62 protein-coding genes and 3 tRNA genes (2 of these 65 only partly in view) are annotated in these 53758 nt (G+C 65.2%); 32 read left to right on the forward strand and 33 right to left on the reverse strand.

Features of this window, described 5'->3' with window-relative positions; genetic code table 11:
• Positions 1–118: the 3' portion of a hypothetical protein gene (locus ACQR0W_RS12345; RefSeq protein ID WP_315712101.1), read on the forward strand. Its footprint begins 65 nt before the window's first position; 118 of the gene's 183 nt are visible here — the last part of the coding sequence; its start codon lies beyond the left edge, outside the window; the stop codon is at positions 116–118.
• 87 nt (positions 119–205) lie between these two features.
• Here the strand turns inward: ACQR0W_RS12345 and ACQR0W_RS12350 are convergent, their stop codons facing one another.
• The 3 genes from ACQR0W_RS12350 to efp form a co-directional block, all read right to left on the reverse strand.
• On the reverse strand, positions 206–469 hold the full coding sequence (locus tag ACQR0W_RS12350) for a hypothetical protein (RefSeq protein WP_315712100.1): 264 nt from the start codon (positions 467–469) through the stop codon (positions 206–208).
• A 61-nt stretch (positions 470–530) separates the two neighbouring features.
• Positions 531–2147, reverse strand: coding sequence for a M23 family peptidase (locus tag ACQR0W_RS12355; protein WP_316170490.1), 1617 nt, complete (start codon positions 2145–2147; stop codon positions 531–533).
• Between the two features lie 39 nt (positions 2148–2186).
• Complete coding sequence (gene efp, locus ACQR0W_RS12360; protein ID WP_315712097.1) at positions 2187–2753, reverse strand: elongation factor P; 567 nt, start codon at positions 2751–2753, stop codon at positions 2187–2189.
• A gap of 138 nt (positions 2754–2891) precedes the next feature.
• Between efp and epmA the strand changes: the two genes are divergently transcribed.
• From epmA to ACQR0W_RS12375, 3 genes are read left to right on the forward strand one after another with little or no spacing between them, the layout of a single operon-like run.
• Positions 2892–3941: an EF-P lysine aminoacylase EpmA gene (gene epmA / locus ACQR0W_RS12365; protein WP_434840681.1), complete on the forward strand. Its 1050-nt coding sequence runs from the start codon at positions 2892–2894 to the stop codon at positions 3939–3941.
• Positions 3938–5032, forward strand: a complete 1095-nt coding sequence (locus ACQR0W_RS12370) for a lysine-2,3-aminomutase-like protein (RefSeq protein ID WP_434840682.1) — start codon at positions 3938–3940, stop codon at positions 5030–5032. The genes epmA and ACQR0W_RS12370 overlap by 4 nt, the downstream gene beginning before the upstream one ends.
• Positions 5033–5068: 36 nt before the next feature.
• Positions 5069–5326, forward strand: coding sequence for a hypothetical protein (locus ACQR0W_RS12375; protein ID WP_315712092.1), 258 nt, complete (start codon positions 5069–5071; stop codon positions 5324–5326).
• 49 nt (positions 5327–5375) lie between these two features.
• Here ACQR0W_RS12375 and ACQR0W_RS12380 read toward each other — a convergent pair whose 3' ends face one another.
• The 3 genes from ACQR0W_RS12380 to ACQR0W_RS12390 form a co-directional block, all read right to left on the reverse strand.
• A complete protein-coding gene (locus ACQR0W_RS12380) occupies positions 5376–6461 on the reverse strand; it encodes a 3-deoxy-7-phosphoheptulonate synthase (protein WP_315712091.1) in 1086 nt (361 codons plus the stop codon).
• Positions 6462–6687: 226 nt separating this feature from the next.
• Entirely contained in the window at positions 6688–7275 is a 588-nt protein-coding gene (locus ACQR0W_RS12385; RefSeq protein WP_315712090.1) for an HdeD family acid-resistance protein, read from the reverse strand.
• 129 nt (positions 7276–7404) lie between these two features.
• Positions 7405–8433 carry a PrsW family intramembrane metalloprotease gene (locus ACQR0W_RS12390; RefSeq protein WP_315712088.1) on the reverse strand — a complete coding sequence of 343 codons (1029 nt, stop codon included), beginning with the start codon at positions 8431–8433 and terminating at the stop codon, positions 7405–7407.
• A 778-nt stretch (positions 8434–9211) separates the two neighbouring features.
• On the opposite strand from ACQR0W_RS12390, the gene ACQR0W_RS12395 reads away from it, so the two are divergent.
• The 4 genes from ACQR0W_RS12395 (at position 9212) to ACQR0W_RS12410 (ending at position 12789) form a co-directional block, all read left to right on the forward strand.
• Positions 9212–10360, forward strand: a complete 1149-nt coding sequence (locus ACQR0W_RS12395) for a PLP-dependent cysteine synthase family protein (protein WP_315712086.1) — start codon at positions 9212–9214, stop codon at positions 10358–10360.
• 182 nt (positions 10361–10542) lie between these two features.
• The gene (hemA, locus tag ACQR0W_RS12400) at positions 10543–11772 is read left to right on the forward strand and encodes a 5-aminolevulinate synthase (RefSeq protein ID WP_434840683.1); all 1230 of its coding nucleotides are present in this window, start codon (positions 10543–10545) and stop codon (positions 11770–11772) included.
• Positions 11773–11912: 140 nt separating this feature from the next.
• The gene (locus ACQR0W_RS12405) at positions 11913–12491 is read left to right on the forward strand and encodes a hemerythrin domain-containing protein (protein WP_315712084.1); all 579 of its coding nucleotides are present in this window, start codon (positions 11913–11915) and stop codon (positions 12489–12491) included.
• A 79-nt stretch (positions 12492–12570) separates the two neighbouring features.
• Positions 12571–12789 carry a hypothetical protein gene (locus tag ACQR0W_RS12410; RefSeq protein ID WP_315751642.1) on the forward strand — a complete coding sequence of 73 codons (219 nt, stop codon included), beginning with the start codon at positions 12571–12573 and terminating at the stop codon, positions 12787–12789.
• Between the two features lie 275 nt (positions 12790–13064).
• Here ACQR0W_RS12410 and ACQR0W_RS12415 read toward each other — a convergent pair whose 3' ends face one another.
• Positions 13065–13817, reverse strand: coding sequence for a hypothetical protein (locus ACQR0W_RS12415; RefSeq protein ID WP_316164794.1), 753 nt, complete (start codon positions 13815–13817; stop codon positions 13065–13067).
• A 214-nt stretch (positions 13818–14031) separates the two neighbouring features.
• Between ACQR0W_RS12415 and ACQR0W_RS12420 the strand changes: the two genes are divergently transcribed.
• The 4 genes from ACQR0W_RS12420 (at position 14032) to ACQR0W_RS12435 (ending at position 15390) form a co-directional block, all read left to right on the forward strand.
• A complete protein-coding gene (locus ACQR0W_RS12420; protein WP_315712080.1) occupies positions 14032–14364 on the forward strand; it encodes a Rieske 2Fe-2S domain-containing protein in 333 nt (110 codons plus the stop codon).
• Positions 14365–14577: 213 nt separating this feature from the next.
• Positions 14578–14652: transfer RNA gene (locus ACQR0W_RS12425), tRNA-Glu, on the forward strand.
• Between the two features lie 166 nt (positions 14653–14818).
• Complete coding sequence (locus ACQR0W_RS12430; protein ID WP_315826902.1) at positions 14819–15076, forward strand: PilZ domain-containing protein; 258 nt, start codon at positions 14819–14821, stop codon at positions 15074–15076.
• A 44-nt stretch (positions 15077–15120) separates the two neighbouring features.
• Positions 15121–15390 (forward strand): porin, encoded by a 270-nt coding sequence (locus ACQR0W_RS12435; RefSeq protein ID WP_434840684.1) that lies wholly within the window; start codon positions 15121–15123, stop codon positions 15388–15390.
• A gap of 5 nt (positions 15391–15395) precedes the next feature.
• On the opposite strand, the gene ACQR0W_RS12440 is transcribed toward ACQR0W_RS12435, so the two are convergent.
• Together ACQR0W_RS12440 and ACQR0W_RS12445 are read right to left on the reverse strand one after the other, a co-directional pair.
• Positions 15396–16037 carry a glutathione S-transferase family protein gene (locus ACQR0W_RS12440; protein ID WP_434840685.1) on the reverse strand — a complete coding sequence of 214 codons (642 nt, stop codon included), beginning with the start codon at positions 16035–16037 and terminating at the stop codon, positions 15396–15398.
• Between the two features lie 267 nt (positions 16038–16304).
• Positions 16305–16757, reverse strand: coding sequence for a VOC family protein (locus ACQR0W_RS12445; RefSeq protein ID WP_315712076.1), 453 nt, complete (start codon positions 16755–16757; stop codon positions 16305–16307).
• Between the two features lie 590 nt (positions 16758–17347).
• On the opposite strand from ACQR0W_RS12445, the gene ACQR0W_RS12450 reads away from it, so the two are divergent.
• The gene (locus tag ACQR0W_RS12450) at positions 17348–17650 is read left to right on the forward strand and encodes an HU family DNA-binding protein (RefSeq protein ID WP_172109121.1); all 303 of its coding nucleotides are present in this window, start codon (positions 17348–17350) and stop codon (positions 17648–17650) included.
• A gap of 469 nt (positions 17651–18119) precedes the next feature.
• Here the strand turns inward: ACQR0W_RS12450 and ACQR0W_RS12455 are convergent, their stop codons facing one another.
• Positions 18120–18269, reverse strand: a complete 150-nt coding sequence (locus ACQR0W_RS12455) for a hypothetical protein (RefSeq protein ID WP_315751638.1) — start codon at positions 18267–18269, stop codon at positions 18120–18122.
• A gap of 133 nt (positions 18270–18402) precedes the next feature.
• Between ACQR0W_RS12455 and ACQR0W_RS12460 the strand changes: the two genes are divergently transcribed.
• Entirely contained in the window at positions 18403–18687 is a 285-nt protein-coding gene (locus tag ACQR0W_RS12460) for a hypothetical protein (protein WP_316170494.1), read from the forward strand.
• 62 nt (positions 18688–18749) lie between these two features.
• Here ACQR0W_RS12460 and ACQR0W_RS12465 read toward each other — a convergent pair whose 3' ends face one another.
• Entirely contained in the window at positions 18750–18914 is a 165-nt protein-coding gene (locus tag ACQR0W_RS12465) for a hypothetical protein (protein WP_316186947.1), read from the reverse strand.
• 367 nt (positions 18915–19281) lie between these two features.
• Between ACQR0W_RS12465 and ACQR0W_RS12470 the strand changes: the two genes are divergently transcribed.
• From ACQR0W_RS12470 to ACQR0W_RS12480, 3 genes are all read left to right on the forward strand, one after another.
• Complete coding sequence (locus ACQR0W_RS12470; protein ID WP_316173688.1) at positions 19282–20043, forward strand: SIR2 family NAD-dependent protein deacylase; 762 nt, start codon at positions 19282–19284, stop codon at positions 20041–20043.
• Positions 20044–20243: 200 nt separating this feature from the next.
• Positions 20244–20897: a cold-shock protein gene (locus tag ACQR0W_RS12475; RefSeq protein ID WP_315712071.1), complete on the forward strand. Its 654-nt coding sequence runs from the start codon at positions 20244–20246 to the stop codon at positions 20895–20897.
• Positions 20898–21059: 162 nt separating this feature from the next.
• Positions 21060–21136: transfer RNA gene (locus ACQR0W_RS12480), tRNA-Pro, on the forward strand.
• Between the two features lie 323 nt (positions 21137–21459).
• Here the strand turns inward: ACQR0W_RS12480 and ACQR0W_RS12485 are convergent.
• From ACQR0W_RS12485 to ACQR0W_RS12505, 5 genes are all read right to left on the reverse strand, one after another.
• On the reverse strand, positions 21460–22152 hold the full coding sequence (locus ACQR0W_RS12485) for an ABC transporter ATP-binding protein (protein WP_316186948.1): 693 nt from the start codon (positions 22150–22152) through the stop codon (positions 21460–21462).
• A complete protein-coding gene (locus tag ACQR0W_RS12490) occupies positions 22149–23384 on the reverse strand; it encodes an ABC transporter permease (protein ID WP_316164799.1) in 1236 nt (411 codons plus the stop codon). Before ACQR0W_RS12490 ends, ACQR0W_RS12485 begins: the two co-directional genes overlap by 4 nt.
• A complete protein-coding gene (locus ACQR0W_RS12495; RefSeq protein ID WP_316186949.1) occupies positions 23381–24460 on the reverse strand; it encodes an efflux RND transporter periplasmic adaptor subunit in 1080 nt (359 codons plus the stop codon). The genes ACQR0W_RS12490 and ACQR0W_RS12495 overlap by 4 nt, the downstream gene beginning before the upstream one ends.
• Positions 24461–24502: 42 nt before the next feature.
• Positions 24503–24907, reverse strand: a complete 405-nt coding sequence (locus ACQR0W_RS12500; RefSeq protein WP_315712066.1) for a translational machinery protein — start codon at positions 24905–24907, stop codon at positions 24503–24505.
• 172 nt (positions 24908–25079) lie between these two features.
• Positions 25080–26222 (reverse strand): OpgC domain-containing protein, encoded by a 1143-nt coding sequence (locus tag ACQR0W_RS12505; protein WP_315712065.1) that lies wholly within the window; start codon positions 26220–26222, stop codon positions 25080–25082.
• A gap of 222 nt (positions 26223–26444) precedes the next feature.
• Here ACQR0W_RS12505 and ACQR0W_RS12510 point away from each other — a divergent pair, with 222 nt between their 5' ends.
• Positions 26445–26750, forward strand: a complete 306-nt coding sequence (locus ACQR0W_RS12510) for an ETC complex I subunit (protein WP_315751632.1) — start codon at positions 26445–26447, stop codon at positions 26748–26750.
• 24 nt (positions 26751–26774) lie between these two features.
• On the opposite strand, the gene ACQR0W_RS12515 is transcribed toward ACQR0W_RS12510, so the two are convergent.
• Together ACQR0W_RS12515 and ACQR0W_RS12520 are read right to left on the reverse strand one after the other, a co-directional pair.
• Positions 26775–27263, reverse strand: coding sequence for an Lrp/AsnC family transcriptional regulator (locus ACQR0W_RS12515; RefSeq protein WP_315712629.1), 489 nt, complete (start codon positions 27261–27263; stop codon positions 26775–26777).
• Positions 27264–27276: 13 nt separating this feature from the next.
• Positions 27277–27921, reverse strand: coding sequence for a TetR/AcrR family transcriptional regulator (locus tag ACQR0W_RS12520; RefSeq protein ID WP_315712062.1), 645 nt, complete (start codon positions 27919–27921; stop codon positions 27277–27279).
• Between the two features lie 330 nt (positions 27922–28251).
• On the opposite strand from ACQR0W_RS12520, the gene ACQR0W_RS12525 reads away from it, so the two are divergent.
• From ACQR0W_RS12525 to ACQR0W_RS12535, 3 genes are read left to right on the forward strand one after another with little or no spacing between them, the layout of a single operon-like run.
• The gene (locus ACQR0W_RS12525; RefSeq protein ID WP_315712061.1) at positions 28252–29859 is read left to right on the forward strand and encodes a carboxyl transferase domain-containing protein; all 1608 of its coding nucleotides are present in this window, start codon (positions 28252–28254) and stop codon (positions 29857–29859) included.
• Between the two features lie 2 nt (positions 29860–29861).
• A complete protein-coding gene (locus ACQR0W_RS12530; protein ID WP_316186951.1) occupies positions 29862–31865 on the forward strand; it encodes an acetyl/propionyl/methylcrotonyl-CoA carboxylase subunit alpha in 2004 nt (667 codons plus the stop codon).
• A 22-nt stretch (positions 31866–31887) separates the two neighbouring features.
• Positions 31888–32802: a hydroxymethylglutaryl-CoA lyase gene (locus tag ACQR0W_RS12535; RefSeq protein WP_316170497.1), complete on the forward strand. Its 915-nt coding sequence runs from the start codon at positions 31888–31890 to the stop codon at positions 32800–32802.
• A 64-nt stretch (positions 32803–32866) separates the two neighbouring features.
• On the opposite strand, the gene ACQR0W_RS12540 is transcribed toward ACQR0W_RS12535, so the two are convergent.
• The 3 genes from ACQR0W_RS12540 to ACQR0W_RS12550 are packed head-to-tail and all read right to left on the reverse strand — an operon-like array spanning position 32867 to position 35793.
• Entirely contained in the window at positions 32867–34225 is a 1359-nt protein-coding gene (locus ACQR0W_RS12540; RefSeq protein ID WP_315712058.1) for a TRAP transporter large permease, read from the reverse strand.
• On the reverse strand, positions 34222–34767 hold the full coding sequence (locus tag ACQR0W_RS12545) for a TRAP transporter small permease (RefSeq protein WP_315751628.1): 546 nt from the start codon (positions 34765–34767) through the stop codon (positions 34222–34224). The genes ACQR0W_RS12540 and ACQR0W_RS12545 overlap by 4 nt, the downstream gene beginning before the upstream one ends.
• Before the next feature lie 3 nt (positions 34768–34770).
• Entirely contained in the window at positions 34771–35793 is a 1023-nt protein-coding gene (locus ACQR0W_RS12550; protein ID WP_315712055.1) for a TRAP transporter substrate-binding protein, read from the reverse strand.
• A 362-nt stretch (positions 35794–36155) separates the two neighbouring features.
• On the opposite strand from ACQR0W_RS12550, the gene ACQR0W_RS12555 reads away from it, so the two are divergent.
• Positions 36156–36395, forward strand: coding sequence for a pentapeptide MXKDX repeat protein (locus ACQR0W_RS12555; RefSeq protein WP_315755521.1), 240 nt, complete (start codon positions 36156–36158; stop codon positions 36393–36395).
• 119 nt (positions 36396–36514) lie between these two features.
• Here ACQR0W_RS12555 and ACQR0W_RS12560 read toward each other — a convergent pair whose 3' ends face one another.
• The gene (locus ACQR0W_RS12560) at positions 36515–36868 is read right to left on the reverse strand and encodes a DUF6481 family protein (protein ID WP_315712052.1); all 354 of its coding nucleotides are present in this window, start codon (positions 36866–36868) and stop codon (positions 36515–36517) included.
• A 323-nt stretch (positions 36869–37191) separates the two neighbouring features.
• Between ACQR0W_RS12560 and ACQR0W_RS12565 the strand changes: the two genes are divergently transcribed.
• The 5 genes from ACQR0W_RS12565 to ACQR0W_RS12585 all read left to right on the forward strand — a co-directional run bounded on the left by ACQR0W_RS12565 (position 37192) and on the right by ACQR0W_RS12585 (position 39553).
• Positions 37192–37437: a hypothetical protein gene (locus tag ACQR0W_RS12565; protein ID WP_315712050.1), complete on the forward strand. Its 246-nt coding sequence runs from the start codon at positions 37192–37194 to the stop codon at positions 37435–37437.
• Positions 37438–37481: 44 nt separating this feature from the next.
• Positions 37482–37619, forward strand: coding sequence for a hypothetical protein (locus tag ACQR0W_RS12570; protein WP_315826914.1), 138 nt, complete (start codon positions 37482–37484; stop codon positions 37617–37619).
• Between the two features lie 265 nt (positions 37620–37884).
• Positions 37885–38769, forward strand: a complete 885-nt coding sequence (locus tag ACQR0W_RS12575; RefSeq protein ID WP_410051227.1) for a hypothetical protein — start codon at positions 37885–37887, stop codon at positions 38767–38769.
• 155 nt (positions 38770–38924) lie between these two features.
• On the forward strand, positions 38925–39311 hold the full coding sequence (locus tag ACQR0W_RS12580; RefSeq protein WP_315712048.1) for an NUDIX hydrolase: 387 nt from the start codon (positions 38925–38927) through the stop codon (positions 39309–39311).
• A 47-nt stretch (positions 39312–39358) separates the two neighbouring features.
• Positions 39359–39553, forward strand: a complete 195-nt coding sequence (locus ACQR0W_RS12585) for a hypothetical protein (protein ID WP_315712046.1) — start codon at positions 39359–39361, stop codon at positions 39551–39553.
• Between the two features lie 12 nt (positions 39554–39565).
• Here ACQR0W_RS12585 and ACQR0W_RS12590 read toward each other — a convergent pair whose 3' ends face one another.
• The 4 genes from ACQR0W_RS12590 to ACQR0W_RS12605 form a co-directional block, all read right to left on the reverse strand.
• Positions 39566–39994 (reverse strand): group II truncated hemoglobin, encoded by a 429-nt coding sequence (locus ACQR0W_RS12590; RefSeq protein WP_316164804.1) that lies wholly within the window; start codon positions 39992–39994, stop codon positions 39566–39568.
• A gap of 95 nt (positions 39995–40089) precedes the next feature.
• Entirely contained in the window at positions 40090–40503 is a 414-nt protein-coding gene (locus ACQR0W_RS12595; protein ID WP_315712626.1) for a response regulator, read from the reverse strand.
• 141 nt (positions 40504–40644) lie between these two features.
• Positions 40645–41055 carry a hypothetical protein gene (locus ACQR0W_RS12600; RefSeq protein WP_316170498.1) on the reverse strand — a complete coding sequence of 137 codons (411 nt, stop codon included), beginning with the start codon at positions 41053–41055 and terminating at the stop codon, positions 40645–40647.
• 158 nt (positions 41056–41213) lie between these two features.
• Positions 41214–42689: a helix-turn-helix domain-containing protein gene (locus ACQR0W_RS12605; RefSeq protein ID WP_315826916.1), complete on the reverse strand. Its 1476-nt coding sequence runs from the start codon at positions 42687–42689 to the stop codon at positions 41214–41216.
• A 144-nt stretch (positions 42690–42833) separates the two neighbouring features.
• Between ACQR0W_RS12605 and ACQR0W_RS12610 the strand changes: the two genes are divergently transcribed.
• A complete protein-coding gene (locus ACQR0W_RS12610) occupies positions 42834–44471 on the forward strand; it encodes an isocitrate lyase (RefSeq protein WP_315751623.1) in 1638 nt (545 codons plus the stop codon).
• Positions 44472–44813: 342 nt separating this feature from the next.
• Here ACQR0W_RS12610 and ACQR0W_RS12615 read toward each other — a convergent pair whose 3' ends face one another.
• Together ACQR0W_RS12615 and ACQR0W_RS12620 are read right to left on the reverse strand one after the other, a co-directional pair.
• Positions 44814–45437, reverse strand: a complete 624-nt coding sequence (locus tag ACQR0W_RS12615; protein ID WP_315826918.1) for a LysE family translocator — start codon at positions 45435–45437, stop codon at positions 44814–44816.
• Positions 45438–45560: 123 nt separating this feature from the next.
• A complete protein-coding gene (locus ACQR0W_RS12620; protein ID WP_315751621.1) occupies positions 45561–45767 on the reverse strand; it encodes a hypothetical protein in 207 nt (68 codons plus the stop codon).
• A gap of 759 nt (positions 45768–46526) precedes the next feature.
• On the opposite strand from ACQR0W_RS12620, the gene ACQR0W_RS12625 reads away from it, so the two are divergent.
• The 3 genes from ACQR0W_RS12625 (at position 46527) to ACQR0W_RS12635 (ending at position 48306) form a co-directional block, all read left to right on the forward strand.
• Entirely contained in the window at positions 46527–46823 is a 297-nt protein-coding gene (locus tag ACQR0W_RS12625; RefSeq protein WP_316170499.1) for a hypothetical protein, read from the forward strand.
• A 171-nt stretch (positions 46824–46994) separates the two neighbouring features.
• Positions 46995–47555, forward strand: coding sequence for a hypothetical protein (locus tag ACQR0W_RS12630; protein ID WP_315751620.1), 561 nt, complete (start codon positions 46995–46997; stop codon positions 47553–47555).
• Positions 47556–48000: 445 nt separating this feature from the next.
• On the forward strand, positions 48001–48306 hold the full coding sequence (locus ACQR0W_RS12635; RefSeq protein WP_315712035.1) for a hypothetical protein: 306 nt from the start codon (positions 48001–48003) through the stop codon (positions 48304–48306).
• A 1411-nt stretch (positions 48307–49717) separates the two neighbouring features.
• On the opposite strand, the gene ACQR0W_RS12640 is transcribed toward ACQR0W_RS12635, so the two are convergent.
• The 3 genes from ACQR0W_RS12640 to ACQR0W_RS12650 form a co-directional block, all read right to left on the reverse strand.
• Entirely contained in the window at positions 49718–50587 is an 870-nt protein-coding gene (locus ACQR0W_RS12640; protein ID WP_315826922.1) for an AbiJ-NTD4 domain-containing protein, read from the reverse strand.
• Between the two features lie 232 nt (positions 50588–50819).
• On the reverse strand, positions 50820–51425 hold the full coding sequence (locus ACQR0W_RS12645) for a hypothetical protein (RefSeq protein ID WP_316170500.1): 606 nt from the start codon (positions 51423–51425) through the stop codon (positions 50820–50822).
• An 86-nt stretch (positions 51426–51511) separates the two neighbouring features.
• Positions 51512–52696: a TylF/MycF/NovP-related O-methyltransferase gene (locus ACQR0W_RS12650; RefSeq protein ID WP_316170501.1), complete on the reverse strand. Its 1185-nt coding sequence runs from the start codon at positions 52694–52696 to the stop codon at positions 51512–51514.
• Between the two features lie 138 nt (positions 52697–52834).
• Between ACQR0W_RS12650 and ACQR0W_RS12655 the strand changes: the two genes are divergently transcribed.
• On the forward strand, positions 52835–53014 hold the full coding sequence (locus ACQR0W_RS12655) for a hypothetical protein (protein ID WP_315826925.1): 180 nt from the start codon (positions 52835–52837) through the stop codon (positions 53012–53014).
• A 131-nt stretch (positions 53015–53145) separates the two neighbouring features.
• Here the strand turns inward: ACQR0W_RS12655 and ACQR0W_RS12660 are convergent.
• Positions 53146–53221: transfer RNA gene (locus ACQR0W_RS12660), tRNA-Lys, on the reverse strand.
• 431 nt (positions 53222–53652) lie between these two features.
• Positions 53653–53758 carry the 3' portion of a glycosyltransferase gene (locus ACQR0W_RS12665; protein WP_316170502.1) on the reverse strand. The gene runs 2597 nt beyond the window's last position, so the window shows 106 of its 2703 coding nt (coding positions 2598–2703); the start codon falls outside the window, past its right edge; its stop codon occupies positions 53653–53655.

Genomic DNA, 53758 nt, shown 5'->3' on the forward strand with positions numbered 1-53758 from the left:
GCAGCGCCAGGACGGCAAGCCGATCGCAACGACGAAGAACGAGGCGATGGCGCAAGAGATTGCGGATCGTCTCAACGCCGAGGAGCACCGCCGCGAAGAGGACAAGTGGTCGGCATGACTTCTTGCTCCTTGGCCGTCTCCTTGGAGTTGCAAGAGACACATGCCGCTTGCAGTCAGCTCGAACTGATCAGCAAGGGGGCTGCGCTCAAAACGGATTCGCCGGCTGCGCCCGCTGGGGACCTTCCGGCTTCGGCTCGACCGCGAGGCTGGGGTCGGTCGGCATCACGCGCGCGCCGGCGGCGCGGGCGACCTGGCCGGTCATCGAATGCCGTGCCGCCTCGGCGGACTTGATTTCCGGCGGATGCCAGCGGTCGCGCACCAGCATCGTCAGCGCGCCCACGCAGAGCAGCGCAATCGCGGTTGAAACGAGCGCGGGTCCGGCTCTGCGATGCGGGTTGGCTGTCATCATCTGCGATCCTCCTGACCAGACAACCCGGAGCGGTGGGTCTCGGTTCCGGGCCCGCCGGCGATCAGTTCCGGTCGCGCCCTGCGGCGGCGTCGGCCGCTGGTCCGAGCGGTGACGATCCGAGTGCGCCGGTCGTCGACGGCGGCGACGCGGCGATCTCCTCCAGCCCGACCTCGCGGCCGCGGCCGCCGATCAGGCGCTCATAGGCTGTGATCAGCGTCACGTAGGGATTGACCCAGATCCAGCCGTCGCGCGTGAATAACTGGACGTCGAAATGCAGATGGCGCGTGGTGCCGTTGGGATGGTCGAGATAGTTCGAGACCACGCCGATCGGCTCGCCCTCGCGAAGGCTGCGGCCGTTGAGCAGGCCGTCGGCATCCATCGCCGCGGGATTCATGTGCATGTAGCGGAAGCGGATGTGCTCGGTGCCGCTGTTGACCTGCACCGTCACCGCCTGCTGCCGGGTCGAGCGGATCACGACGCCGTCGCGCACGGCGAGCACGCGCTGCCGCCACGGGTTGCAGCCGTCCGCGCCGTCGCGGCGCACCGGGCAGGCGCCCGGCCTGAGATCCTGGCCCTGATGGCCGAAGCCGCTGGCGCACTGCCCGACGTTGAAGCTGCGCGCCTCGCAGAAATTGTCGCGCCAGGGATACTGGCTCCATGGCTGGTCGAATTTGTCGCTCGCGCGCCGGCGGCCGAACGACTGCGAATGCACATAGGCCGGCGCATCCAGCGGATAGCGGATCTGCGAATAGACGGTGCGGTCGGCCCGCCCGCTCCGGCCGCGTCCGCCGCTGTTGGCGACGATGTCGCCGACAGGCCGATAGGTGAAATCGGCATCCAGCGTGAGCGGGCGCTCGGCGGCGAGCGGCGCGATCTCCGGCGGGATTCGCGACGGCTGTCCGCCGGCGATGCGCAGCGCCTTGAGAAAGCGTTCGGCGATGGGATAGGCCTCGCGGCAGGCGAGCCGGCGCGGCCGCGGCGCGCTGTCCAGGCACTGGATCGAGACCACGTAGGGCACGCCGAAGCGCGTGAAGGCGTAGCGGACATAGCCCTCGCGGATGAAGCGGCGCAGATCGGGATATTGCGCTGACAGCGCCTTGACGCCTTCGCCCTTGCCGCCGGCGGGATCGGCGACATCGTAGGTGAGGAGCGAGCCGGTGATCTGGATCTCGACCGGCTTGGCGAAGACGCGCGGCGGCAGGCCGGAGGCCGTCTCCGGCGGCAGCGAGAACACGGCGTCGTAGCCGGACGGGCCGGCATCGAACAGGTCGGTCTGGAAGTCGGCCTGATAGCGCGGCAGATCGCGCGCCGCGATGGCGGCGCTGCGGCGCGCAGCGAGATAGGACGCGGCGTCGAACGGCAGCAAAACGGGGACCGGACTGCGTCCGATCCCCGTGAAGATGGTCGAGGTCACGCCGTTGAGCTGGATCAGCGCGGGCCTGCGCCGCGCATCGCCGGCCGAAACGCTGCTCCGGTGCGCGGACAGAGCGAAGTCGGCAGCGACCTCGGGCGCCGCGTTGAGTTCGGAGCGGAGCTGCTCCAGCGCCGCGCGCCAGTCGGCGCGGTTGATGGTGAGGGCGGGCGGAGCAAAGTCATCGGCCGCGCGCGTCGTGGACGGCGCGGCCAGCGTGATGATCGCCGCCAGGGCGGCGATGAGTGTGATGACCCGTGCCCCCAAATCCCCCCGCGCCCCCCGGCGTCAGATCCTCGAGATGCCTCAGTCCTTGGCGCGCTCGCAGTAGGAGCCGTCCTCGGTCATGACGACGATGCGGGTGCCGACCGTGATGTGCGCCGGCACGCCGGTGCGAACGCCGTTGGAGAGCACCGCCGGCTTGTAGGACGACGACGCGGTCTGGCCCTTGGTGACCGGCTCGGTCTCGACGACCTCGAGCGTGACGCGCTGCGGCAGCGTGATCGCCACCGGGACCACGTCGTGCATCGACAGCTTGACCGTCATGTTCTCCTGGAGATAGGCGGCCTGGTTGCCGACCACGTCCTTCGGCACCTGGACCTGGTCGTAGGTCTCCGGGTTCATGAAGTGGAAGCCGTCCGCATCCTCGTAGAGGTACGTGAAGTTGCGCTCCTCGATCGTCGCCTTCTCGACCTGGTCGGTGGTCTTGAAGCGCTCCGAGATCTTCACGCCGTCGCTGATTCGGCGCATTTCGATCTGGCTGACCGGAGTGCCCTTGCCGGGATGGATGTTCTCGGCGGTCACGACGACATAGAGCTTTCCATCTTGCTCAATGACGTTACCCTTGCGAATAGAGCTGGCGATGACTTTCAAAGCTGTTTTCCTGACACTGAAAAGGGGGCGCCGGACAAAGCCGGGGCGCCACGCGACGCGGAATGCGGTTTCGGGCGGCAACATACTGATTTTGTCCGGGGTTGCCAGTCTTTTGCGGCCCGAACGGGCGACCTCCTGATGTCCCGGGAGCCCGCGCCTTCGCCGTGGTGGTCGCCGCAGCGGCACGCCGATGTCAGGCCGTTCCTGCTCGCCCGGACCGCCATCACCAGGGCGTTGCGGGCCTGGTTCGACGAGCAGGGGTTTACCGAGGTCGAGACCGGCATCCTGCAGGTGTCGCCGGGCAACGAGACCCATCTGCACGCACCGCACACCGACCTGACGGCGCCGGACGGAACCCGGCACCGGCGGTATTTTCGAACCTCGCCGGAATTCGCCTGCAAGAAGCTGCTGGCGGCCGGGGAGCGGCGGATCTTCGAGTTCGCCCGCGTGTTCCGCGACCGCGAGCGCGGCGACCTGCATCTGCCGGAATTCACCATGCTGGAATGGTATCGGGCGGAGGTGCCCTACGACGCGATCATGGCCGACACGGTCGTGGTGATCGCCCATGCGGCTCAGGCGACCGGAATCCGGCGGTTCGCCTTCCGTGGCCGCACCGCTGATCCCTTCGCCGAGCCAGAGCTGCTGACGGTTGCCGGCGCGTTCGCGCGCCATGCCGGGGTCGACCTGCTCGCGACCATCCGCGACGGTGCGGGCGACCGTGGGGCGCTGGCCCAGGCCGCCGCCGGCAAGATCCGGATCAGCGACGACGACACCTGGTCGGACCTGTTCAGCAAGGTGCTGGTCGAGCATGTCGAGCCGCATCTCGGGCAGGGTCGGCTCACGGTGCTCCATGAATATCCGGCGCCGGAGGCCGCGCTGGCGCGGGTGGCGGCCGACCCCCGCGTCGCCGAGCGGTTCGAGGTCTACGCCTGCGGCGTCGAGCTCGCCAACGGCTTCGGCGAGCTCACCGACGCCGCCGAGCAGCGCCGCCGCTTCGAGCAGGAGATGGCCGAGAAGGAGCGCCGCTATGGCGAGCGCTATCCGCTCGACGAGGACTTCCTCGCTGCCGTCGGAGCGATGCCGCAGGCCAGCGGCGTGGCGCTCGGCTTCGACCGCCTGGTGATGCTGGCGGCAGGCGCCACCAGGGTCGACCAGGTGGTGTGGACGCCGCCGGCAGGTGAGCGATGAACAGGATCGAACGTCCGACCACGTTGCGCAGCGCCGAGGATCTCGTCGCGCACGGCTTGGCTGACGCGGCGGACCAGCCGGCGCTGGCGCGCGTGGCGCAGCGCTATGCCGTGGCGGTGACGACGCATCTCGCCGACCTGATCGACGTCGACGATCCGAATGATCCGATCGCGCGCCAGTTCGTGCCCAGCACGGATGAGCTGAAGGCCGCGCCTGGCGAGCGCGGCGATCCGATCGGCGACGATTCGCATGCGCCGGTGCCGGGCATCGTGCACCGCTATCCCGATCGGGTGCTGCTCAAGCTGGTGCATGTCTGCGCGGTCTATTGCCGCTTCTGCTTCCGTCGCGAGATGGTCGGGCCCGGCAAGGACAATGCGCTGTCGGAGGAGGCCTATCGCGCGGCGCTCGACTACATCCGCGCACATGACGAGATCTGGGAGGTGATCCTCACCGGCGGCGATCCGCTGATGCTGTCGCCGCGGCGGCTGAAGGAGATCATGGCCGATCTCGCCGGCATCGATCACGTCCGGATCGTCCGTATCCACACCCGTCTGCCGGCCGCCGATCCCCAGCGCATCACGCCGGCGCTGGTTGACGCGCTGAAGGCGCCGGGCGCAACGACCTGGATCGCGCTGCATGCCAATCATCCGCGCGAATTGAGTCCGCCGGTGCGCGCGGCCTGCGCGCGGCTGATCGATGCCGGCATTCCCATGGTCAGCCAGTCGGTGCTGCTGCGCGGCGTCAATGATGACGCGGCGACCCTGGAGGCGCTGATGCGCGGCTTCGTGGAGACCCGCATCAAGCCGTATTACCTGCACCATGGCGACCTCGCGCCGGGCACGGCGCATCTGCGCACCACGCTGGCGCAAGGGCAGGCGCTGATTCGAACGCTACGCGGCCGGGTGTCCGGCCTGTGCCAGCCCGACTACGTGCTCGACATTCCCGGCGGCTACGGCAAGGCGCCAGTGGGGCCGCAATACCTCACTGCGGATGAAACTGTTGAGCAGGATCATGCGGCAGCTGCGCAAACGCGCTATCGTGTGATTGACTATTGCGGTGAGGCGCACCTCTATCCGCCCGCCGCGGGATGAAGTGTCCTGCCGATTCCGCTGACACGGAGGAGCAACATGAAGAAATTTGCGATCGCGATGGGGCTCCTGATGGCCGTCACCGATGGCATCGCGCTGGCGCAGAGCGGCAGCGGCTCTTCCGCCGGCACTGGATCGAAGAGCGGCATGCCGCCGCAGGCGCCGGTCGGCCATCGTCAGGTGCGCCCCAGCGACCTGCCGAAGGCCGAGCAGGCCGAGGACAATTCGATGAGCGGCACGACCAAGGAAGACCGCGAGCTCGATCGCAAGATCAAGGGCATCTGCCGCGGCTGCTGAGCGCGATCTGCGGCGCGCCCGACGCGCGCCGCTTGACCGGTCGTGAGTGTTACGCCGAGCGCTCACGCGGGGAGTTGCGAAGCGCCGCACGCCGGGCGGCGACGGCTTCGGCGAGCTGCTCCAGCACCTCCACCGTCGTGTCCCAGCCGATACAGCCGTCGGTGATGCTCTGGCCGTAGGTCAGCGCCACGCCCTGCTTGACGTCCTGGCGTCCCGCGATGAGGTGGCTCTCGATCATCACGCCCATGATGCGCTGCTCGCCTGCGGCGAGCTGGCGGCCGACGTCGGCGGCGACCAGCGGCTGGTTCTCCGGCTTCTTGCTCGAATTGGCATGGCTGGTGTCGATCATCAGCCGCGCCGGCAGTCCGGACTTGATCAGCTCGGCCGCGGCCTGCTCGACATGGGCGGCGTCGTAATTGGGGCCGCTGCCGCCGCGCAGGATGATGTGGCAGTCCTCGTTGCCGGTTGTGGCCGCAATCCCCGAACGGCCACCCTTGGTCACCGCCATGAAATGGTGCGGGTGGGCCGCGGATTTGACCGCATCAGCGGCGATACGGATGTTGCCGTCGGTGCCGTTCTTGAAGCCGACCGGGCACGACAGGCCGGAGGCCAGCTCGCGGTGGATCTGGCTCTCGGTGGTGCGCGCGCCGATCGCGGCCCAGGCGACGAGGTCGGCGATGTACTGCGGCGTCGTCATGTCGAGGAATTCGCATCCCGCCGGCAGGCCGAGATTGTTGACGGCGGACAGCACGCTGCGCGCGAGCCGCAGGCCCTTGTTGATGTCGAACGAATTGTCGAGGCCGGGATCGTTGATCAGGCCTTTCCAGCCGACGGTCGTGCGCGGCTTCTCGAAATAGACCCGCATCACGATTTCGAGGCGGTCGGCGAGGCGCTCGCGCAAGGCGGCGAGGCGGCCGGCATAGTCGATCGCCGCGTCGGGATCGTGGATGGAGCAGGGGCCGACGATGACCAGCAGGCGGTCGTCGCTGCCGGTCAGGATGGCATGGATCGCATTGCGCGCGGCCATCACCACACGGGTGGCGGTGAGGGTGCGGGGGATTTCACCCATCACCTCCGCCGGCAGGCTCAATTCCTTGATTTCCTTGATACGAAGATCGTCTGTGGTGCTCAGCACGGCGGGCTCCTGGGTCTCTTGGGTGGGCACCTGCCGGCAATAAAAAAGCCGCCAGGTCTGGCGGCTCGTTCGGATATCTTGCTGCAATGTGTCAGATTGAGCGCGATCCTCCCGCCGCCAGCGAGCTGTCGTAGCTAAAGTACCAATAAAAGCTGGTGGCGGCGTTGATCATGCCCATCCTATAGCGGCCGCGCGGCCGCTTGTCATCCCGAAAATCGAGCCGGCGTCAACCGTTGCGCGCGGCGAGCGCCATGCCGATCATCGACAGCCCGCCGAACAGCAGGTTGATGCCGACCAGCAGACCGATCGCCCACAACGCCGTGCCGGGCAGACCGGAAATGATGATGCCGGCGATCGCGATGTCGACCACGCCCGAGATTGCCAGCCACGACCAGCGCCCGGACAGCTCGCGGCGGTGCTCCAGCGCATACATGATGGTGGCGACGCCTTCTGCGAGAAAATAGACGCCGATCACGATCGTCAGCGTCACCGTCCCCTGGACCGGCTGCGCCACCAGGATGACTCCGGCGACGATGGCGAGCACTGCCGACAACAGCGACCACCAGAAGCCGGGCATGCCGCGGGCCCAGAAGGTGAGCGCGAGTCCCGCGATGCCCGAGATCAGGAACATCCAGCCGAGGAAGATCGTGACCGCGAGGCTTGCCAGCGGGGTGAGGATCATCGCGAGCAGGCCGAGAACGGCGAGCAGGATGCCCTCGATCAGGAAGGCCTTCCAATGCGCGCGCACGGCTGCGCCCATCTGCGACTTCATGCGCTCGAGCTCGGGCGGAATCGTATCCTGGGGAAGGGTCATGATCGTCACTCCGGGCAAGCTCACGCGCTTAACGCCGCGGCCGCCTGCCCACGCACATGGTGAGGACCTGCGGCCCGGACAAGCGCGCAATGCGCATTTGGTTGCTCTGCCGGCCCCGCGATGCCGGGATTATGCCGTCGTCCGAATCCGGTTGCGACCGAAAACATAGATCGTCGTTGTGACAATCAGAAGGGCCATCCCGACGATGATCGCGGTGAGACCGAGGGGAACCAGAACCGCGGCGACATTGCGGTCAGGGTTGAGCAGCCAATGCCGGATGGAGGTCAGCACGAATCCGAGCCCGACGAAGCCGGCGGCGCCGCCGAGCAGGAGCAGCGCCCACATCCTGCGCAGCTGGCTCAGCCTTGCCCGCGCCACCTCGGTGCGCGGCGTGTGGTGATGGGCGACGCGGCGCACCAGCCGCGCGGCAAGGGCGATCGACGAGAACCCGATCAGCACGCTGATGCCGCCGAGCCAGAGGCGCGCGGCGGTGTCGAGGGTCGATGCCCGCTGCAGCAACAGCAATGGATAGTCGAAGGCCGCATGCAGCATCACGGGTGCGGCCAGCACCAGCGCCCAGCTCGACAGCCGCGCCCCTTCGCGATTGTGGCGGTTGGCGCCAAGCGCCGTACTGGTGCGGGCGATCGCGAGATAGGCACCGGCAATGATGCCGAGCGCGCCATGAAACGGCACGGTGAGCACGCTGCGCAGCACCGCCAGCGAGCGCCACATCTCGGCATGCTGGACGAGATAAGCCAAGTTCTCGTAAGCCGCGAAGCCGAGCCCGACGGCGGCACCGTAGAATACCGTGTCCATGGCATTGCCGACCTGCCGGCGCCGCGACCACAGCGCGGCGATCACCGCGACCTTGGCGAGCTCTTCCGGCAAGGCGACGCCAAAAAGGGCCCGGACCGCCTGGGCGATCCAGGGATTCTCCAATGTCAGCCCGACATGCTGGAACGGCGTCCTGATAATGCCGAGCAGGAGCACGCTGGCTGCCCCGAGCAGGAAGGCGGTCCAGATCTTGAGCGGAGGGCCTGAATTGTCACCGGCGGCGACCACCAGCCAGAGGATCAGCAGCGCGGGCGCGATCGCGGCGGTGCCGATCACGGTCGCGAGGGCTTCGAGAAGGTTCATTTGCGATGGCAAGTAAGCCATGGTCTCCGATCATCCAATGCGGCGGGGCCGAACCGACCCTCCACCACCCGCGCGGAGAATGGATTTGACATCGGTCCGTGGCCGCACGGCAAGATCTACATGTCGGCAGAATGAGCCGCCCTTCAAGGGAAAGAACCCCGTCCGGGGGCTCGATTGGGGGAGGGACCGCTGCAGGGCCGAGTGCAGCCGCCGTCGGCTGCCGCCCGGCTGGTCTCAACGGGGCCGGGAGGCTCTCGGCGCCGTCGCATCGCCGCCGCGCACCGGGGCCTCCTGGCGCGGTTCGACCGGGGTCCAGGCGTCGGTGCGGGAGGTGGTTGGCGCCTGGGCGGTCGTCGGCGTTTCCACGCAGCTCAATCGTGGTGTCGGGTCGGCCACACGCCGGCATTCCAGACCTTCAGCGAAAGCGGCCTGACTGATCGCGCACGCAACCAGAACAATCGAAAGAACTCTCATGGTGCCCCTCGGAGCAGGCTTGGGTCGCCCGTGATGCAGGCTCGACTCGGTCGTGCCATTCGATGATGCCCAGCTTGGCCGCAAAAGCGTGCAAATATTTGACCATTCTCGCCGTCATTCAAAAATTCTTCCGAAATTCGCGCGTGCATTCCATGAGTTGCAAGCGATGCGAGCGTTTTTCGCTGGCGCAAACGCGAAGCCCTTTCGCTCCGTTGCGGTGCCAAGGCGCGGCAGCCGGCGCCGAACTGCCATTTGCCCCCAGCTTGCTCGGCATGGGCGGCCGGGCGGGCTTGATGCGGCAAAGGGATCATGGTCGGTTGCCGCGATGAATTCGCCGTCTTGGTCAGCTTCCGACAGAGCCTGTGGTCCACGCTATCGCCGTGGCTGGGTCGACGACGCCGTGGCGGCCATCGAGGCCGACCAGTGCCGGACCGCCGACACGCACTTGATCCGGCTGATCGTGCCCGCGCTCGCCGGCATCGACATCTACCTGAAGGACGAATCGACCCACCCGACCGGGAGCCTCAAGCATCGGCTGGCCCGATCGCTGTTTCTCTATGCGCTTTGCAACGGCCACATCCGGGAAGGCACGCCCGTGGTCGAGGCCTCCTCCGGGTCGACAGCGGTCTCGGAAGCCTATTTCGCGCAGATGATCGGCGTGCCGTTCTACGCGGTGATGCCGCGCACCACCTCGGAAGAGAAGATCGCCGCGATCACGCATTACGGCGGCAATTGCCATCTCATCGATGACGGCCGGTTTCTCTATGCCGAGGCGGCCGCGCTCGCGAGCCGGCTCGGCGGCCATTACATGGACCAGTTCACCTTCGCCGAGCGCGCTACCGACTGGCGCGGCAACAACAACATCGCCGAGTCGATCTTCAACCAGTTGCAGGGCGAGCGCCGTCCGCTCCCGGAATGGATCGTGATGGGCGCGGGCACCGGCGGCACGTCGGCGACGATCGGCCGCTATCTGCGCTACCGCCGGCACCCGACGCGGCTGTGCGTCGCCGATGTCGAGCATTCGGCCTTCTTCGACGCCTTCTGCAACGGCGACAGCGCCCGGACGTGCGAACGGCCGTCGCTGATCGAGGGCGTCGGCCGTCCGCGCTGCGAGCCATCCTTCGTGCCGGGGGTCGTGGATCGCATGATGAAGGTGCCGGATGCCGCCTCGGTCGCGGCGATGAACGTCCTGACGCGGCGGCTGCGCCGGCCGGTCGGCGGCTCGACCGGGACCAACTTCCTGGCGCTGTGCCGGCTGGCGGCCGAGATGCGGCAGGATGGACAGAGCGGCTCACTGGTCACGCTGATCTGCGATTCCGGGGAGCGCTATCGCCAAACCTATTACGAGCCGCAATGGCTCTCCGCGCGCGGTCTCGACCCCGCGCCGTACGAGGCAGCTCTGTCCGCCTTCCTCGACACCGGTGCGCCGCTGCGGCTCGAGGTTGCCGATGCGGAGAACCCGCTGCGCGCCTGAACGCCTCCGGGGGCGTCGCGGACCGCGGCGAGCGGCATCCGGATGCCGGCATCGTGCGCGATCCCTGATCTGGATCAACGAAGGACGCGACGGATTGCGCTTTGGTCCGACCCCGAACAGGCCTCCAAGGGCGCGCCGGAACGCAGGCTCGGGACGCGGGCAGGGGAAGGACGGATCAGGTGATGAACTACGACAGCTATTTCGACCGTGCCCTCGACCAGTTGCACCAGGAACGGCGCTATCGCGTCTTCGCCGATCTGGAGCGCCTCGCCGGCCGCTTCCCCCGCGCGATCTGGCATTCGCCGGAGGGGCCGAAGGATGTCGTGATCTGGTGCTCCAATGACTATCTCGGCATGGGCCAGCATCCGAAGGTGATCGGCGCCATGGTCGACGTCGCCGCGCGCATGGGCACCGGCGCTGGCGGCACCCGCAACATCGCCGGCACCAACCATCCGCTGATCGAGCTCGAGCGCGAGCTTGCCGATCTCCACGGCAAGGAAGCCGCGCTGGTGTTCACCTCGGGCTACGTCTCCAACGAGACCGGCATCTCGACCATCGCAAAACTGCTGCCGAACTGCCTGCTGCTGTCGGACGCGCTCAACCACAATTCGATGATCGAGGGCGTCCGCAAGGCCGGGAGCGAGAAGCAGGTCTGGCGGCACAACGACCTCGCCCATCTCGAAGAGCTGCTGCGGGCGGCCGATCCCGACCGTCCCAAGCTGATCGTCTGCGAGAGCCTGTATTCGATGGATGGGGATGTCGCGCCCTTGCACCGGATCTGCGATCTTGCCGAGCGCTATGGCGCGCTCACATACGTCGACGAGGTCCATGCGGTCGGCATGTACGGCCCGCGCGGCGGCGGCATCGCCGAGCGCGACGGCGTGATGGCCCGCATCGACATCGTCGAGGGCACGCTCGCCAAGGCCTTCGGCTGCCTCGGCGGCTACATCGCCGCCAATGCCAATCTGATCGACGCCGTCCGCTCCTATGCACCGGGCTTCATCTTCACCACCGCCTTGCCGCCGCCGGTTTGCGCCGCCGCGACCGCCGCGATCCGCCATCTCAAGACCTCGCAGTGGGAGCGTGACCGGCACCAGGACCGGGCGGCGCGGCTCAAGGCCGTGCTGAACGCCTCCGGGCTGCCGGTCATGCCGTCCGACACCCACATCGTGCCGGTGCATGTCGGCGATCCCGAGAAGTGCAAGACGGCGTCCGACCTGCTGTTGTCCGAGCACGGCATCTACATCCAGCCGATCAACTATCCGACCGTGCCGCGCGGCCTGGAGCGGCTGCGCATCACGCCATCGCCTTACCATGATGACGGCCTGATCGACGCCCTGGCCGAGGCGCTGGTCGACGTCTGGGACCGGCTCGGCCTTGCGCGGGCGCCGCAGGCGCTGGCCGCGGAGTGAGCCGTTTCCGCTGACCTGTCACATCGGTCTGTCAGTTTGATCTGCCGCAATGCCGCCCGCGCTCGCGCGGGCGTAGTCTGTTACGTTCAGGGAAAATGCCGGTTCGGCAAGGCCCAGCCGGCGCACAGGCGAGGGCGGCCATGGCAAGGATCATCGAAGCGCTGCTGCAGGAGCACGAGAATCTCGAGAAGCTTCTCTCGGTGCTCGAGCACGAATTGGAGCTGTTCGATCACAATCGGCGGCCGGACTACGACATCCTGCAGAGCATCATCGCCTATTTCGAGGACTATCCGCAGCGCTGTCATCATCCCAAGGAGGAGATGATCTTCGGCAAGCTGCGCGAACGCGACCCTGCCGCGGCCGCAGCCTATGGCGACGTCGACGACGAGCACGAGACCGAGGCGCAGCGGCTGCGCGGCTTTGCCGACGCCGTGAACGCGGTGCTGTCGGACCAGGAGATCCTGCGCGAGAGCTTCCACGCCGCCGTGCATGAGTTCATCGACAGCCAGCGCGAGCATCTGCGCAAGGAGGAGACCCTGCTGTTTCCGGCGGCGCTGCGCGCCCTTCAGGCGGAGGATTGGGCCGATATCGACGCCCGCATGTCGGACCGCAAGGACCCGCTGTTCGACGGCGACGTCGCCGAGAAATTCCACAATCTCGAGCGGACCATCCTGCGCTGGGAACAGGAGGCGGAGCAGGCGCGCGCCACCGCCGGCTGATGGCGTTTTGCCCAATTGCGCCCCGCGACCGGTGGACTATAGTTCCAGTGGGGGCAGGCACTCTTTCGCGGAGCTGGCTATGGCCGCTTTGAACACTGGGCTCGATCCGGTCCGAGGTTCGTCGAATGCAGGGGCAGGGGCAGATGCGGCCCGAACCCCTGCGCAGGTCCCGATGGCGCAGCAGAGTGCCTTTGGCAGCCATGGCTATGACATGTATCCCCAGGAACTCGTCCGGCTGTCGGGCTGCCAGGAGCAGGCGCTGCGCCGTGAGACGAAGCGCGCCTTGCAACTGAGCTGACGGTCTTGTCCGATCTCGCCGCTCGATGGTCCCCGCGCTGGTTCATGGCCGGAACGCAAACCCCGGATCATGGTTGTAGTTCATGATCGTGGTTATTCCGGTATACGTGCGTTAACCTATCATTAACCAGATCGCGCGACCCTGTTCGCATACCCCAGGAATGCGACGGAACCGGACGGCCGGAGCCGGCAGTCGCGACAAGAGGCCGGCGGCGTAACGCCCGCCGGCCTTTTTGCGTGGGCGGGTCGGCTGGAATTGACCACCGCACCCTTGCGTCAGTTGCGCCGCGCCAGCGAGCGCAGGAAGCCCTGATATTCCTCGTTCAACTCCATATCGACGGCAGGCGCGAGCTTCAGCAGGACATTGGCGATGAACGCCTGGTCGTTGCGCGGCTCCTCCAGCACCTCGCGCAGCACCGGGACGTTGTCCTCGATGTGATGCAGAAAGGCGACGCCTTTCTCCGCCGTCTCGGTCCAGCGCGCCCGCGTCCATTTCGCCAGCGGATACATGATCTCGTGGACGAAGTTCGACTTGCGCGCCTTCTCGAAGAAGCGCAGTCCGGCGCTCCAATATTCCTTGGCGCGCAGCGGCGGTGGCGGCAGATCGCCTGTCAGCATCTTCTTGCCGGCCTGGCCGACGAAATCGTCGAGCGTGGTCGGCGCATCGATCGTGGCGCGGAAGTGCCACAGCGCGAACGAGCCGGGAAAATCCTTGCCTATGCCGTCGAGCAAGGCGGTCTCGACCTTGTCGACCGCGGCCTTGTCGCCCTTCAGCGACGCCGTCATCGCGAAGGCGAACAGCGCGTCGTTGCCGACCTCGTGGACGCCGCCGTTCTGCAATTGCGCCGCCGACAATGCGGGTGTCTTGCCGTCGGCAGGCACCGCGGCCTCGCCGACGCGCTGCGCCTTGATGAAGGTGGTGATCTCGAGCCAAGCCATGAGGTTGGCGATGAAGGCGTCGGGATCGACATGCACGATGGCGAGATTGAGCGGCTCCTTGCGTGTTCTCAGCTCGGTCATGTCGGTCATGTCGCACTCCGCCGCAACTCGCCGCCGAGCGGTCTGTCGCCTTTGCGACACGATGGCTCGTTCGACGAGAGATGCCGGGAAGGGCAGCAAGAAGGGTGCCACGGTCTTGTCGGGCTTGGTCTTGTCGGGCTCGCGGGCACAGCGCGGTCCGCGGAACGAGTTTTGCTCGTGGTCCTTCGATTGCGATGGTCGCAATGGAGCATGAGGCCAGCGAATGTTCACCCGCGTCTGCAAGGCCGACACCATCGACGAAGGCGGCATGCGCCTCGTCATCGCCGACGCCCAGCTCGTCATCCTTGCCTGGCCCGACAATGGCGAGCTCAAAGCGTTCCAGGGCGTCTGCCCGCACACGGCGGCGCCGATGGAGGAGGCCGGCTTCGACGGCCGCGTGCTCAGTTGCCCCGTGCACAATTGGACGTGGGATGCTTTCACCGGTACGCCGCTCCACCCGCCGGAGAGCGCGCTGGCGCAATATCCGGTCAAGGTCGAGGACGGCGTGGTCTACATCGACACGGACGGTATCGCTCCGCTGTTTGCGGCCCGTTGAGCACGCGGGAAGAGACCGGAAACACCGCCACGGGGTGGCTTGCCCGGCCGGCGAAACGCCTCTATACGTTCGGCGCGCGGCACGGAATCACCGTCGGTGGTTCAGCCGACCTCGCAGATCATCGCCTCAAGCTGCTGATTTGCTGAAGGTTTTACCGAAACGTGCAAGCGGCGATGGCACCGGGGCCTCGTGCCCTCTGGCATCGTGCGTATTGCTCCCTTCGTCTATCGGTCAGGACGCCACCCTTTCACGGTGGAGAGAGCGGTTCGATTCCGCTAGGGAGCGCCACTCCGCGCCGGCATTCCTTCCATCTTCGATCTTGAAACGGACGGTTTGCGCCGAGACGCGGTCGGCGCGAGGTTCTGCCGCCATGAATCGCATGCGCAGTTCGGGGTCCGGTCAACCGTCCATTAGGGTCCTTGCCGTACTGCAACGGGCGAGCAGGAGCAGGATGATGGCCGCGCCGAAGAAACGGGAAGCCCGCAAATCGATGAAGCAGCCGGCGTGGATCACGCTGGATGGCGGGTTCGCCGTGCGCCATTGCCTGGTTCAGGACATTTCCAGCGCCGGCGCCAAGCTGACCCTGCAGGACGCGGCGGCGCTGCCGGCGACCATCCGGCTCGCCTTCGCGCGCGACGCAAGAACGGGCCGCCAGTGCCGGGTGGTGTGGCGCCGCGGCGCCTCGGTCGGCGTCAAGTTCATCGGCAAATAGACGGCCGGTGTCGCTTCGCCGCGGCAGACGCGCTAACAAGCGGCATGTGTCGATCTCTCATCCTGGGCGCCCTCGCGGTGCTCGCCGCCGTGACCGTGGCAGCCGCCGGCTCGCCGGGGTCGTCGCTTCTTGCGCCATCGCTTCCCGGGCCGAAGGCGGCTGGACCGAATAAGGCCGCATCCCGTTCAGGCGCCGCTACCAGCAATCCCTGCGCGTCCTACGGCGCCAACTTCGTACGCGTCGAGGGAACCGATACCTGCGTGAAGGTCGGCGGCACCCTACGCGTCGAGATGGGCACCTCGACCAGCCGCTGAGGTGCTCACGACAGCGGCGGCGCGATGTGGCGGATGAAGGCCGGGCGTTGCGCGATCTGTCCGTACCAGCGCGCGAGGCTCGGCAGATCCGGCTTGACGACACCTTCGACTCCGAACCAGCGCCGGGCATAGGCGCCAAGCGCAATGTCGGCGAGCGTGAAATGCTCGGCCTCGACGTGGCTGCGCGTGGTCAGATGCGCGTCGAGGATGCGCCACATCGCCGCGGCGTCGTCGGCCGCCTTCTGCAAGGCGGCCATGTCGCGCTGCTCCGGCGGCGTTCGCACCAAGCCCCAGAACAGCGGACGCTCGATCGGCTGCACCGTCGACAGCGTCCAGTCCAGCCAGCGCTCCACCACGGCGCGGTGCTGTGGCGTCGTTGGATAAAGCGGCGTGCCGTCGCCATAAGCGAGGCAGAGATAGCGCATGATCGCGTTGCTCTCCCACAGCACGAAATCGCCATCGACCAGCGTCGGGATGCGGCCGTTCGGATTCATTGCGAGATAGTCCGCCTCGTTGTTGCGGCCGTACTGCATGCCCGCGTCGATACGGTCATAAGCGACATCGAGCTCGGCGAGACACCACAGCACCTTCTGCACGTTCACCGAATTGGGGCGGCCCCAGATCGTCAGTCTGTCGTCGGCGGACACGTTCGGCTCCTCTCTGGGCGAGCGTCATCGTTAGCGCATGTTACGCAAAAAGCCCCGCTCGAAGCGGGGCTTTTCCGACGAACGCATCGTTCGCGGCGATCAGTGGCCGAAGAACAGCCAGAGCAGAATGATCACCGGAATCGGCACGCCCAACAACCACAATAGAAGTCCTCGACCCATCTCGGCCTCCTCGTATCCTCTCCATCGATCGGAGCGACAACGCGAGGGTGGCCACGATGTTCCGGCTGGATCATGAAGGCGAATGACTCACCAATGTCCGGTGTTCGGCATCGACAGCCAGGGCTCGGCCGGCGCCTTCGGCTCGCCCTTCTGCAACAGCTCGATCGAGTGCAGATCGGGCGAGCGGATGAAGGCCATGTTGCCGTCGCGCGGCGGCCGGTTGATGGTGATGCCGAGCTTCATCAGCCGGTCGCAGGTGGCGTAGATGTCGTCGACCTCATAGGCGAGATGGCCGAAGAAGCGGTCCTCGCCATAGCTCTCCTCGTCCCAATTGTAGGTGAGCTCGACCAGCGGGGCGCCACGCGTCGGCGGCAGGCTCTTCAGCAGGTATTCATCTTCGGGTGCGCAGAGAAACACCAGTGTGAAGCGACCCTTGTCGTTGTCGATCCGGCGCACCTCCTTGAGGCCGAGCGCATCGGAATAGAATTTGAGCGCGGCGTCGAGATTGCGCACGCGCAGCATGGTGTGGAGATAACGCATCGTGTCTTCTCTCCCTGAACTCGAAGCGGATGGTCAACGGCCGCCTGCGGACGCCGATCCATAGCAGCAATTCGCCCGCCCGTGTATCGAGCCTGATGCTGCGGCGGTGCCGGCTCGCTCGGATGTGCGGTGCGCGCGACGACGCATTCGACGGGGCTGCGCGGTGTTGCGAGAGCGCCTCCGTATGCCAGCGAATCGCTGTTTTGGCAGTGATTCGCGGCATGGATGAACGAGCGCGATGCGACCGCATGCAGGGATTTCAGCATGTTTCCCCTGCAATGTGCGGCCAAAATCACGCAGGACCGTCGAAAATGCCTGGAAATATAGGGGAAAATGAATCGCTTGCTCCGTTCGATCGCCATCGCAGCTTGACTTCTGCGCGCTCCGTTGGAATTTTGGCGCCGCTGTGGGTGCTTCGGGGCCCCTTGAAATGCAGGAGAATCCCGAAAATCGCGGGGTGATACGCCACTAGACGACTGAAGTCCCGGCTGTGCAATGCAGCCAGAAAGCCCCGACCAGTCTGCGCAGCAATGCGCTGATAGCCGCGCAGTCGTCACGTCATTCACCGGTATCAATCACAAGGAGATACGATGGCTACCCAACTTTCCAAGTCGCAACTGATCGAGAAGATTGCGACCTCGACCGAGCTGTCCAAGCGCGACGTCAAGAACGTCATGGAGACGCTCACCGACGTCGGCCACAAGGAGCTGAAGAAGAACGGCGTGTTCCTGGTGCCGGGCTTCGCCAAGTTCGTCGTCGTCAAGAAGCCCGCCGTGAAGGCGCGCAAGGGCACCAACCCCTTCACCGGCGAAGAGATGATGTTCAAGGCCAAGCCGGCCCGCAAGATCGTGCGCGCCCGCCCGGTCAAGGCCGCCAAGGACGCGGTTGCCTGATCTGAACCGTCAGTCACGGTCGTGATCACGTCAAAGGCCTCCTGAAAAGGAGGCCTTTTTCGTTGCGGGCTGTGTGGTTGCAGCGCGGCTGAGTGTTGCGGTCGCCGAAGCGCCGGCGTCCCCGGACCGCGAAGGTTGGCACCGCGGGGGGCCCGAAAAACGACAGCAGCGCCAGCGCGACGGAATATCTTCGTCGCGTGGCGCCACCCTCGAAACTGGGCCCTGAAATCCCCAGTACTGATGTGTCTCGGGGAGGCGCAGGAAGGTTCAAAGGTCTTTGCGGGAAGATTGACCGGCCCGTACGCCCTCCGGCCTGCGCGGGAGCGCCGTCGCGCGCGCTGGGGAGAAGCCGGTGGATATGGCGCAGCAAGCCGTTGATCCGCGATCCGAAGGGCCCAGGCGAGGAGCTGTGGATAAGCGTTGGATCGGCTGTGGATGAAGGCCCGGCGCTCGCCCGCAAAGCTCGGCTTCAGCGGCGCTCGCCGGTCAGATCCGCTCTGTCGTCCGCAGCTATTTCAGGCGCCGCACCGGCCGCCTCGGTCCTGGGATGACAGGACGCAAGCACGACGAATCCGCCATAGCCGATGATGTTGAACAGAAGTTCCAGCCAGGATGCCATCGGGGATTTCCCTCATGGCGGTGAACGTGTGGCGACGGTCACGGTTCCAACGCGCGCGGCGGTGAGCCGGGCTGCAACCAACTCCCCCGCATCTGCGTTGTTTGGACGCATGGGAATTGGAGGACATTCGATCATGAGAAAGACATTGGCTGTTCTGGCGACCGCGGGCGCCGTCGCCATCACCGCGCTGGCGGCACCCGCGCCGGCACAGGCGCGCGGCATCGGCCCGGGTCTCGCATTCGGCCTCGCGGCGGGAGCGTTGACTGCCGGCGCGATCGCGGCCTCGCACCCGTATTACTATGGTCCGGGCTACGACTACTACGACTACGGCCCGCGTTACGTCTACGCGCCCGGGCCGTATGCCTATTACGGCGGACCGTACTATCATCGCTACCACCACTGGCGTCATCACTGGTAAGCGCCAGTCGTGACAAGGCGAGCCCGGATGGCGAAGGCCTCCGAGCTCTTCTTTCATCCCTGCTATTCCGCGGCCTCGCCGCGCTGCGCCTTCTTCCACGCCAAGCGGGCATATTCCTCGCGTTCGCGCGCGAACTTCTCCTGGGTCGACTTGAACCGTGCAATCCTTGCGGTGATGTCGGTGCGCTCCTTCGCGCGGCGGTCGTCCTGCGTCTCGTTCTGCCTCACGGATCCTCTCTGCTCCGGTCGCTATCCGGCGAGCCTCGCCCTGAGACGCGTGACAAACTTCCTGGCGAATCGCTGGCGCGATGTGGATGTCCGATTGGGGCGTGATTGCGGACGGTCGGCCCCGGCTGCAGGCGGCTCGCGCGTTTTGCTGGGGACGGAAGGCGAGCAACGCCAACGTCTTCCGGTAGACACGAAACAATCTGACTCGCTTTGCTTGCAGTTGCGTCGTTCACGACCGGTTCCGGTGGATGCGGAGTGGCGCAACGACGCAGCCGAGCCGGACACGCTCAGAGGCGGGGGCCAGCTTGCCGTGCTATGAAGGGAGGACAATGATGATGCGAGGTTTCATGGTTCGGGGCCGCCGCTGATGATTGCATCCGATCTGCACGACGGGGTGAACCGCCTGGGAGACATGATCGCTGCGGCGCGGGTGATCGTCCCCTTCACCGGTGCTGGAATATCGACCGAGACGGGCATTCCGGATTTCCGTTCTCCCGGCGGTCTATGGACGCGCAACCGGCCGATCCATTTCGACGAATTCGTCGCCAGCCAGGAGGCGCGGGACGAGGCTTGGCGGCGGCGCTTCGCGATGCAGGGGACGTTTGCCGCGGCGCGGCCCGGCCGCGGCCACCTGGCGCTTTCGTCGCTCTACCGTGCGGGGAAAATTCCGGCCGTCATTACTCAGAACATCGACAACCTGCACCAGGACTCCGGTTTCGCCCCGGATCACGTCATCGAGCTGCACGGCAACACCACCTACGCGCGATGCATCGGATGCGGGCAGCGCTATGAGCTCAACTGGGTGCGCGAGCGCTTCGAGGCCGACGGTGCCGCGCCGGATTGCCCCGAATGCGCGGAGCCGGTGAAGACCGCGACGGTATCCTTTGGTCAGTCGATGCCCGAGCATGAAATGCAGCGTGCCAGCGAACTCGCGCAGCACTGCGATCTGTTCGTCGCGATCGGCTCGTCGCTGGTTGTGTGGCCGGCCGCGGGCTTTCCATTGATGGCAAAGCGGGCTGGCGCGCAACTCGTGATCATCAACCGGGAACCGACCGATCAGGACGACGTTGCAGACCTTGTTATCCACCACGACATCGGCGAAGTACTCGGATCGTTCGTCCGTAATTGAACGGAAATTGATGCATTTTTGTCGGCATCTCTGTTCATATGCCTCACTGAAACCGATTTTTATCTATGCGCGGCACGAGGGAATGTTATCTTTGATTCGAGAGATTCGCGTGACTCATCGTGGGTATAGGTGGTGAGCACGTGTATGAGGGCGCCGTTGCAGGGGTGGCGGCTCACAATTCATATGTGAGGTCCGGGGTTATGGGGTCGGACGGATTTGAGTCCAAGAAGCTTGGGGTGCCGGTCGTTGGTGTATCGACACCAACCCGGCTCGGGGCGGAATATCAAACCGGCGTCGCGCGCGACTCGGCAATCGATGCGATGACCGGTCTTGGCGAGAACCTCGTCGAAATCAGCGGTGTCATCAAATGGTTCGACGCCTCGAAGGGATACGGTTTCATCGTTCCCGACAATGGCTGGCCGGACGTGCTGCTGCACGTCACGGTGCTCAGGCGCGACGGCTACCAGACCGCCTATGAAGGTGCTCGCCTGGTGGTGGAGTGCGTGCAGCGCTCCAAGGGCTACCAGGCCTTCCGCATCGTCTCAATGGACGAGTCGACGGCGATCCATCCGGCGCAGATGCTGCCGCCGCGCACCCATGTGACGGTCACGCCGACCAGCGGGCTGGAGCGAGCCCAGGTCAAGTGGTTCAACCGGCTGCGCGGCTTCGGCTTCGTGACCTGCGGGGAAGGGAGCCCGGACATCTTCGTCCACATGGAGACCCTGCGCCGCTACGGCATGACCGAGCTGCGCCCCGGCCAATGGGTGCTGGTCCGCTACGGGCCCGGCTCCAAGGGCATGATGGCGGCCGAGATCCACCCCGAGACGGGCTCGCCGGCATTGTCCTCGCACTGAGCGAATGCTTGCTGCGACCACCGCATTTGACGGCCCCGGAACGGCGTTTCCTGGGGCCGTTTTTCATGCCGGCTCCATCTTCACGGACGGGCTGCAGTCTTGCTGCGGAGGCCGCGACCGTGTAGTGACGGGTCCTCGAGGACAATCGTCCTTCGAGACCATCGGGGTATAGCGCAGCCTGGTAGCGCGGCAGTTTTGGGTACTGCAGGTCGTTGGTTCGAATCCAGCTGCCCCGACCATCTCCGCAGCGGCGCGGCTTCCCGGGTGAGGCCAATTGCTGGTGCGAACTCCGGCTCGACGCTCACGATAGCGAGAAGGATTTCGGCCAGGCCGCCGGCCGTCAATCGGCACGAGCGACCGCGAGCGCGCCTGGCCAAAAAAATTCGGATGCTCCCGCAGCGGCAAAACCCGGGAGCATCCGAAGTGTGCGGGTGAATCCGGGGAAGGAACATCCGCTGGTCGTCAGCATCCTCTGAATCGAAATCTCGCGTCTTTGCGCTAAATCAAATCAGGCGCAGGAGGCGGTTCGCGCGTCGACCGTGCCGAGGTCGCGGCGGGTGGATCAGCGCGCCAACTCGTCCTGCGCCAGCCGGCCGTCGATGATGTGCACGCGCCGTTGCATCTGAGCGGCGAGGTTGAGATCGTGCGTAACCGCGACGACGGTCTTGCCGCGCAGCGTGACCAGATCGCGCAGGATGCCGAACACCTGCGCGGTCGCGGCGGTGTCGAGGCTGCCGGTCGGCTCGTCGGCGAGGATCACCGGCGGATCGTTGGCGAGCGCGCGCGCCACCGCCACGCGCTGGCGCTGGCCGCCCGACAATTTGTCCGGCGTCTTGCGCAGATGCTCGGCCAGCCCAAGCGACTCCAGCAGCTCCTCGGCACGCTGGGTGATGGCGCGCGGCGACAGCCGTGCCAGCGCGCGCATCGGCAGCGCGACGTTCTCGGTGATCGAGAATTCCGGCAGCAGGAAATGAAACTGGAAGACGAAGCCGAGCCGCGACAGTCGCACCTCGGCGCGCTCATCCTCGCTCATGCCGGTCGTCGAGCGGCCGTCGATCAGCACGTCGCCCTGGCTCGGCAGGTCGAGCAGGCCAAGCAGGTAGAGCAGGGAGGATTTGCCCGAGCCCGACGGTCCGGTGATGGCGATGAGCTCGCGCGGATGGATTACGAGATCGATGTTGGCGACCAGCGTCACCGGCACCTCGCCAGGCAGCACCTTCGTCACTTGCCGCGCCTCGATCAGGGGCGGGCTCACGTCGCCCCCCGGATGATGTCGACCGGATGCAACCGCGCCGCGGCGCGGGCCGGAAAGTAGCCGGCGACCGCGCTGGAGATCAGCGCGACCGCGCCGGCCAGCAGATAGTGCTTCAGCGAATACAGCACGGGCAGATGATTGTAGTCGGAGAACGGCGTCTTGAACTCGAGCGAGGCCAGCCCGCGGGTAAGCAGGTAGCCGAGCGCCCAGCCTAGGGCGGCACCGGTCAGGCCGATGAACAGCGCCTCGACGATGAAGATGGTGCGGACCGTGCGGTCGCGGAAGCCGAGCGACTTGAGGATGGCGATGTCGCGGGTCTTCTCGTGGGTGATGGTCGAGATGATGTTGTAGGTGCCGAAGCTCGCGACCAGCAGGATGGCGCCGACGATGGTGTACATCAGCACGTTGCGCAGCGTGATCGCCGCCAGCAGGTCCTCCTGCGCCTCCTGCCAAGAGACCGCCTTGTAGCCGGTCTGCTCGCCGATGCGCTCGCTGATCAGGCGCGCCTGCATCGGATCGTTGGTGCGGACGCGGATCTCGTTGATGATCCCGGTCTGGCGCTCCAGGATCTGCGCGGTGCGCAGCAGCACGTAGCCGGTGGTCTCGTCGGTGCCGCGGAAGCCGGAATGGAAGATGCCGACGACGGTCGCGTTCATGCTGATGCCCTGGGCCGAGGCGAGCGTGATGTTGGAGTTCACCCGCGCGCCGATCTTGGCCGCGAGCCGGTCGCCGAGCAGGATCGCGTGCGAGGACCGGTACAGCGAATTGAGATTGCCCTGCCGCATGTGGCTCGCCAGCGTCGAGACTTGGCCTTCAGTGCGCGGATCGATGCCGATGATTGCGACCGTCAGGTTGCGGCCGGCGAAGCGCAGCACGGCCTTGGACTGCACCGACGCCGTCAGCGCGCCCGGCACCCAGCCCTGCAGCGAGGCGATGGTGGCCATCGGGTTCTTGATGCCGGGGCGGCGGACATTCGGGGTCAATCGATGATATTCGGCCGCCGCATAGACCTGGTCGGCCGGCTGGCGGGTCGGCTGGCGCAGCTCGTCGGTGATCGAAATGTGCGGCAGCGCGTCGACCAGCGTGCGGATGAAGTCGTCCTGGGAGCCCTCCATCATTGCCGCCATCATCACCGAAAACGCCACGCCGGTCATCACGCCGGCGATCGCGACCAGCGTCTGGCGGGCGCGATGGCGCACATGGGTCCAGGCGATGGTCAGGACGAGGCTCATGGCACGGACGTCTCGGGCTCGATCACGCGAATCCGCTCGCCGTCCTTGATGTCGGCCGTCGCCGGCGCCGCGACCAGCTCGCCCTCGCGGGCGCCGTCGAGGATCTCGACCGCCGCGGAGCCGCGGATGCCGATCCGCACCGCGCGCCGGTGCACACGGCCGCCATCGATCACCATGAGGCTGTTGTTGACGACGGCATTGGCCGGCGCGAGCAGCGTGTCGCCCGTCTCGCGGCTGACGATGTTGGCCTCGACGCTCATGCCGACGCGCAGCGGCGTGTTGTCGGGCAAGCCGATCCGCACTCGGAACGTCTTGGCCACGGGATCACCCGCCGGCGTGATCTGCTTCACCGTCCCGGGCAGGGCCTGGTTGCCGAACGCATCGGCGCGTAGCAGCGCCTTCTGCCCGACCTGGACACGGGGGATGTCCTCCTCGTTGACGTCGGCGACGACCCAGAGCGGCTTCTCCAGGCCGACGCGGTAGAGGATGGTGCCGGGATCGACCATGTCGCCGACCTCGCCGTCCTCCTTGAGGACGACGCCGTCCATCGGCGCCACCAGCTTGAAGTAGTCGAGGCGCTGGGTCTGGGCCGCGATCTGGGCGCGGATGCGGGCGAGATCGCTTTCGGAGCGCTGGTACGCTTGCGAGGTGGCCGCGCCGCGTGCCAGTAGCTGCGTCTGCCGCTCGAATTCGAGGCGCTGGAATTCCTCCTGTGCGCGCAGATCGTTCAAGGTGGCCAGCGCCTCCTTGTCGTCGAGCCGCGCCAGCACGTCGCCGGCCTTGACCAGCTTGCCTTCGCAGCGGCAGCGCTCGACGATGCGGCCGCGGACCAGGGGCGTGCTCCGCGACCACGTCTCCGGCTCCACCGCGCCGGTCGCATACACGATCTCGGCCGCCGTGCCGCGGGTGATGCGGGCGGTCGCGATCAGCGGTCCACGCAGCCACCATGCGGCAAGCCCAGCCAGCGCGCCGAACAGCAGGATGATCGAGAGCAGGCCGCGCCACGGAAAACGACGCCGGCCGCGATCGACGGCCGGCGGGGCAGCAATGGCGTTGGATCGGTCCGGCGCCAGCATGTCCATGATCGAACGGACCCTGCGACGGGAGAAAGGCTATACTTAGCCGGCAGTGCCCGTCGCCACGCGGGGCGGAGCCATCTTGAAGTGCTGTTTGGCATAGGCGACGATCTGGCGATCGGTCGGGTGATCGGCAGCTTCGACGCCGACGATGCGCTTTCCGACCGCAGGATGCTTCTCGTGCAGGTACTTGGCAAGCTCGGTCTTGGCACCGGCCGGGCCGATGATCAGGATCTCGCCGGCGTCATCGAGCGCGTGCGCGACCTCCTCGAGGAAATTCTTGTCGGGCGCCGCGTGGCCGCTGCCGATCTCGTTGGCCTTGTGGTGCAGGTGCTTGGTCTGCAGGTGTGGATGCAGCGTCAGCTCGTCGGCACCGGTCAGTCCGATATGGAACACCTTGGCCTCGCTGTGATCGAGCCACACGACGGCATGGAAATGGGTCGGCATATTCTGGTCCTTGTCAGCAAATCGCCGCGTGGCGGCCTTGCGCGTTCGCTAGGGAACGCGCGCCGCGGAAGGCGGCACTCGTTGTGAAGCAAACCTTAGCGAGCCCGATCGTGGCCGGCTTGATGCAGGTCAACGGACGCGGGACCGCCCCCGCGCCCCTGATGCGCGGGGTTTACTTCGGCGCAGGCGGCTTCGGCAGCGGCTTGTCCTGCCGCTTCGACCAGGAGATGTAGTAGGCCACGGTGGTCATGATCGCGATGCCCGCCGCGCTGACGAGGATCTGCGCCAGCAGCGAACCTGAGCTCAGCATCAGGGTGAAGTGGCCGATGAAGGACAGGAACACGCCGACGCAGAACACCGCCAGCGACTGTTGGCCGCAGACGATGAGGGGATCGAACGCCTTCCACTCCAGGCCCGGCCATTCCTTCGGCACGAACCGGATGACCAAAATGACGATCACCACGAAATGCAGGAAGCGGTACGGCGCGAGATTGGTCTTGTCGTTGGGATTGAAGGCCGAATAGAGCCAGTTCGGAAACATCGATCCGAGCTCGGGGAAGCGGCCGGCCATCGTCATGACCAGCGCGAGCACCATATAGGCGATGCAGAAATACAGCGTGGCCGGCGCCATGATGATGCCCATCGAGCGGCGGGCGCCGCCGAGCGCGCACCACGAGCCGAACACGAACAGCACCTGCCAGCAATATGGATTGAAGTACCAGGTGCCCGCCGGATAGGCCGCGAAATTCCAGCCCATCTGTCGCGCCACGAGCCAAAGCACGATCGAGGCGATCATGGTCAGGTCGGGCTGGCGCAGCATCATCCACAGCACCGGCGGGAAGAAGCCCATCAGCACGATGTAGAGCGGCAGCACGTCGAGATTGACCGGCTTGAACTTCAGGATCAGTCCCTGGGCCAGCGTATCGCTGGCGTGGTCGACGAGGCCTGCGACGTTGAACTCGTCGATGATCTCGGAGACGCCGAACCGCGTCGCCAGATAGCTGATGGCCACAATGTAGATCACGAACAGCACGATGTGGGCGACGTAGAGCTGCCACACCCGCTTGAACAGCCGGGTGGCGCCGACGATGAAGCCGCGGTCGATCATCATGCGCGCATAGACGAACGAGGCGGTATAGCCGGAGATGAACACGAACAGGTCGGCGGCGTCGCTGAAGCCGTAATTCCGCGTGGTGATCCAGTTCACCACGTTGTCCGGGATGTGATCGAGAAAGATCGCCCAGTTGGCGATTCCGCGAAACAGGTCGAGCCGAAGGTCGCGCCCTCGCTCGGGCAGCGTGGCATTGATTTTCATGGCCGCTTCAACGCACTGTTTTGAATGGAAAGCGTTCGGGGAGCAGAGGCGCCGTGGCAGTCGACCGAGATTGTCACGGGACGGCAGAATGACTATACGGGGCACGATAGACGGTCATGTCCAGGATGGGAATCACCGTTCCGTGCCGACGCTTGCCTGTACCCCATCCCGGCCGTTTCCGCCAAACGCATGACGACGCAGCTTCCAGGGGCTCTTCCAGCCATGACCGCACGCATTTTCAAGCCCGCCAAGAACGCGATGCAATCGGGCAAGGCCAAGACCCGGGACTGGCAGTTGGATTATGAGCCGGAGCAGCCGCGTTCGGTCGAGCCGCTGATGGGCTGGACGTCCTCCTCGGACATGAAGCAGCAGGTCACCTTGCGCTTCGACACCAAGGACGAGGCGATCGCCTATTGCGAGCGCAAGGGCATTCCCTATCAGGTGATCGAGCCGAAGGAGCCGGTGAAGCGGCAGATCGCCTATGCCGACAATTTCTCGTTCCGCCGCGGCGAGCCCTGGACGCATTGAGGGGCCGGCCCGGCCGTCATCCGTTCACCCTGTTTGAGGCGGCCCGCCGGGGATGGGCAGTGGAGCGTCCTTGGACAGGCCGAGCACCGGGAAGCTCCTGATGGCCCGGACGCCGGGCAGGGCGGCGAACTGGCGGAGCTGGCGGCTCATGCCTTCGACCCCGGTCGACACGCATTTCAGCAGAAAATCCGCATCTCCCGACAGCCGCCAGCATTGCTGGACCCAGGGCAACGTCACGATCGCGGCCTCGAACGATTCCAGCGCCGTCTGGTGCTGGCTGTCGAGCTGAATCGACACGAACGCGACCACCTCATAGCCCAGCGACCGTTCATCGATGCTGGCGCGGATGGACTTGATCACGCCGCTGCTGCGCAGCGTCCGCACCCGGCGCAGGCAGTTCGGATGCGAGATCCCCACCCGATCGGCGAGCTCGTTGATGCGGATCCGGCCATCGGCCTGGAGCTCCGCCAGGATCCTGCGATCGATCGCGTCAAGCTCCGGGCTGCCAGCCATCGGCGCGGCCCGTTCAGCCGGTCGGGTGATCAGGCCGGCCACCGCCGGCCTGATCAGGCCCGGTGATGCGCGGCATGACGCCCGAGAGCACGAGCTTCTCGTGGGCCGCGATGATCGCCTCCCTGGTGAGCCGGCCGCCAGGACGGTACCAGCTGCACAGCCCGGTCAGGAGCGCGATGATGGCAAAGGTCGCGACCTGGATGTCGTCAACGTCGAACACGCCTTGCGCCACACCGTCGCCGAGGATGTCGGCCAGCCGGCGCTCATAGGCGCCGCGCAGCGCCACCACCGCCTCATAGTTGCGGGGATCGAGGCTGCGCAGCTCCGAATTGGCGATGAAGACCTCGCGCTTCCGGGTCATGTGATAGCTGACGTGGAAGGCGACGAACGCCCGCAGGCGTTCGACGGGGCCATGGGTGTCGCGCAGCGCTTGGTCGAGCTCGCGCAGGAGATTGTTGATGTGGTCCTGGATCAGCTCCGCCAGCAGCTCCTGCTTGGTGCTGATGTGATTGTAGAGCGAGCCTGGCTGGATGCCGACCTCGGCGGCGAGCTGGCGGAGGCTCATGGCCTCATAGCCGTGCTGGAAGATCAGCCGCAGGCCGGCCTTGCGGATCGCCTCCATCGTCGTCGGACCATGTGACCCGATCGTGCGCGCCATCTCGTCCTCGCTGGACCGTCCCGGTGCCGATCGCGGCGGATCCGCCTCGGGAGGGGCCCCGTAGTGAAGTCTGAAAATTCCGTGGTCTCAAGCAAATGCTGCTCACCCCGGACCCTACAACAATCCGCTTGAGAATAGAATTTAAAAACGTATGATCGTTTAATTCGAGAAGGACGGACGGCCGCAGACCGGGCCGCCGACGACGGGCAGGGAGGACAGCATGCGGGCAAAGATGGTACACCCAGGCTCTCAGCGGCCTGAACGGCCGCGACCGCTCTGACGCGTGCTCCCACGGCTTCCCCCTCCAGCCTCGCAACGAAGACGCCGGTCATGACGCTTCACTCCACGATCGATCCATCGTCCTCCGATTTCGCCCGCAATGCCGACGCCATGCGCGCGCTGGTCGCCGACCTCAGGACGAAGCTGGGGCAGGTCGCCGAGGGCGGCGGCGAGGCCTCGCGCAAGCGGCACCTGTCGCGCGGCAAGATGCTGGCGCGTCAGCGTGTGGACCTGCTGCTCGACCCTGGAACGGCGTTCCTGGAGCTGTCGCCATTGGCCGCGCACGGGCTCTATGGCGGCGACGTCCATTCGGCGAGCATCGTCACCGGCATCGGCCGCATTGCCGGCCGCGAATGCGTCGTCGTCGCCAACGACGCCACCATCAAGGGCGGCACCTACTACCCGATGACGGTGAAGAAGCACCTGCGCGCCCAGGACATCGCGCGGCAGAACAACCTTCCCTGCGTCTACATGGTCGATTCCGGGGGCGCGTTCCTGCCGCTGCAGGACGAGATCTTCCCGGACGAGCGGCATTTCGGCCGCATCTTCTACAATCAGGCGCAGATGTCGGCGCAAGGCATCCCGCAGATCGCGATCGTGATGGGCTCGTGCACCGCCGGCGGCGCCTATGTGCCGGCGATGTCGGACGAGAGCATCATCGTGCGCAATCAGGGCACGATTTTTCTTGGCGGCCCGCCGCTGGTGAAGGCGGCGACCGGCGAGGTGGTCACCGCCGAGGAGCTGGGCGGCGCCGACGTGCATTCACGCCAGTCGGGCGTCACCGATCACTACGCACAGAACGACGCCCATGCGATCGGCATCGCGCGTCGCATCGTCGGCACGCTGAAGCCGCCGGGCGCGCGCAGTGCGCTGAACATGCGCGAGGTGCGCGAGCCGCGCTATGCGGCGGAAGAGATCTACGGCGTCGTGCCGGTCGACGGCCGCAAGCCGTTCGACGTGCGCGACATCATCGCGCGGGTGGTCGACGGCTCGGAGTTCGACGAGTTCAAGAAGCTCTACGGCCAGACGCTGGTGTGCGGCTTCGCCCACATCTGGGGCCATCCGGTCGGCATCATCGCCAACAACGGCATCCTGTTCAGCGAGAGCTCGCTGAAGGGTGCGCATTTCATCGAACTGTGCTGCCAGCGCAACATTCCGCTGGTGTTCCTGCAGAACATCACCGGCTTCATGGTCGGCAAGAAATACGAGGCCGGCGGTATCGCCCGTGACGGCGCCAAGCTGGTGACTGCGGTCGCGACCGCGTCGGTTCCCAAGTTCACCGTGGTGATCGGCGGCTCCTACGGCGCCGGCAATTACGGCATGTGCGGCCGCGCCTATGCGCCGCGTTTCCTCTGGATGTGGCCGAACGCGCGCATCTCGGTGATGGGCGGCGAGCAGGCCGCGATGGTGCTGAGCCAGGTCCGCCGCGACGGCATCGAGGCCAAGGGCGAGAGCTGGCCTGCGGAAGAGGAAGAGAAATTCCGCAGCCCCATCCGTGCGCAATACGAGGCCCAGGGCAATCCCTACTACGCGACGGCGCGGCTGTGGGACGACGGCGTGATCGATCCCGCCGATACCCGCCTCGTGCTCGGGCTCGGATTGTCTGCCGCCGCCAATGCCCCGGTCGAGCCGACCAAATTCGGCCTGTTCAGGATGTGATCATGGCTCGTCCCGGATTGTATCGTCGTTTTCGCAAGCTCCTGATCGCCAACCGCGGCGAGATCGCCGTGCGCGTCATCCGCACGGCACGCGCGATGGGATTGAAGACCGTCGCGGTCTACTCCGAGGCGGATCGAAACGCGCTGCATGTCGCGCTCGCCGACGAGGCGGTGCTGCTCGGCCCCGCACGCGCCCGCGATTCCTATCTCAACATCGAGCGCTTGATCGAGGCTGCGAGGCAGACAGGCGCCGAGGCGGTTCATCCCGGCTATGGCTTCCTGTCCGAGAGCGCCGAATTCGCGCAGACCTGTCTCGACGCGGGCCTGGTGTTCGTCGGGCCGACGGCCGCGATGATCACCGCGATGGGTTCCAAGTCCGGCTCCAAATTCCTGATGGAGCAGGCCGGCGTGCCGCTGGTGCCCGGCTATCACGGCGAGGCGCAGGACGAGGCGACGCTCGCCAATGAAGCCGCGCGGATCGGCTTTCCCGTTCTGATCAAGGCCTCCGCCGGTGGCGGCGGCCGCGGCATGCGCGTGGTCAATGCAGCCGGCGATCTCGCTGATGCCGTCACCAGCGCCAAGCGCGAGGCCAAGGCGGCGTTTGGCGACGACCGTGTGCTGATCGAGAAATTCGTCCAGAACCCGCGCCACATCGAGGTGCAGATCATCGGCGACAGCCACGGCAATCTGGTGTCGCTGTTCGAGCGCGAATGCACCTTGCAGCGTCGGCACCAGAAGGTGATCGAGGAGGCGCCGTCGCCGACGCTGACGCCGGAGCAGCGGGAGACGGTCTGCGCCGCGGCGCGTCGCGCGGCCGGCGCGGTCAACTATGTCGGGGCGGGCACCATCGAGTTCGTCTCCGACGGCCGCGACGTGTTCTTCATAGAGATGAACACGCGCCTGCAGGTCGAGCATCCCGTCACCGAGTTGATCACCGGCGTCGATCTCGTCGAATGGCAGTTGCGCGTCGCCTTCGGCGAAGCGCTGCCGCTGACGCAGGACCAGATCCGCTTGCATGGCCATGCCATCGAGGCACGCGTCTACGCGGAGAATCCCGCCAAGAATTTCATGCCCTCGGTCGGCACGATCAAGACCTGGCGGCTTCCCGCTGAAACCGGCGGCCTGCGCATCGATGCCGGCTATCGCGAGAGCGATGTGGTCTCGCCCTATTACGACGCGATGCTCGCCAAGATGATCGCCTGGGCGCCGACCCGCGAGGTCGCGATCGAGCGGCTCAACCGCGGCCTTGAGGACACCGACGTCCGAGGTATCGTCAGCAACATCCCGTTCCTGTCGTCGCTGCTAACGCATCCCGACGTCGTGGCGAACGCGATCGACACCGGTTTCATCGAGCGCCATCTGACACATCTGACCCCGTCGGGGGCGGTGGCCGGCGACCTCGAGCTCAGTGCCGCCGTCGCGGCCATTCTCATCGGCGAGCAGACCGCGGCCAAGGAGCAAGGCTCGCCGTGGCGCGCATCCGGTTGGATGCCGGTGGGGCTGCGGCAGCGCGTGTTCTCGTTCCGCCAAAGCGCGGCGAATGAACCGCGGACCGCCACGCTGGCCTATGGTCCCAGCGTGCAGCGCCTGTCGATCGAGGGTCGTGAGACCTCGTTCTCGGCACTTCCGACTGATGACGGCGGCTTCGACCTTGTGTGCGACGGCGTCAAATCCCATGTGGTGGCCGTCATCGAGGGCCATGAGCTGTACCTGCGGACCCGCAACGGCCGTTTCGATCTGCATTGGATCGATCCGTTCGGCGGTGACGACGAGGAGCAGGCCGGCGAGGACAAGATCGTGGCACCGTTGCCAGGGACCGTCGTGGCGCTGCTTGCGCAGGAAGGCGCCGTCCTGGAGAAGGGTGCGGCGATCCTGACGCTCGAAGTCATGAAGATGGAGCAGACCCTGCGGGCGCCGTTCGCAGGCCGGCTCAAGGCGATCAAGTGCAAGGTCGGCGACATCGTGCAGGAAGGCGTCGAACTGGCGGACCTCGAACCGTCCGCCTGATCCTCGAACCGAAGAGGTCGGCATGAGCGAGAGCGTGCGCATCATCGAAATGGGCCCGCGGGACGGCCTGCAGAACGAGAAGATGTCGATCAGCGTCGCCGATCGCATCGCCTTCATCCGCGCGCTGGTCGCGGCGGGCCTGACCACGGTCGAGGTCGGCGCCTTCGTCTCGCCCAAGGCGATCCCGCAGATGGTGGGCTCGGACGAGGTCATGCGCAGCGTGGCTGCACTGCCCGGCGAATTCCATGTGCTGGTGCCCAATGTGAAGGGCTATGAGGCCGCGCGCGCCGCCGGCGCCAGGGTGATTTCCGTGTTCACTGCGGCCTCCGAAAGCTTCTCCCGCGCCAACATCAACTGTTCGATCGCGGAGTCGCTGGAGCGCTTCAAGCCGGTGATCGCCCACGCCAGGACCGACGGCATCAAGGTGCGCGGCTACGTCTCCTGCGCGCTTGGCTGTCCCTATGAAGGTGAGATCAAGCCGCAGGCCGTAGCCGGCGTAGCCAAGGCGCTGTGGGATCTGGGCTGCTACGAGGTCTCGCTGGGTGACACGATCGGTGTCGGGACGCCGCTCAAGGCCAAGCAGATGCTGCGCGCCGTCTGCGACGATGTGCCGGTGACGCATCTGGCGATGCATTTCCACGACACCTACGGCCAGGCGCTGGCCAATCTCTATGCGGGCATGGAGGAGGGCGTCCGCGTCATCGATGCCGCGGCCGGCGGCCTCGGCGGCTGCCCGTTCGCGCCGGGCGCGACTGGCAACGTCGCGACCGAGGACGTCGTCTACATGCTCGAAGGCATGGGCATCGGCACCGGCGTCGACATGACGAAACTGCTGGCCGCCACCAACGACATGAGCCGGCTGCTCGGTCGGCCACCCGTGAGCCGTGTTGCAGCGGCGCTGAACGCGAAGAACAGGCGAATAGCGAATGGCGAGTAGTGAATAGGGGGCCCACTCGCTAGATCGCTATTCGCTACTCCCTATTCGCCATTCACGGGCCGCGTCAGCGGCTGAGATCCGGCCCCATCACGAGATCCGGCAGCGCCGTCGAGATCTGCGGCACGAAGCAGAGCAGCAGCACGGCGGCCATCATCAGCAGCACGAACGGCAGCGTGCCCCAGATCACCTCGCGCAGCGGGATGTCCGGCGCGACGTTCCTGATGACGAAGATGTTCAGACCCACCGGCGGGTGAATCAGGCCCATCTCCATCACGATCGTCATCACCACGCCGAACCAGATGATGTCGAAGTTTGCTGCCCGCAGAGGCGGCAGGATGATCGGGGCAGTCATCAGGATGATCGATACCGGCGGCAGGAAGAAGCCGAGCACGACCACCATCAGCAGGATCGCGAACAACAGTTCCCAGCGCGGCAGGTGCATCGCCACGATGGACTCCGCCACCGACTGCGAGATGTGCAGGTAGCTCATCACGTAGGAGTACAGCAGCGACATGCCGATGATCAGCATCAGCATGGTCGATTCGCGCAGCGTCGCCTTCATGATGGGCGCGAGATCGGCCGGGCTCCAGACGCGGTAGATGATCGCGATCAGCACGAGCGCGAGGATGCCACCGAGACCGGCTGTTTCCGATGGCGTGGCGAGGCCGCCATAGAGCGCGACCATGACGCCGGTCAGCAGCAGCACGAACGGAATCACGCGTGGCAGCACGGAGAAGCGCTGCGCCATCGTAAAATCGTCCTTGGTCAGGATGTCCGACCACGCGCCCGATTTCTCATAGACGGCTTTCGCGCGCGCATATTCCTGCCGGAAGCGCACCACCGAATAGACGCCGAACAGGGTCACCAGCAGCAGCCCGGGGCCGATACCGGCCAGGAACAGCCGTCCCAGCGATTTCTCCGCCGCGATCGCGAACAGGATCATCGTAATCGAGGGCGGCAGCAGAATGCCGAGCGTGCCGCCGGCCGCGATGATACCGGCGGCGAAGCCCCCGGAATAGCCGCGCTTGCGCATCTCGGGAATTCCGGCCGAGCCGATCGCCGAGCAGGTCGCGGGGGATGATCCCGCCATCGCCGCGAACAGCGCGCAGGCGAACACGTTGGCGACGCCCAATCCGCCGGGCACGCGATGCAGCCACGCATGCAGCGCCGAGTAGAGGTCCTGGCCTGCGCGGGAGCGGCCGATCGCCGCGCCCTTGAGGATGAACAGCGGGATCGATAGCAGCGTGATCGACGCCATTTCCTCGTAGACGTTCTGCGTGACCGTATCGAGCGACGCGGCAGGCATGTAGATGGCCATGAACACGACGGCCACGGCGCCGAGCGCGAACGCGATCGGCATGCCCGCGAACATCGCAAACAGGGTCGAGAGTCCGTAGGCAACCCCAATTCCGAACACGCTCATCGACGCGCTCCGGTCAGCGGAGCCACGATCTGCAGCAGCATCTGCAGGCACAGCAGGGTCATCCCGGCGGCCATCAGGCCGTAAGGAATCGCCAGCGGCGGCGACCACATCGAATTCGAGACCTGACCATCGACCCAGGCCTCATGTGTCAGGGTCCAGGATTTCCAAGTGAAGAAGGCACAAAACAAAAAGCTCGCGACGTCGACCAGCCAGAGCCTGATCTTGTTGGCGAGCGGCGACATCAGCCCAACGAAGGCTTCGATGCTGACGTGGCCGCGATGCTCCTGCACATAGGCCGCAGTCATGAAGGTGGCGCCGACGAGCAAGAACACGGCGGCTTCGTCCTGCCAGTAGTTGGCGGCCTTGAACAGTGCACGGCCCGCCACGCTGTAGCTCAGGATGAGGCAGGCCGCGACCAGTGCGAACGCGGCCAGAACCACGATGATGCGATTGAGCAGCGAGACAACACGCTGGAGCGGCGCCAGCGGACCGCTGGCGCCGATGGCTGTCGTGGCCTCGGTATCGATAACGGGCGCGTGCATCAATCAGGCCGCGACGTCGGAAGCGAGCTTGAGGAGCTTGGCGCAGTTCGCAGACTTGCCGCCATAGTCCTTCCAGGCCGTGTCACGGGCAATGTCGCGCCATTTATTGACGGTCTGGACATCGAGCTCCACAACCTTCGCGCCCGCCTTTTCGTAGACCTTGGCAACTTCGATGTCGTCGTCCTGCGCGCCCTTGCGCCCGAACGCCTCCATCTCCGCGCCGACCGCGAGGAGGATGTCCTGCTGGTTCTTCGGCAACTTGTCGAACGAGGCCTTGGACATCATCAGCGGCTCGAGCATGAACCAGTACGACGCCTTGGCGCCGGAGGTCAGGGCCTTCGACACTTCCTCCAGGCGGAACGAGATCAGGCTGGTCGACGAGGTGATGCCGGCATCGCAGGCGCCGGTCTGCATCGCGGTGTAGATTTCGTTCGATGGCACCGACAGCACCGAGGCGCCGGCGGTCTGCAGCACCATGTCCATCTCGCGCGAGCCGCCGCGCACCTTCATGCCCTTGGCGTCCTCCGGCGTCACCAGCGGCCGCGATCGGCTGGCAACGCCGCCCGCCTGCCAGACCCAGGTCAGCAGGATGATGCCCTTGTCGGCCAGAAAATCGCTCAGCGTCTTGCCGACCGGCTCATTCTTCCAGCGCATGCCCTGGTCGTAGGTCGTGACCAGACCCGGCATCAGCGCGATGTTGGTCTCAGGCACTTCGCCGCCGGCGTAAGGCATCGGATAGAGGCTGATGTCGAGCGCGCCCTTCCGCATGGCCGAGAACTGCGCGACGGTCTTGATGAGCGAGGAGTTGGGATAGATCTCGGTCGCGATCTCGCCGCCGGAGCGCTTCGCAACCTCCTCGGAGAACACCCGGCAGAGCCGGTCGCGGAAATCGCCCTTGTCAATGGTGCCGCCGGGAAACTGGTGAGAGATCTTCAGCGTCGTTGCTGCGTGGGCCGTACCGGTTCCAAAACGCAGCATGGCCGGCGCAGCGAGCGCGGATGCGATGACATGACGGCGTGTGAGCATGAGATTTCCCCTGAACAACTTCTGGTTGGGTTCCCGACCCGGTTCGTTGGCGTGACTTATACCAGCCAATCTGTCGAGCTTACCTCTAGCCGAACTAGACAGTTCGTTCGAGGCCAAATGCATGGGAAGCGACATATTGCTGCGGCGCACGTACCGGCCTGTGAATCCCTTGCGCGGTTGTACTAACATGGTCTTGCCGGGCAAAATTGTGTCCTCGATTCCGGAACGGGACGCATTCGAGTCAAATTTGATCGAACAAAATTCTCGCCCGCGCTCGTAACAATCGCCTTCATCGGAACGTCGATATCCAAGAACGGCGCGTCCGTCGCCGTCGAACCCCGTCATACGAAGGAGCGATCATCATGACCAATCGTAGCCGCCTCATCCTCGGTATCTCCGCTGCCGCCCTCGCGTTCAACGTGGCCGTCGCGCCGGCGGCCTTCGCGGAAGACAAGATGAGCAAGGACGATGGGATGAAAAAGGGCGCGATGTCCCACGACGGCATGAAGAAGGACTCGATGGCGAAAGACGCCATGAAGAAGGACGATGCCATGTCCAAGGACGGGATGAAGAAGGACGACGGCATGATGAAGAAGAACTAGCTCGTCTCGCACGGCATCGTGCGATGGGACGACCGTATCAGTCCCATCGCCGATGAATTGAGGAGTCGCGCGATGCCGGACGCGACGACGCGCAGGTCTGGTGGCGGCGGCGTCGCTGCTTACTTCTTCTTTCCACGGGCCTTGCGCGCGGCGTAGCGCGCATCACGCTTCGCCTTCTGCTCGGCTTCCATCTCGGCCAAGCGGGCGGCTTCTTCTTCCGCCTCGCGCGCAAGCCGGGCACTCTCGGCGGCCTTGGCCTCTTCCTCGAGACGCTGCTGCTCAGCCTTGGCGGCCTCGCGCTCCAATCGCTGCTGCTCGCGGCGGGCGGCGGCGGCCTCGCGCTCCTGCCGTCGCTTCACGACTTCGGGATCGTCCGGTCCCGGCTGCGATTTGAACTTCTGCACGATGCTCTGGCGGGCCTGCTGCGCGGCCTTCTGCCGATCGGCAAATCCAGGTTCCTTGAATCCTCTCATGGAGACGTCGTCACTTCGCTATTTGGGTGTTCGATCAGGGTGTGGTCGGTCAGGGGCTGCACGCGCCGCCAGGCAATTCTTCCACGAGATCGTGAACACGAGCGGAGGCCGACGCGAGCCCGTGTGTATAGGATCGCATGCGTCGATGACAAATGCTTTATCGCCGCTCCTCCACATCCGTCCTGCCTGGCGCTTGCATGGCGCTCGCCGGAGGCTATGTAACCATCCCCGTCGCTGACGCAGGTCGGCCGGCCGTGAGTCGCTTCACGCCTCGCGGGCACCAGCGCACCGCCCGGGTGCGACATCCAACGGAGTTGACCGGCATGACCTCTGTTCGCCGCGGGCGCATGGCGCTCGGCCTCGCGCTCGTCGCTCTCGTGGTCAGCGCATGCGTGATGACGGCGGTCCTCGCCCGCCCGAGGCCCGTTTCGGCCGGTGTGCTGGGTTCCGAATGGGAATGCGGGCAGCTGTTCTGGGTGACGAGCTGTACCCGGATCGAATCGATCTCGCCGGCATCGCGCCAGCAGCAGCAACCGCACGGTGAGGCCGCTGGCCTGCGTGCCGCCTAGGCGCACCGGCGATGAGTACGCAGGGGCCGGATAGACGTGGCGCCGTGGCGGCACTCGTGTTCGCGGCGCTCGTCGTGGCCTTCGGCTTGTGGCTGGCCCGCAGCTTGACCTCCGCAAGCCGGATGCAGGATTGCCTGATGTCGGGACGAACCAACTGCAATGTGATCGTGCCTGACCGGTGACCGCCGATCTGCCCGTACCGGATCGGCAAGGCCGCGCCGGCGAGTTTGCATGATCGGAGCGGCGAATCAGCCGGCGTCTCGGCTAACCTGACGGCAGGAGGTTGACTTGGCCGCAAATTAGTCGGGATTTTACCCGTTTGTCGCGCAAACTATGGTGTGTCCGGACCATCCACGCCGAAGCCGGCGATCCGGGATCATCAATCCGCATCACACCCCGCGTGCGCGGCAACCAGCGCAGACGGCGGGCGATCAAGGGTAGGGGAGAATGACGTTGTCCAACCAGAGCACACGGTGGCTGCCCGCGATCGTGATCCTGACCGCGGTCGTGATCCCCGCCCAAGCCTGGGCGCAAACCCAGGACCAGGCTGGTCCTGGCGCCGGGCATTCGCCCCAGGCCCGCCCGCCGGGTGTCATTCGCCAAGCGCCGACCCAGGGTGGGCAACCGGCCGGCCAGCCCCATGTCCAGATCCCGCGGCAAGCCGGCCCCATGGCCGGCCAGCCGCAGGGAGCACAGCCGGGCGCACCGCCGCGGGCTGCCGTTGGCCCTCAGGGACGTCCGCCGGGAGCCGGTCAGGGCTTCGCAGCGGGCCACGGCCCGGGCCCTGGTCCGGCGATGGCCGGGCGGGGACCGGATGCGCGTTATGCGCACGGCCGGGTCGCGGTGCGCGACTATGGTGGGCAGTCTTATCGCGGCCGGGTCGGCTGGGAGGGTGGCCGATGGCGGCACGAGGTTCACAACGGCCGCCCTGGCTGGTGGTGGGACGTCGGCGGCGTCTGGTACTATTATCCCGAGCCCATGGAAGGGCCGCCGACCTACGTGTCGGAGGACTATGCTGACGATGTGGTCTATGCGCCGTCGGCGGCCTACGAGGCGCCCCCGCCGGTTGCCTACGAGCCGGCGCCGCCTCCGGCCGAAGTCGATCCGGGCGCCAGCGCGCTCGGGGGCGCGATCATCGGCGGGGTGCTCGGCGGTATCCTCACCGGCAAGGCGGGCGGTGCCGCGGCGGGCGCCGTGCTTGGTGGTGCCACCGGCGCGATCGCCGGCGCTACGGCTGCGGCGCGACCAGGCTACTATCTGTCGCAGGGCAATTGCTACTATCGATATCCGTCGGGAGAGTATGTGGCGGTCGATCCGCGCTCCTGCTACTGAGCGCTGCCGACGGTCGGAGCGCTGCAGTGAGCTTGGTTGGCCGCTGCGGAGCTCTGGCCGAATCTCCGCAAAGCTCCGGAGCGGGAGTTGGAGCGAATCTTGATAGACTCCACTTCATTGTTCGTCACTGTTCGAGAGGTGAGAGCTCCGGGGCCATGACCAAGGCGTCCAAGCTGGTTGCCGCCAAGGGCGGAAGGGTTCTCCTGGTCCGGCGCCGGGCCGACGGGCGCTGGATGTTTCCGGGTGGCCGCAAACGCGCGCAGGAGACGGCGAAGGACTGCCTGAAGCGCGAAATCAAGGAGGAGCTTCCCAAGCTCAAGCTCGGCCGGCTGCGGCTATGGAAGGAAGTCACCGCCAAAAACAAGCGCTCGGGTCGCAAGATGAGCGACGCCATCTTCATCGCCAAGCATGCCAAAGGGCGCCTGGAGATCGGAGACAAGAAGGAGATCGACCGCGCGGTGTGGCAAAAGCCCTACGGACTCAGCCTGACGCCGACGTCGCGCTACATCCGCGACCAGCTGTTTCCACGAAAGTCGGACTGAACCATCGTATGCTGGGAACATCCCGGCCGCTTGGGCGTTATCTGCCCATGCCTTACGATAGCACAGACAGACAGCCTCGCGTCCTCACGCCGGAAGAGCGTCGGGCGCGTGACGCCACCCGCAGGGCTGATGCCGAGCAGGCCATGCGCGATCACGAGGCGGCCCAGCGGGCCTTTTACGCCAACCGCGAGCGGCTCAGGGCCGAGCGTCTGGCGCGGGAGGCCGCCACCAAGTCGGGCTGACGGGCGTTCCTGTCAGCTCGCCTTGCGGCTCCGGAACGCATTCGCCATCCGCAGGAACGCTTGATCCAGCAACGCATACATGTCGCCGGTGATGTCGCAATCGAACATCGCGCGGCGCATGCATGTCATCCACTCGTCGCGCTCGGCGTCGCCGATCGGATACGGACGGTGCGCGGACATGATGCAGCGATGTTCGGCCCGCTCGAAATAAAGCGCTGGCCCGCCCAGCCATCCACTGAGAAATTCGAACAGCAACTGCTTGATCGGACCGAGATCGGCGTCGTGCATCGCGCGGATGCGGCTGGCGCCGGGCTCCTGGTCCATGATGGTGTAAAAGCGCTCCGCCAGACGGCGCACGCCGGCTTCGCCGCCGACGAGCTCATAGGGCGTCGCCTCGTTCACAACTGCTTCTGCTTCGTTGGCCGAATTCGCTGCCGTCATCGCATCTCATTTCCGCTCGCCCCTCTGCAGCCAACAAGCGGCAGAGGTATGGCGCCTTGATCTGGATCAAGCGGGAAAACGAGCGTGCGTTCGGGCTAGCGGATGCTGGCTTTGACGAGGCGCTGCCGGTCGGTGTCGGCGGCGATCTGGCGCAGCGTCTGTCGGAGCAAAGCGAGGTCGACCGGCTTGGAGAACGGCGGATAGACGTTCAGGCCGAGGATCTTGCCGGCGCGGACCGTGACGTCGCGGGTTTGATCGTCGGAGCCGCTGATGATCAGCACCGGGGTGCGGGATTTGATGTCCGCCAACAGCTGCAACACCTCGGTGCCGGAGCGCTCGCCGAGATTCAGGTCGAGCGTGATGCATTCGAAATTGCGCCGGCGCAGCACGCTCATCGCGCCGTCGACCGAGTTCACGCCGGTCGTCGCAAAGCCTGCCTGCACGGCGATCTTGCGCAGGATCGACAGATGAACGTCGGCATCTTCGATCACGAGAAGTTCGTTCAGCATGGTCCCCGCGCGGCTGGTGTGTCGGCTACAGATGGACCCGCGGAACTTAAGAGGGGGTTTCTGATTTCCTCGTAAACATTCGGTCCCGTAGAACAACGGAAAATCTGCACGCTATCCGCCATTGCCGCGGCGTCGCGCGGCTCAGAACGGCCGCCGGCTCGACATCGCATGGGAGGAGTCCGACAGATTGGTCGGCGGCGCCGAAGCGGGCGGTGGCAAGCGGCCGCGCGATTGGCGCCAGTGCTGGACGTGCAGAAGGATGCCGGCCACCAGCAGCGGCGCGACGGCGGCCACCGCCAGCAGCGGCGACAGCGGCTTGGGGGTGACCATCTCCATCGTCATCTCGCAGACCATCCAGATGGCTGCGGACGCCAGCACGAAGTCGCGCGAGGGGATGCGGAGCCAGTACAGGAAGCCGGTGATGATCGCGGCCGGCGCAATGATCGGGCCGATCATGTAGAAGTTCAGCTCGGGCGGCGTCACGGCGTCCAGAACCATCGATGCCAGCAGCCACAGGCTGAGGAACATCACAACGCCGTCGACGTATCTCATGGCCAACCTCCGCCGCGACATTTTGGCGCAATCTTTGTCCGGTTTATGGCTGTTCCGTCAAGGGCCATGGCGTCCCGCGCCGATTTGCAGCCCGATCCGGTGGATTATCGCCCACGGCCAGGGACCGACCAGTTCCTGGTTCCACGACCATCCCCTGCTCAATCCGCCGAAAACCCGAACGGAACCGACGACGTCCTGAAATCGTCCGGCAGGATCTCGCGCCCGATCGGCGGCGCGGAGCGTGCCGCGCATTTCGGCCGGTGGCAGACCCGGCAGGCGACGCCGATCGGCGTCGGCGCGTCGGCGTCAGGCCCGTGGCCGTCGCGGGTATAGATCAGCTGCCCCGCATGCTCGGCGGCGCAGCCGACCGCAATCGCCCGCTCGACGCGCACCGCGCCGTAGGAGCCACCGCCGGCGGTCACCGTGCGCGCGATCGAGAAGAAGCGGCGGCCGTCCGGCAGCTCCAGCCATTGCGTCACGATCTGGCGCGGCGTCTTGAAGATGCCGTGCACCGACCACAGCGGGCAGGCGCCGCCATGCCGGGCGAACGGGAAGCCGGCGCCGTCGAGCAGCTTCGACACGTTGCCGGCGGGATCGACGCGGATCAGGAAGAACGGGATCCGCTCCGCGCCCGGCTTCTGCAGGGTGGTGACGCGATGCGCCGTCTGCTCGAAGCTGGTGCCGAACTGCCGCGCCAGCGCCTCGAGATCGTAGGCCCTGGCATCGACGGCTTTGGCGAAGATCGAATAGGGCATGATGATCGCAGCCGCCGCGTAGGCCGCGAGCGCGCGGCGCGCCAGCAGCTCGGCGGTCTTGCTGGCGAACTTGCCATCCTCGAGTGCCGCGCCGATTTCGGTGTCGAGCTCGAGATAAGCGAGCTGCCGGGCGAGCTCGAATTTCAGGCTCGCGCTGTCCAGCGAGTCCTCGATCAGCAACTGACGGCGGTGCAGGTCGAGCCGCCTGAGCGAGCCGAGCATCACGTTCGGCGGCATGTAGCGGACCTGGAGATTATGCCGGGCGCGAAAGCGCTCGATGAAGCCGGCCGGCCCGGCGGAGACCTGCGGAGCCCCCGTCGGCGCCCCCTGGAAGATGGCCTGCGCCAGCCGCTCGGCGGCATCGTCGAGCTGGGCAAAGTTGTTACGGCGGGCGGCGAGGAAGCGGCGGACATCGGCGACGGGATCGTTGGCGTCGAAGCCGTCATTGCCAACGCGCGGCGCGCTGCCGGCCGGCACCGGAGCGCGCTGCTCGGCCAGCGCGAGCTGCTCCTCGCGATACGCCGTGTAGAGGCGCAGGAAGGCCTCGGTCATGCCGGGATAGCTGACGGCGAGATCGCTGATCTCCAGCGCGGGGATGTCGATGTCGGAGAACATCGGATCCTTCAGGACCGACTGCATCCGCGCGGTGTGGTCGGCGCCGCCGTCGCCGGCGAGATCGGCGAGGTCGATCTTGTAGGTCCGCGCCAGCCGCAGCAGCATGTCGGCCGTCACCGGCCTCTGGTTCCGCTCCAGGAGCGCCACGTAAGGCGCTGAGATTTCGAGGTCCGCGGCCATGTCGGCCTGGGTCAGGCCGAGCTCGCGCCGGAGCCGGCGCAGGCGCGGGCCCATGAAGATCGATCGTGCCGTGGCGGTGGTCATGGCCAAATTCCGGTCTTGTAATCTCCTTACAGCTATACACGAGAAGTTTGTAAAGTGTGACAAGTTTTCCGCGCAATGTCTGGTCCGCCGGCGCCGGGTGCTTACAACAGGTCCCAGGTTGTCCTTAACCAAGGGATCACGGACATGAACTTTCAACCGCGTGGACTGAACGACCAGGCTCTCCAGGGCCCCTCGTCCTACCAGGCCGAGGTCGAGGCGGCGCGTGCGCTGCTCGAGACCAACCCGACCTGGAACGGCGTCACCGCCGAAGCCGTGGCGCGCATGCGCCTGCAGAACCGCTTCAGGACCGGCCTCGACGTCGCCCGCTACACCGCGGCCGTGATGCGCGCCGACATGGCCGCCTATGACAATGATAGCACCAAGTACACCCAGTCGCTGGGCTGCTGGCATGGCTTCATCGCGCAGCAGAAGCTGATCTCGATCAAGAAGCATTTCGGCAAGACCGACCGCCGCTACCTCTATCTCTCGGGCTGGATGATCGCGGCGCTGCGCTCCGAGTTCGGCCCGCTGCCGGACCAGTCGATGCATGAGAAGACCTCGGTGCCCGCGCTGATCGAGGAGCTCTACACCTTCCTGCGCCAGGCCGACTCGCGCGAGCTCAATGACCTGTTCCGCAGCCTCGACGCGGCCCGCAAGGCCGGCGACAAGGCGAAGGAGACCGAGATCATCGCCAAGATCGACGGCTTCCAGACCCACGTCGTCCCTGTGATCGCCGACATCGACGCCGGCTTCGGCAATGCCGAGGCGACGTATCTGCTCGCCAAGAAGATGATCGAGGCGGGCGCCTGCGCGCTGCAGATCGAGAACCAGGTCTCTGACGAGAAGCAGTGCGGCCATCAGGACGGCAAGGTCACCGTGCCGCATGACGTCTTCCTGGCCAAGATCCGCGCCTGCCGCCACGCCTTCCTGGAGCTCGGCGTCGAGGACGGCATCATCGTCACCCGCACCGACTCGCTCGGCGCCGGCCTGACGCAGCAGATCGCCTTCTCTAGCCAGCCCGGCGATCTCGGCGACCAGTACAACAGCTTCCTCGACTGCGAGGAGGTCACGCCCGAGAACGCCCGCAACGGCGACGTCATCATCAACCGCGACGGCAAGATGCTGCGTCCGAAGCGGCTGCCCTCCAACCTCTACCAGTTCCGTCCCGGCACCGGTGAGGACCGCTGCGTGCTCGACTGCATCACCTCGCTGCAGAACGGCGCCGACCTGTTGTGGATCGAGACCGAGAAGCCGCATATCGAGCAGATCGCCAAGATGGTCGACCGCATCCGCAAGGTGATCCCGAACGCCAAGCTCGCCTACAACAACTCGCCGTCGTTCAACTGGACCCTCAACTTCCGTTGGCAGGTCTATGACGCGATGAAGGAGGCGGGCCAGGACGTCAGCAAGTACAACCGCGCCGAGCTGATGAAGGCGGAGTACGACGACACCCCGCTGGCGAAGGAAGCCGACGAGCGCATCCGCACCTTCCAGGCGGATTCGGCCAAGCGCGCCGGCATCTTCCACCACCTGATCACACTGCCGACCTACCACACGGCCGCGCTCTCGACCGACAACCTCGCCCGCGAGTACTTCGGCGAGCAGGGCATGCTGGGCTACGTCAAGAACGTCCAGCGCGCCGAGATCCGCCAGGGCATCGCCTGCGTCAAGCACCAGAACATGGCCGGCTCCGACATCGGCGACGACCACAAGGAGTACTTCGCCGGCGAGAAGGCCCTGAAGGCCGGCGGCGCGCACAACACGATGAACCAGTTCGGCTGATCTCTGCCGGGTGAACTGCTGAACTGATGAGACCCGTCTGGAGCCAATGGCTTCAGGCGGGTCTCGCTTTTTGATGGTACGCCTAACGGCGGAGTGCGGTCGCGTACCCGGCTTAAGGTTTGTGGCGCACTCGCTCCACACCGTCATGGCCGGGCTTGTCCCGGCCATCCACGTCGATCGGCGGCCTTGGAACGCCATGGATGCCCGGGCCTTCGCCGCGCCGAAGCGCCTTCGGCCGCGCAGGCGGGACAAGCCCGGGCATGACGAGTAACAAATTGACCAACTTCGTGTGGCTGAGGATTGTCTCGTCATCCGCGACCGCTTCGCCCCAGCGCGACCACCTCAGCGCTCGCTCAGCGCCAGCCGCGCGCCGAGCAGGGCGAAGCCGCCGGCGAACGCCCGGCGCAGCCACGCCATCACCCGGGGGCGGCTGACAACGCGATCGCGCACCGCTGAGGCGAACAGCCCGTAGACCACGAACACTGCAAACGTCATCGCCATGAACGTGCCCGACAGCTCGAGCATGGCGGCGAGCGGATGCACGTCGTCCGCGGCGATGAACTGCGGCAGGAAGGCGAGGAAGAAGATCGACAGCTTGGGATTGAGGATGTTGATCAAAAAGCCGGTCAGCACCACGCGCCCGGCAGAGCGCGCCGCGTCCTTCGCGTCATCCTTGGCCTCGACCGAGAGCGCGCCACGCTCACCGAGCGTCTGCCAGGCCATGTACAAGAGATACGCAACGCCACACCATTTCAGCGCGGCGAAGGCCAGCGCGCTGGTGTGCAGCACGGCGGCAAGCCCGACGATCGCGGCGAGCATCGCCGGGATGATGCCGAGCGTGCAGCCGAACGCCGCGGCGACGCTCATCCGCGACCCCTTCGTCAGCGCCACCGCGAGCGTGTAGAGCACGCCGGTGCCGGGCGAGGCCACCACGATCAGCGAGGTCAAGAGGAAGGCGTAGGACATCGGGGAAGCTCCTTGGGCGAGACGAGGCGCATCAGCCCGCAAGGCGCGGCAGCAGCCTCGGCGCATCGCCGCGCTCGATCTCGGCGGGCTGCTGATCGCTGAACACGGGTGATGGCCACGATGTCAGGGAGCCCTCGCCATTTCAACCGGCTCGGACGCCCGATGCGGCCGCTGCATCGCCTCGAGGCGAGGGCCGGCAGCGTCGGCCTCGCCGCAGCCGGCGAGCATGACCCCGCCGATCGTGAGCCGTGGGCTCGTGCCGCAATGCGACGGCCAGGCGATGATGGCGGCGATGTTGCCGAGGAGGAGAACGGCGAGCAGGACGAGCATGGCCCGCCGTCCTGTGGGCGTGGGTGACGACATCGGGACTTCCTCACGATACGGTTGACGCGATCGCGGCTGCACCGCGACGATCGCCATCGGTTCGATCGCGTGCGGCCACACATGCGAACACACGCCGCGGACGCGGCGCTTTTGCGCAGGTCGGATGTCGCCATGTAAGATCTTGTTGCTGTTCGTGCGCGCGCTCCCGGCAGCCGGTGATTGCAAGCCGCGTGCGTCCGCACCGCAGGGACGCAACGGGCGCCGGCGCTCAGTCCCGCCGCATGACGACCGATCGGCCTGATCATCTGAACCTCATCACGTTGCAGGGGGGGGCGGGGCAGGGGACGTGTTCGACCGTCATCGCGACGCCTTGCGCGCCCGAGCTTTGCTGGTCGTCTCGCCCCCATGAAACAGAGGGCGCGGGGAATGCCGGGTGAGGGCCTCACCCATGGCCCGCCTGCAGAAGAAAAAGCAGGCGGCAGTCACCACAGGTTCAGCCGGATCAACCCGGCATTCCCCGCGCGATGGTCTTCACGCTTATACGCGATCTCCCCGGTGTCCGGCTCGTTAGCCACCGTCGCCCTCGGGGTCATCATTCCCCGGAGGACTTGGCGCCAGCTTCGGGGCGCCAGGACCACGCGATTTCGCGTCCGCACGGAGTCGTTCGTCCGCGCGCCTCAAGCACGCTGCGACCCGCCTGCGGCCACCGCATCCCGCGCCCAACGTCCGTGACGATCGCGATCCGCCCCTCTCGAGGAGCACGGGATGGGGACAGTCAATCATGAATTTCGGAAAAATGGAAGAGGAATATTTTTCAGAAGCGGACTGGACAGAGGTGATCGTGTTGAGCGGCCTGATGAAATAAGTCTGTCCGCGCATCCTCACAGCACATGTTGCTGGAAAGCGCAGCGCCGTCGCGCCATGATCCGGGAATGCCCACCGGTCACCGCAACCTGCGCGGGTACCGAACGCGCCGCCTTGGCATTGATCGCGAGGAAGGTCGTGGCGGAGCAACCGCGTCATGTTGATGACCCTGAATTCCCGCCGCCGGCGATCGTCTGACACATGACCACCGACGTATTTGATGCTGGGGGACGACAGCGACTGTGTCCTGTCGGCAACGTCATCGGTTTTTGATAGTCGCTCTATTCCCCCTAAGGTTGCGGCTATTGTTCCCCAGATCGGCCCCTGCTACCGCTAGTCAACAACAGTAGGGGTGCTGTGGGGGCTCAAATGGACTATTTGCGTTGGATGGCCACCTGGGTGGCCATCCTTGGAGGGGCGTGCCTTGGCGGGTGTGCTGCGCCGCTTGCGGTCAACAATGTGACCGACATCAGGTCCAGCACGGGCAGCCGAGGAATCGACGTCTACGAGCCGAAGCGCCGAACCGACGCAAGCGTGCCCGAGTTCGCGGGTGACCAGCTTGTGGAAGTGCGGACTTTTCACAATCCCGGCGGAGGAGGCGAGGTCGAGATGGCCGGGGCCTCCTGCTCACTGGAAGCCTCCGGTTTCAGCGCAACCATGACGAGCCCCGCGAAGGTGCGCGTGCCGCTCTATCGCGGACAGTCGAGCACGCTTGCCGTGACCTGCCAAAAGCCCGGCTATCAAAAGCGAATGATCACGGTCGCACCCTTCGATGCGACGCGCCAGGCTCGTCTGGCCAGCGGCGTCAATGGCGGGATCCTTGGTGCGGTCATCGTGGCAGGCATCGATGCCGCCGCCGACAACACGAAGAACGACTGGCGTTATCCCGTGGCGAAGGTCGTGCTGGAGGCCGATGCCCCCGGCGGGTAAGGGAGCGGATTTTTCGTCATTGGCGGTTACGGCAGTTGCGGTGACGGTGCATGAAACTGCCGCGCCAAGTAGCGGGGTCAAATTTGCGCACCGGAATTCTCGCTCAAGGCCGCCCGACCGGAGGCAGTCCCCGGGCCTGCCGCAAGCACTCGGTTTCGGACTGTCCGCGCCACCGGCAGTCGTCATACTTGATACTTGGCCGACAGGAGCGCGACCATCAGGACAGCGATCAGCACCATGCACGCCAATGCCTGACGATTGTCCGCCTTCATGGATGGCTCACGCCAGTCTAACCTGTCCCGGCGCGTCACGCTGGAAAACCTTGCGCCGTCGCGCCATGATCCGGCCGTGGCCGCATTTCATGCTGGCCGGCCGCTGCAACCTCGGCAGGCGCCATGCGTGGCGACGGCGCGTCGCCGGACGCTGAACCCTGGAGTGGACGACCATGAGAGCCCTCGCGCTGATCCCCCTGATCGCATGCCTCGCCGGCTGCGGGATGGTCGACGCCGTTCAAAACGGACTTGCCTACAGCCGGGCTGTCGAAGCCGACCTCCTCGCCGAAACCGGCGTGCGTCCCGCAGTCGGCTTCAACTGGAACAACGGCACGCTGACGTCGGTCATGGTGACCTTCCCCAAGCTCTACACCGCCAAGCCGCTGCCGGAGCTGTCGGAGAAGGTCCGGGCCGCGGTGATCAAGGAATTCAAGCAGAGCCCGAAGCAGCTGGTGCTTGGGTTTGCGGTGAGCGGGTGAGGGGCTAAGGCAGTGCGGCCGCGTTACCTGACGTCGACGGAAGTTTAGTGCACTGTTACCGTAACCCGAAGAACGACTGGCGTTATCCCGTAGCGAAGGTCGTGATGGAGGTCGATCCCTCCGGCAGGTAAGGGACGGATCTTTCGTCATTGGCTTGAATGCAGCAGGCCGCCCCATCGTCTCGGCGCACTAATAGCAATAAGTATTCTGCGCGCACGAGTTAAAGCGATCAATCTGCTTTTTTCTCTCCGACGCCATATCGTCAAATTCCATTCGCAGACAATCCTGATATTCAACAGATCTTCTTTGATAGCGCTCCACTTCATCCCGACACGTTTGAAAAGTCACTTCATCACGACTTATGGCCATTGCGTCGACACAAGACGGCTTTCGCGGGCGATCGCAATAGTACGTCTGGGCGTATGCCGCCGACATCTGGAAGGCAACCTGCATTACAATTGCCGATATAGCTGCAGCTGTTGCGCATAATGCCGTGTTCATGTCAACTCGCTCCTCTTCGTCTTCAGCTTGATCTCGATCAGCCGACGGATCGGCTCACCTGTTGATCGAGTATCGTCACGGCTTTTCGCCCACGATACGCGGGATACGGTGACAGCACACAAAACACAATGTTTGGTTTGGCGGGGCGGAAATCGTCGAACCGCGCATTCCGTATAGGCGGGGATGGACAAGAAGATCAGGTCTGAGGAATATTTAGCCCCCCCCTTTTTGAAAGGTACATGACCATGCTCCTTGAGACCCCGGAAGCAACCGTACGTCGCATCCATGAGTGTAATCCGGAGACGGCAGCGAAGATCATCAGCAACCTTTCACCCGGCGAGGCAGATCAGGTCTTGCTAGTGTATCGAGACCGATATGAGAGGCCGGATGGCGATCGTAATTTTCGCCTATTGGAGCGCCGCTTATTCGAGCGGAAATAAGGTGCCAGCACGCTTAATCAAGTAGTTCAGCCTCCTGACAGTCGCGCAAGAGAGGGCTATTCAGCACAGCGTCGCTCTTTCCTTGCGAACCCTTCGTCACGCCCCCGCAGGCGCCTGTGACACCTCGACGACGTGCAGATCGGGTCCCTACGGCGATCACGATCGTGTAGGTCTTCGCTGCGCCGGCCTGGTCGGTCGGGAAGGGCCAGATGGAGTGTCCGCCGTAACGCTCGCCCGGGCATCACGGTATTGGCCTTGATCACGGCCTGCTCCAGCATCGCCATGTTGCGCTGACCGGTTTCGATGGGGATTACGGTGATAGTGTACTAATTAGCTGGGTGAAAGCGACGGCTAATATTGTGCACTGTCACCGTAAGTCCCTCTTGCTGCCACAGGTCCTCGAAATGCCTGTCACAGAAATTATCTGTGTCTCACTTAAGGGGGGGCGGTCCAGCACTGTCACCGTAATTCTAGTCAAAAAGGCCCGTTACTCGTGCTTTGTGCAAGAGATAGGAAATGAAGGCGGAACAGGCCCCAATCATGAACAAGGCATCTGCCTCGTCGACATCGGGCGCGCCCTTGTCTAGTAACGCGTGCCGAATTCCTTGCTCGTCGCTCGTGAAGCCATATATCGCGAGAAATCCCTTCTTCAACGCGCCATGTATGTTGGTCTTCGTTTCGAGGTTCGCCAAAGCCTTGCTGAAATCGGCATGAGGCTCAAGCATGCGAACTACAGATTCTACGGCGTGCATACTTTCTCGTACGCTATCCGCGAAGTTGCCCGCGGTCAAAGCCTGACTTGCGAGCCGAAGATGCTCCCGTCCGCCGGTCAATCCGGGAGCGACCTTCAGGTCTACGAAAGCGCGCTCGACCGTCGCGGCTTCCTCATCGGAACCGAGGGGGCAGAGGATGGCGCCATCTACAACCCGGTAATGTGATAGACAGGAGGTTAGGATGCGCTGAATGTCATGTGAGAATTGAGGTGTTGGCTTGAGGCGGAGAATGTGATCAATCCAACCGTAGAACGTCAACCAGTTTCCTCTCATGATCACCGACTTCACTTCCTCCGTAGCGCGCGAGAAACGAGCGTCAAATTCATCGATCGGCAGGTGGAAAAGGTGCACATGCGCATGCATCAGCGCATTCTTCCAATTTCCGCCGACGTACGCATACGTATTCCGAACGGACGTGCGTCCAAGTTCGGTGTGTATGTAGCTCCAAAGAATGGCCCTTAGTTTCCGACTCACTTCGGTTCGCTTCAACTGAGAAGGCAGTGGTTCTTCACCCTCTGCCTGAGCGAACGTGAGCGTCTTGCGCCGAGCGATTTCATCGTCATTCATGGGCCTGTTTACCGTTTAGCGTGACATGACGGCGCCGTTCTTACTTCCGACGGCAAGTCGCGGCTAAAGACCTGCCGAGGGGTAGCTCGGGCCGAGACGATAAGAATTCGAATTGCGGTGCACTGCACGTAATAACCCCGATGGGGTGGGTTACGGGAGACTCATGAAGCCGCTCCTGATCAACTCGATGATCCGATGATGCCCTTGCGCTGCAGGTCGTCAAAAATCGCCGCTACTGAGCTCGAAGCATTTGCGCCATCGCCGACGAACAGAAGGCCGCCGTCGTTGACCTGACCATTTCCAACCCAAAGGTTTCGTCCGGTGCTTGCCTCAAGAAGCCGGGCCGTGAACGTGGTCTGACGCTCGGCGTCGCGGTGGCAACCACCATGCCTGATGACGTCCCATTCATGGATATGGTCGACGTGTTGTCGAAGGTGTTGACGATACCGATCGAGCTCGATGTTCCGGTGTATTGGCCCGACAAGATCGTCCCGGCGTATTGTTGCTGCACACCGCTATCGCCCACGCTGATGACGAGGACGCCTTCAATCGCGTCACGCGCGAGTCCCTGCTGAACCTCGGCATTGGTGTAGGTCCGTGTCGGTGGGAACAGCATCAGCGCGTCGTCAGCGACGACGCCGCGTTTCCGCGCCTCCTCGGCGATGTTGGTTTGAATGCTCGTGACGAGCGGACCGGGTCCAGAGACGTAAGCGACCATGCGGCCGATCGGCTTCGCCGGCAATTGTCGGTCGGCATATCCCTGCATCGATGTCGTGATGCAACCCGACAAGGCAATGGCAGCCAATGGAATCGCGACGACTGTTCTTGCCCAATTCATCGAAGCGCCCCGGCAATAAATCAAAGACTGCAACGCTCGATTGTGCCTTGGATTGGCCGAACTGGCCAGTCGGCATGTGGACAACCTTACGCCGTCGTCATCCCAAAAAACCGCTTCACGGTGGCGGCGTACAAAAATGGAGCTATGCGGCGCCGCTTCCGGCGCACAGCCCCCGGCGCCGATGGTGGCTTGATGATCAGGCCTTGCCCTGTGGGAAGCGCGAGAATGGCGACGCCATGCTGAGAGGCCCAAGCGTCGAATGCACGCTTCTGGGCTTCGTAGCGGACGAAACCATAATCGTCGAGCAGGACCGGGGCGCCGGGCTGGAGCTTGCTCCAGAAGTGGTCGATGGCCGCGATCTCGGGCGTGACATTGTTCATGTCGATCGACAGATAAGCGATGGCATTGATGTCGACGGTCGACAGGCTCGATGGGACACTGCCACGAATGATTTCGACGTTGTCGTATTCGGCGAAGTTGCGAACGGCATCCTCGTAGATGTCGGTCTTGTACATCTCTCTGAAGTAGCCGAGGTTGCCGCTTGCGGCCTCCTCATCGGTGACGAGGCGCTCGTCGACACCGGTAAACGTATCAAACAGAAAAAATCGACGTTGGAGGTTGTTCCAGTCGAGATAGTGCATGATTGAAGAGCTGAGCATGCCGCGACATACGCCGCATTCGACGAAATCGCCGCCAAGGCTGACGCCGATGCTGGCGCACCAGAGCGCAACATGCGTCCGCCAAAAATAGCGAGGCTCATAGCCCTCGGCGGCGACGCCACGTTCGTAGGCGGCGACGAAGCGGGGATCCCGCATGAAGTCATGGTTGTGCACGATCGCGGGATCGGTCCGCAGTCCCGCGTAGTCGTATACGGGCGTGTAGAGCCGGGGGCCGGCAACGTCCGGAGTCGAGGGCTCGCTCGTGTAGGTGCCGTCGTTCGCTCCGGCCAGTTGCAGCTTGAGCTTGATGAGCTCGGTCGACATCTCACGAAGCGCCAAACTCTCGCGCTGCAGGTTCTGGAGATAGCTGGCCGATACCGTCTCCGTCAGTTCGCTGGCTTGCGAATCCGTTGGGACCTGATCCTCACCTTCGTTGTCCAATCGCGCGGGATCGACTTCGGCGGCGTCGTTCGGTCCTGCCTCGTTGTCCTGCTCGCTTGCATGTCCATTGCGGGCCAACGAGACCAGCTGATGGAGCGTCGATTGGCGAATGAGTTGGAAGCCGACGCCGTTGAGCAGCCGGTTGATCACGGCGCCATAGCTTGCAGACATGCTGGCTCCACTGGCGCGAACGCCTTGCCAAAAAGGCCTTACTGGAATTCGATGAAAATGACTTGCGATACCTTTGGTTGTCGACCTTAGCACCCTGCTTGCGCAGACTGCAATTCCGGCAGACGTGGAGGTGCCGACATGATCGAGCTGACGCGCGAGAGCGGACGCGCGGTGATCGGGCAGCTTCTTCGTGACATCGCCTTGGTGGAAGAGATCATGGAGACGTCCCGCCAGGTTCGCACGAGCATCGTAGCCAAGGAAATGACTGAGGATCCAAAGCCGCGTGAGGATCGAGGGCGTTCGACTCATCGAATATGAAATCGAGTTTGCGATCGAGACCCATCCAGCCCGCCGCTTACGGGCGATCGAGGCCACGCATCGTCTTACCGATGTTCCGACGTGGCCAAGGGAGGCGTCTGCCAGGCTGACTATTCGATCGTTCGGGATCTTGGTGAGCGCGCCGGGACTCGAACCCGGGACCCCATGATTAAAAGTCACGTGCTCTACCGGCTGAGCTACGCGCTCGCTTCCAAGAAGCGGTGCGACGGCAGGGCCGTCACGGTCCGGATCGTCGGCAGGTCCCCATCGGAACGCTCTAGGCGTGGCCGTGGTTCACTGCGGCATGAGATCGGGGCGGCAAAAAAACCCGACCTTGGGCCGCATGCTGTCGTGGGCGCTGTGTAGGGGGTGGGTCCGTTCCGGTCAATAGGGCGGGCGGGGGAAACCACGGGAGATCGACGATCGTTTCGGGCGCGGCGATGACGGTGCCGTAGCCCGCCATGAGCCGCCATCATGAGCCGCCGTCGGCGCTCGAGAGCGCGGCAGCGGAGGCGACCTGCGGGGGCTCACGGGCCGTCGCAATGACCCCGGGTGTCGCTGCCGCCTGCGCCCCCTCGGGCCCAGGCGTCCGCTCATTCGGGCTACGCGGCGCAGGCTTCCGCAGGCCTCGCTCGGCGCTACGCCTTCTCCGCCGCCTTCGTTGCCGCCGCGCTCAGCGGCGCCGGTTGCATTCCGGGCCCGGCCAGCTCGGGCACCCAGACCGGGCGCAGGCCGATCAGCTCG

Origin of the sequence: Bradyrhizobium sp. HKCCYLRH1034 (genome assembly GCF_051168375.1) — a bacterium.
Lineage (GTDB): Bacteria > Pseudomonadota > Alphaproteobacteria > Rhizobiales > Xanthobacteraceae > Bradyrhizobium.

Coding starts and splice junctions, on each gene's coding strand:
- ACQR0W_RS12350 (WP_315712100.1), bottom strand. CDS start 469: ATGATGACAGCCAACCCGCATCGCAGAGCCGGACCCGCGCTCGTTTCA.
- epmA (WP_434840681.1), top strand. CDS start 2,892: ATGTCCCGGGAGCCCGCGCCTTCGCCGTGGTGGTCGCCGCAGCGGCAC.
- ACQR0W_RS12370 (WP_434840682.1), top strand. CDS start 3,938: ATGAACAGGATCGAACGTCCGACCACGTTGCGCAGCGCCGAGGATCTC.
- ACQR0W_RS12375 (WP_315712092.1), top strand. CDS start 5,069: ATGAAGAAATTTGCGATCGCGATGGGGCTCCTGATGGCCGTCACCGAT.
- ACQR0W_RS12385 (WP_315712090.1), bottom strand. CDS start 7,275: ATGACCCTTCCCCAGGATACGATTCCGCCCGAGCTCGAGCGCATGAAG.
- ACQR0W_RS12390 (WP_315712088.1), bottom strand. CDS start 8,433: ATGGCTTACTTGCCATCGCAAATGAACCTTCTCGAAGCCCTCGCGACC.
- ACQR0W_RS12395 (WP_315712086.1), top strand. CDS start 9,212: ATGAATTCGCCGTCTTGGTCAGCTTCCGACAGAGCCTGTGGTCCACGC.
- hemA (WP_434840683.1), top strand. CDS start 10,543: ATGAACTACGACAGCTATTTCGACCGTGCCCTCGACCAGTTGCACCAG.
- ACQR0W_RS12405 (WP_315712084.1), top strand. CDS start 11,913: ATGGCAAGGATCATCGAAGCGCTGCTGCAGGAGCACGAGAATCTCGAG.
- ACQR0W_RS12410 (WP_315751642.1), top strand. CDS start 12,571: ATGGCCGCTTTGAACACTGGGCTCGATCCGGTCCGAGGTTCGTCGAAT.
- ACQR0W_RS12415 (WP_316164794.1), bottom strand. CDS start 13,817: ATGACCGACATGACCGAGCTGAGAACACGCAAGGAGCCGCTCAATCTC.
- ACQR0W_RS12420 (WP_315712080.1), top strand. CDS start 14,032: ATGTTCACCCGCGTCTGCAAGGCCGACACCATCGACGAAGGCGGCATG.
- ACQR0W_RS12430 (WP_315826902.1), top strand. CDS start 14,819: ATGGCCGCGCCGAAGAAACGGGAAGCCCGCAAATCGATGAAGCAGCCG.
- ACQR0W_RS12435 (WP_434840684.1), top strand. CDS start 15,121: ATGTGTCGATCTCTCATCCTGGGCGCCCTCGCGGTGCTCGCCGCCGTG.
- ACQR0W_RS12445 (WP_315712076.1), bottom strand. CDS start 16,757: ATGCGTTATCTCCACACCATGCTGCGCGTGCGCAATCTCGACGCCGCG.
- ACQR0W_RS12450 (WP_172109121.1), top strand. CDS start 17,348: ATGGCTACCCAACTTTCCAAGTCGCAACTGATCGAGAAGATTGCGACC.
- ACQR0W_RS12455 (WP_315751638.1), bottom strand. CDS start 18,269: ATGGCATCCTGGCTGGAACTTCTGTTCAACATCATCGGCTATGGCGGA.
- ACQR0W_RS12460 (WP_316170494.1), top strand. CDS start 18,403: ATGAGAAAGACATTGGCTGTTCTGGCGACCGCGGGCGCCGTCGCCATC.
- ACQR0W_RS12470 (WP_316173688.1), top strand. CDS start 19,282: ATGATTGCATCCGATCTGCACGACGGGGTGAACCGCCTGGGAGACATG.
- ACQR0W_RS12475 (WP_315712071.1), top strand. CDS start 20,244: ATGGGGTCGGACGGATTTGAGTCCAAGAAGCTTGGGGTGCCGGTCGTT.
- ACQR0W_RS12490 (WP_316164799.1), bottom strand. CDS start 23,384: ATGAGCCTCGTCCTGACCATCGCCTGGACCCATGTGCGCCATCGCGCC.
- ACQR0W_RS12495 (WP_316186949.1), bottom strand. CDS start 24,460: ATGCTGGCGCCGGACCGATCCAACGCCATTGCTGCCCCGCCGGCCGTC.
- ACQR0W_RS12500 (WP_315712066.1), bottom strand. CDS start 24,907: ATGCCGACCCATTTCCATGCCGTCGTGTGGCTCGATCACAGCGAGGCC.
- ACQR0W_RS12505 (WP_315712065.1), bottom strand. CDS start 26,222: ATGAAAATCAATGCCACGCTGCCCGAGCGAGGGCGCGACCTTCGGCTC.
- ACQR0W_RS12510 (WP_315751632.1), top strand. CDS start 26,445: ATGACCGCACGCATTTTCAAGCCCGCCAAGAACGCGATGCAATCGGGC.
- ACQR0W_RS12515 (WP_315712629.1), bottom strand. CDS start 27,263: ATGGCTGGCAGCCCGGAGCTTGACGCGATCGATCGCAGGATCCTGGCG.
- ACQR0W_RS12520 (WP_315712062.1), bottom strand. CDS start 27,921: ATGGCGCGCACGATCGGGTCACATGGTCCGACGACGATGGAGGCGATC.
- ACQR0W_RS12525 (WP_315712061.1), top strand. CDS start 28,252: ATGACGCTTCACTCCACGATCGATCCATCGTCCTCCGATTTCGCCCGC.
- ACQR0W_RS12530 (WP_316186951.1), top strand. CDS start 29,862: ATGGCTCGTCCCGGATTGTATCGTCGTTTTCGCAAGCTCCTGATCGCC.
- ACQR0W_RS12535 (WP_316170497.1), top strand. CDS start 31,888: ATGAGCGAGAGCGTGCGCATCATCGAAATGGGCCCGCGGGACGGCCTG.
- ACQR0W_RS12540 (WP_315712058.1), bottom strand. CDS start 34,225: ATGAGCGTGTTCGGAATTGGGGTTGCCTACGGACTCTCGACCCTGTTT.
- ACQR0W_RS12545 (WP_315751628.1), bottom strand. CDS start 34,767: ATGCACGCGCCCGTTATCGATACCGAGGCCACGACAGCCATCGGCGCC.
- ACQR0W_RS12550 (WP_315712055.1), bottom strand. CDS start 35,793: ATGCTCACACGCCGTCATGTCATCGCATCCGCGCTCGCTGCGCCGGCC.
- ACQR0W_RS12555 (WP_315755521.1), top strand. CDS start 36,156: ATGACCAATCGTAGCCGCCTCATCCTCGGTATCTCCGCTGCCGCCCTC.
- ACQR0W_RS12560 (WP_315712052.1), bottom strand. CDS start 36,868: ATGAGAGGATTCAAGGAACCTGGATTTGCCGATCGGCAGAAGGCCGCG.
- ACQR0W_RS12565 (WP_315712050.1), top strand. CDS start 37,192: ATGACCTCTGTTCGCCGCGGGCGCATGGCGCTCGGCCTCGCGCTCGTC.
- ACQR0W_RS12575 (WP_410051227.1), top strand. CDS start 37,885: ATGACGTTGTCCAACCAGAGCACACGGTGGCTGCCCGCGATCGTGATC.
- ACQR0W_RS12580 (WP_315712048.1), top strand. CDS start 38,925: ATGACCAAGGCGTCCAAGCTGGTTGCCGCCAAGGGCGGAAGGGTTCTC.
- ACQR0W_RS12585 (WP_315712046.1), top strand. CDS start 39,359: ATGCCTTACGATAGCACAGACAGACAGCCTCGCGTCCTCACGCCGGAA.
- ACQR0W_RS12590 (WP_316164804.1), bottom strand. CDS start 39,994: ATGACGGCAGCGAATTCGGCCAACGAAGCAGAAGCAGTTGTGAACGAG.
- ACQR0W_RS12595 (WP_315712626.1), bottom strand. CDS start 40,503: ATGCTGAACGAACTTCTCGTGATCGAAGATGCCGACGTTCATCTGTCG.
- ACQR0W_RS12600 (WP_316170498.1), bottom strand. CDS start 41,055: ATGAGATACGTCGACGGCGTTGTGATGTTCCTCAGCCTGTGGCTGCTG.
- ACQR0W_RS12605 (WP_315826916.1), bottom strand. CDS start 42,689: ATGACCACCGCCACGGCACGATCGATCTTCATGGGCCCGCGCCTGCGC.
- ACQR0W_RS12610 (WP_315751623.1), top strand. CDS start 42,834: ATGAACTTTCAACCGCGTGGACTGAACGACCAGGCTCTCCAGGGCCCC.
- ACQR0W_RS12615 (WP_315826918.1), bottom strand. CDS start 45,437: ATGTCCTACGCCTTCCTCTTGACCTCGCTGATCGTGGTGGCCTCGCCC.
- ACQR0W_RS12620 (WP_315751621.1), bottom strand. CDS start 45,767: ATGCTCGTCCTGCTCGCCGTTCTCCTCCTCGGCAACATCGCCGCCATC.
- ACQR0W_RS12625 (WP_316170499.1), top strand. CDS start 46,527: ATGGGGACAGTCAATCATGAATTTCGGAAAAATGGAAGAGGAATATTT.
- ACQR0W_RS12630 (WP_315751620.1), top strand. CDS start 46,995: ATGGACTATTTGCGTTGGATGGCCACCTGGGTGGCCATCCTTGGAGGG.
- ACQR0W_RS12635 (WP_315712035.1), top strand. CDS start 48,001: ATGAGAGCCCTCGCGCTGATCCCCCTGATCGCATGCCTCGCCGGCTGC.
- ACQR0W_RS12640 (WP_315826922.1), bottom strand. CDS start 50,587: ATGAATGACGATGAAATCGCTCGGCGCAAGACGCTCACGTTCGCTCAG.
- ACQR0W_RS12645 (WP_316170500.1), bottom strand. CDS start 51,425: ATGAATTGGGCAAGAACAGTCGTCGCGATTCCATTGGCTGCCATTGCC.
- ACQR0W_RS12650 (WP_316170501.1), bottom strand. CDS start 52,696: ATGTCTGCAAGCTATGGCGCCGTGATCAACCGGCTGCTCAACGGCGTC.
- ACQR0W_RS12655 (WP_315826925.1), top strand. CDS start 52,835: ATGATCGAGCTGACGCGCGAGAGCGGACGCGCGGTGATCGGGCAGCTT.